Raw genomic sequence first — 57,671 nt, 5'->3', positions numbered from 1 at the left:
TTTATATGATTGCACAATTAGTTGGGGCTGGTGCACTTATTAAATTATTATTAGGGATCGAATATACGACATCCGTTTTAATCGTTGGTACATTAATGACAGTGTACGTTATTTTTGGCGGAATGACTGCGACGAGCTGGGTACAAATTGTTAAGGCTGTATTACTTATGGCTGGTACATTTATTATTTCTGTTATCGTTTTCTCAAAATTTAATTTTAGTGTGACTGAAATGTTCGCGCAAATGAAAACAGCTACGCCATTAAAAGATTCATTTTTAAATCCAGGGGTAAAGTATAAGGATGGTCTTGATACACTGTCTTTAAATTTAGGACTAGTTCTTGGTACTGCCGGATTACCACATATTCTTGTTCGCTTTTTTACAGTACGTGATGCAAAAACGGCACGGCAATCTGTTGTGTACGCTACGTGGTTAATTGGCGCATTTTATATTATGACAATCTTCTTAGGATTTGGGGCAGCAGCATTTGTAGGAAATGAGGCAATTATGAAAGCAAACCCTGCTGGTAATATGGCAGCACCTTTATTAGCTAAAGCGTTAGGTGGAGATTTCTTATTTGCTTTCGTATCAGCAATTGCCTTTGCAACTATTTTAGCTGTAGTGGCAGGCCTTGTATTAACAGCAGCATCAGCATTTGCACATGATTTTTATAATGAAATTATTCGCAAGGGGAAATCAACGGAAAAAGAGCAAGTGTCAATGGCTCGCTATGCGTCTATTGGGGTAGCGGTATTATCCATTATACTAGCGTTATTTGCTCAAACGTTGAACGTAGCATTTTTAGTTTCATTAGCATTTGCAGTTGCAGCGAGTGCAAATCTACCAGTTATATTATTCACAATATATTGGAAGCGCTTCAATACAACAGGTGCCATTTCGGGTATGGTCGTTGGTCTTGTATCAGCAATTGTTCTCGTAGCCTTAAGTCCAAATGTTTGGAACCCTGTAGCTGGAAAAGCTATATTTGTTGGGGAAGCGATATTCCCATATACGACACCTGGAATTATTTCAATTCCGCTTGGATTCCTTGCAGCATATTTAGGAACCGTGTTATCTAGTAAGAAAGAAGATGCTGCGAAATTTGATGAGATTCTTGTGAAATCTAATACAGGTCATGGTGTTAGTGATGCATCGTCACATTAAAAAGAGAAGGGCTTTTCGATATATAAGAAAAGCTCTTTTTTTCTTGTAAATATTACTGTATTGTAAGTAGGATTTTGTCTTAATTTTGTGGAATGAAAATAAGTAGGGAGAAAATTAAATCATCATGGCACCAGCACAGCTTTTGTGAAAAATAAGTTGTTATGGAAGGTGGAAGAAATGATGAAAACGAAACAGACTGATGAATTATTAGCAAAAGATGAGCAATATGTTTGGCACGGAATGCGTCCCTTTAGTCCAAATAGTACAATGGTAGGGGCAAAAGCAGAAGGGTGCTGGGTTGAAGATATAGAAGGGAAAAGATATTTAGATGGTATGAGTGGTCTTTGGTGTGTGAATAGTGGATATGGCAGAAAAGAGCTCGCAGAGGCGGCTTATAAGCAATTACAAACATTATCATACTTTCCAATGTCACAATCGCATGAACCGGCTATAAAGCTTGCAGAAAAATTAAATGAGTGGCTTGGAGGAGAGTATGTTATTTTCTTCTCTAATAGTGGCTCGGAAGCGAACGAAACAGCTTTTAAAATAGCAAGACAATACTATGCTCAAAAAGGTGAACCGCATCGTTATAAATTTATGTCACGTTACCGCGGGTATCATGGAAATACAATGGCAACGATGGCAGCGACTGGACAAGCACAGCGTAGATATCAATATGAGCCATTTGCTTCAGGATTTTTACATGTAACGCCGCCAGATTGTTATCGTATGCCTGGAATAGAAAGAGAGAATATTTATGATGTAGAATGTGTAAAAGAAGTAGATCGCGTTATGACATGGGAATTAAGTGAAACGATTGCAGCTTTTATTATGGAACCAATTATTACGGGCGGAGGCATTTTAATGCCGCCACAAGACTATATGAAAGCTGTTCATGAAACGTGTCAAAAACACGGTGCCTTGCTCATTAGTGATGAAGTGATTTGCGGTTTCGGACGTACAGGAAAAGCATTTGGATTTATGAATTATGACGTTCAGCCAGATATTATTACGATGGCAAAAGGGATTACGAGCGCATATTTACCGTTATCAGCGACAGCTGTGAAAAAAGAAATATATGAAGCATTTAAAGGGAAGGGAGAATATGAATTCTTCCGTCATATTAATACATTTGGTGGAAATCCTGCAGCTTGTGCATTAGCGCTTAAAAACTTAGAGATTATGGAAAATGAAAATTTAATTGAGCGATCTGCACAAATGGGCTCGCTTTTATTAGAGCAATTAAAAGAAGAAATTGGAGAGCATCCACTTGTTGGGAATATTAGAGGGAAAGGTCTACTAGTTGGAATCGAACTAGTAAATGATAAAGAGACGAAAGAACCAATTGATAACGACAAAATTGCAAGTGTTGTAAATGCTTGTAAAGAAAAAGGTTTAATTATTGGACGAAACGGCATGACAACAGCAGGATATAATAACGTCTTAACATTAGCACCACCACTTGTTATTTCAAGTGAAGAAATTGCCTTTGTTGTTGGAACGTTGAAGACGGCGATGGAACGTATTTAATGAATCGAGCGAGCTGTAATATACAGCTCGCTTTTGTTTATTATGTGAAATATGATAAATTTTCAAAGGGAGGGAACTTTTATGAAGAAATATGACCCTAGTCAACATTATCACATCGGGTATTATGAAGATGGATACGATTTAGAAGTGACGGCGTACAAAAGAATAAATGAACCAGTTTGGGACGCTTATATTCCGCACTATGAGGTAGACAATTTTTATAAGAAAGTGGAGAAAATGAAGCTAGGTGAATATATAGATGATTATGGCATTATGGTGTATTCATTTAGTAATGATATGGACGATGAAGAAGCACGAATTATTTTTGAAAAATGGTTAAAAACGAATAAAATTGTTTAAAGATAAAACGAAAAAGGAGATTGCTATCTTATAAGATAGCAATCTCCTTTTTTATTAAACTTATTTACTTGCTTTCATTGCTTTATCTTTTGCACCAAAAGTGTATTTTAACATTGGTGGTGTAATCATTGTAGTTAAAATAACGACAATAACGATAGCTGTAAAGTAATCTTGTGCTAGTAGACCTGAAGAAAGTCCTGTTCCTGCGATGATAAGTGCAACTTCACCACGAGAAACCATTCCAGCACCGATAATTGCAGAAGACTTAGCGTCAAATCCAGTCATTCGTGCACCAAATCCACAACCAATTAGTTTCGTTAATACAGCGATTACTGTTAATGCTAGGATGAACCAAATTTGATTGCCAATACCGTCAAATGTAATATTCATACCGATACTAACGAAGAATACTGGAACGAACATAGCGTAAGCGATTGGTTCTACTTTCTTTTCTACTTCATGTTTGTAGTTCGTTTGAGAAATAGCGATACCAGCGGCGAAAGCACCGATAATACCAGCAATTCCTAATAGTTCGCCGAAATATGCGAATGAGAAACAGATGATAAGAGCCGCGCTCACGATAGACTCAGATACGCGTAGTGGTGATAACCAGCGCATAATCGCAGGAACACCTTTCCATCCGATTAAAATAATAGAAGCGAAGAATACAACTTTCTTCAAGATAACCATTGTTAAGTTAACATCGTCTGTACCTAAGAAGCTCATTGCAAATGCTAATAAAATAACAACAAGAATGTCATCAAATACAGCCGCGCCAAGCATAGTTGTACTTTCACGTGTTTTCATCTTTCCTAAATCACGAAGTGTTTGTACGGAAATACTAACACTTGTCGCACATAGAAGTAATCCTAAAAATACAGCATTTCCTTGTTCCATTCCCATAACAAGACCAGAAACGTAACCACCTACGAATGGTAGAATGATACCTCCAAGTGCAACAGCTAAAGAAGAATTACGATTTGCATTTAATTCCTCTAAGTCTGTTTCAAGTCCTGCCATAAACATTAAAAGAATAACACCGACATTACTTAATTGTGTTAGAAGCTCTGAATTTTCAATCCAACCTAATATAGCTGGACCGATAACGATACCGACAATTAATTTACCGAGTACAGAAGGTTGACCTAGTCTAACACTAAGGTCACCAGCAAGCTTTGTACTTAATAAAATAAGTGCAATTTGAAAGAAAAATTCGAAATCCATCGGATCCTCTCCTCATCATTTTTATTTTTATCATACGATTTCTCGGAATTTGCCTAATGAAAATATGTAAAACCCATCAAACAAAGGGTCTGATTACAAGTTCTTTTGAACTCGTAATTTGAACCTGTAATTAATATATAATAAAATGTATGAAAAATCAATGAAAAAATAGCAGATTTTCATGATAGGATTCGATTTAGGTATGGAGGGAATCACTATATAATAAGAAGAAATAAGGCTACATTTTTTATGAATTGGAGAAGGGTATATGTTATTAAATAAACGCTTTACAATTGGAGAAATGGCAAAAATGCATAATATAGCGGAATCAACTTTACGCTATTATGATGAGAAGGGAATTTTTCATCCGTCCATTGTGGACCCACAAACAAATTATCGCTATTACACAATCGACCAATTTTCACTATTAGATACGATTAAGTTTTTACGCCAATTAAATATTCCATTAAAGGAAATTAAGAAATACATTGATGAAAGAAATCCAGTATATGCACTCAATTTACTGGAAAAACAACAAGAAATGATGTTGAAAAAACAAAGAGAAATTGAGTATGCTTTGGCGAAAATGGAACATAGAATTCATTTAATTAAGGAAGCGACAAAAGCAAAAGCTGAACAAATGGTAATTAAAGAGATTCCGCAGAGGAAAATTACAGCCATTGCGGTTGCCCCGAATACGACGGATGATATGTTTGAGTACTATATTCATTCGTTGCAAAAAAATATGAAGCAAATGGATGATAGCTTATTTTCTGGAGATATCGGTGTAACGGTGGCAAAAAAAGGATTAATGCAAAATGAGTTTCAAGCGTATAGCAGTGTTTTTATTTTGTTGGATTACATGCCTTTTCAAATACATAGTTCAGAGGAAATTAAAGAAGGCATGTTTGCCTGTGTATACCATCATGGACCATATGAAGAAACGGATGAAACATATAAGAAGGTAATGAAATATATTGATCAAGAAGGATACGAAGTAAGTGGAGATGCGATTGAGATTGCATTAATTGATTGGTCTGTAACAGACAATCCAGAGGAACAAGTAACAGAAATTCAAATTCCTATAATGAAAAAACAAAGCAAAAAGCTGTAGGGCTTGCACCATTACAAATTGACATGAAACATGATAATTAAGTAACCTATTTTTCAAATTCTCTATTGACCTTCAAGTTACTTTAAGGTTTAAACTGTGAACAGAGCATTGAAAAAAGGAGCATTTATATGATGGAAACAACAGAAAAGTTAAGAGAAAAACCGATAAAAAGTTTATTTATATCTTATTTAATACCAGCCGTTCTTGGAATGGTATTAATGTCAGTTAATATTGTAATTGATGCGGTAATGATTAGTCGGGGAGTTGGAGCAAACGGATTAGCAGGAGTAAACGTGGCTATTCCAGCCTTTTCAATTTTCTTCTCTATTTCATTATGGATTGGAATGGGCGGGGCAACGTTATATTCCATTGCATTAGGTGAAAATAAAATAGAAAGAGCAAGGTCTATTTTTACGCAATCCATGACGGTAGCAGTAATGATCGTAGGTGTGTTAGCAGCGATCTGCTTATGGAGAATAGAAGATTTAGCATACTTATTCGGTGCAAATGAAGTGATTTTACCGTATGCGTTAGACTATTTACACGTGTTATTAACATTTGGAATGATATACGTGTTAGAAAATATTTTAAGTACATTTATACGAAATGATGGAAATCCTAATTTAGCAATGGCAGGTCTAGTTGTAACGGCTGTATTAAATATAGTGTTTGACTATATCTTTATTTTCATCTTTGGATGGGGCGTAACAGGTGCTGCTTCAGCGACTATTCTTTCGGCAGCGATTGGTTTCCTTGTATTATTAACGCACTTCTTTAGAAAAAGTAGTATTTTAAAGTGGACGAAATTTCACTTTGAATGGGATACAGTTAAACAAATTATGATAATCGGTTTCCCGAGCTTTACAGCAGAAAGTACCGTAGCCATTGTAACGATTGGTTTTAATATCGCATTCGTTCAATATGCAGGAGAAGTTGGAGTCGCTTCCTATGCGATGGTGAATAGTATTCATGCGATGACATTACTACTATTCTTCGGTGTTGGAGCAGCATTACAACCGATTGCTAGTTTCCATTACGGCGCAAATTTATCAGAGAGATTGCGTGAAGGATTAAAGTTCGCTGTTAAAATTGCGGTAGTGCTCGGTGGTATTGCAATAATTGTCGGATTATTCTTCGGGAAATATATTATTGGTCTATTTGATGTCCAATCTCCAGAGCTACTGGAGTTAACATTAACGGGTATTAGCTTGTTCTTTATCCAATATGTATTTTTAGGCTATAACATTGTGTATGGAGAGTACTTCCAATCAGTGCGACAAACGACAAAATCAGTGCTGATTATAATGAGCCGAGGGTTACTATTTATTATTCCATTATTATGGATTATGCCAAAAATATTTGGAATAAATGGAATTTGGCTTGTTATGCCAGTAGCTGAAGTATTGACAGCAATTATCGTATTTACGATGAATCGTATGAAACATCCTGTTCCATTAAATATGGCGGGAGAGAAAGAAGCGATATAATGAAGAAAATCCCCTTAAGAAATTAAGGGGATTTTCTATTCTTTTAAACTAATCGCAAAAGATCCATCTGTTTCTTGAACAGACGCAAAAGCAACGCTTTTAATATTAGTGATGCCCTTTTCTTTTAATTCTTTATATAACCATTTTTCGTCTTTATGAATTAACTTTAAGTTATCGTATTGAATTTGCGAATCAACGATAAGGGCAATTGGTAATCCGGCATACGTAACATCTATGTTCAAATCTTTTGGAGTTAATGGTACAAGCTCACGCTTTGGTAAAATACTAATGGCTCCGTTTGCTTCTAAAATAGCGTATTCAATTTCGTGAACACTTGGATATCCTGCGACGCGAAGGTTAGAAAGTAGTTCAGCAATTGGATATCTACTTTTTTGTAAGTTCTCAAAAATAATGTCACCATGTTTAATTAAAATGATAGGATGTCCGAGAATGAAACGATTTAATTTGTTTAGTAAGCTTAATTTTGTAAGAAGCAAATGCAAACATGTAATAACGACCATACCGAGAAAGGCTTGCAAAGCACCAGAGACTGGTATGGCCTGAAAAGCTAAATAAGATAAAAAGATAATAGCACCAAAATCATGAGGAGTTAGTTGTGCTAAAGCAGATTTACCGAGCATCTTAAGTGATAGTAAAAATAAGATAAAAAAGAACGATACGTTACATAAAAAGAGAAGCAATAGAGACACTCCTTCGTGCAAAGTTGTACTTACTGTTCCCGAAAGAAATATAAATATTACTTTTCAGAGGATAAATTAGGGTGAATTGGAATTTGTCTGTATACAAACAAATAAATGGATATTATCATGAAAGAAGCAAAGAACATAGGAGTATATGGATATGAGAAAGAAGAAAATAATTAAGTATATGATAGGAATTATAATGGTTTGTGCCGTTTATGCGGGATTTTTACAATATAACATTTATAAGCATGGGCAAATGAATGCTACCTACGATGCGGATTATATAATTGTATTAGGCTCGAAAGTAAACGGAACGAAACCATCGTACTCATTGCAATATCGTATTGATAAAGCAGCTGAGTATTTACAATCACATGAGAAAGCAATTGCTATTGTGTCTGGAGGGAAAGGAAAAGGAGAAGATATTTCAGAAGCATTAGCAATGAAAAATGGATTAATGAAACTAAAAATTGCAGAAGACCGCATTATTATGGAAGATAAATCAACAAGTACAGATGAGAATATTAAATTCTCAAAACCGTTAATTCCAGACAATATGAAAAAAGGAATGATCGTAACAAACGATTTCCATATGTTTAGAGCGAAAAAAATAGCAGCCAAGCAAGGTTTACAATTAGAAGGTCTTCCGGCTGAAACACCGAAGCGAATTGTCATTCCATCGAATATACGAGAGTATTTAGCCATTACGCAATATTGGTTTATGAATCGAATATAGAGAAAAGTAATCCCGTCTGGAAGTCCAGTCGGGATTATTTTTGATGAAAATCTTACAAATATGTCATGTTCATGAAAGGTAAAGCGATAGTTTCTAGAATCGATTCCTGACATAATGAAGATAACAAAAACTATTTAGAGGTGAATCGGATGAAAGGAAATAATATATTATCTTCACTATGTTACTTTAGTATCTTTTTTGCACCATTTTTACTGCCCATTATCGTCTACTTCGTTGCGGAGGATGAAGTGAAATACCACGCGAAAAAAGCATTTTGGTCACATATTTTCCCGTATGCGGTTTTATTTGGTGGATTAGCAGTATCCGGCATATATGGTTTAAGCTTCAATCAATCTGATGGTGCTGGAATTGGAATGATGATCACATATGCAGTATTCATTCTTGTAGGGATTTATTACTTCATTTGGAATATCGTAAAAGGTATTAAAGTTTTGAAAACAACGTAATAAGACAAGAAATAATTTGATGTAAACCTGTCGGTATTTGTTGATAAGTCGATATATTTGAAAAATCGTTGATATAATGCAAGGAATCGTCGATATAATTTCATTTACCGTACTAATAGACGTTTTAAAAAAGAGCAATTCAAAAAGAATTGCTCTTTTTGTGCTTATAAGTTGTGAATATTAAAAAAGATATGTTAATTTTTCATTATGAAGAGAAAAAAGGAGTGTTTTTCATGAATGAGATCATACATAAAATGGAGCAACACGTTTCAGTTCGTAAATATAAAGAAGAATCAATTCCGAAAGATGTAGTAGAAAGAATGGTGCAAGCTGCGCAGCATGCTGCTTCCTCGCATTTTGTACAGGCGTATTCTGTTATATATGTAACAGATCAAGACCTAAAGGTTAAACTAGCAGAGCTATCCGGAAATCGTCACGTGAAAGACTGCGTAGCATTCTTTGTTTGTTGTGCAGATTTAAAACGACTTGAAATGGCGTGTGAACAGCATGGTACAGAGATTAAGCATGAAGGAGTAGAAGACTTTATCGTTGCGACGGTAGATGCTTCACTGTTCGCGCAAAACTTAGCGTTAGCAGCAGAATCGTTAGGATACGGTATTTGTTATATTGGTGGTATTCGTAATAACCCGAGAGAAGTAAGTGAATTGCTTCATTTACCAGATAAAGTATATCCTATATTCGGAATGACAGTTGGTGTACCAGATGAAAATCATGGAGTGAAACCGCGTTTACCAGTAGCAGCAATTCTTCATGAAAATGGGTATGATGAAAAGAAATATGATGAATTATTAAACGAATACGATGAAACGATGAGCTCGTATTACAAAGAAAGATCAGCAAACAAGAAAAACGTGACATGGACGGAATCAATGAGTTCGTTTATGGCTAAAGAAAAAAGAATGCATATGAAAGAGTTTTTAAGTGAAAAAGGATTTAATAAGAAATGAGAAAAAAGGCAGACCTGCATGCAGGTCTGCCTTTTTTGGAGGAGAAATATGATTGTCTCCGAATAAGTATAGGAGGGAGGAGATAATATGAAAAAAGCTTTAATCTTTTTATTCGATGGATTTGCAAAATTTGAAGTGAATATAGCGAGTTTATTTTTAATAAGTAAGGAATTCGAAATAATAACAGCATCGGTAGACGGAAAAACAGTTACAGGAGAAGGTGGTTTTTTATGTCAACCACATGTCTCTATCAAACATGTTGAAGTAGCAGATTATGAAGTGTTTATTGTACCAGGAGGACATATTTTTGATCATTTAGAAAATGAACAATTGTTATCGATCGTGAATGAATTACATAAGCAGAATAAATGGATAGCGGGTATTTGTGCAGGAACAGCTTTACTACATGCAGCAGGCGTGCTTAATAAGAAGAAATTCTCAACATCATTAACACCAGATGAAAAACAATTAGCGCATTTACATGAATGGGAATATAAACAAAATAAAGATGTAACCGTTGATGGGAAAATCATAACCGCGGTAGGATCTGCGTACGTGGAATTTGCTGCTGAAATAATGAAGCAGCTCAATTTATTTAACGAAGCTGAAGTGAAGGAGAACTTGCAATACTTTAAAAATGTAACAGAGCTTTGTGATGAAACGTTAGTTTAAGTGAAGATAACAAGCGGCATAATAGCCGCTTGTTATCGTTTAAATCTATGAGTTTTTGTACAATTTCAAGCATCTATTGTCTTGAAAAGTTTACTTATAATAAATGCAAACTTTGAATAAGAAGATACATACCTGTACAACTCAAAAGGATGTACGTAAATATTTTAAAAATCCGTTGATTAAGCCATTTGAAAATAATTTGACCTATATACAAACCTAAAAAAACAATTGGGATTGCATAAAAACTTGATTGCCAAATTGTTTTGTTTGTGCCAGTAAAGAGTATTTGAGTTAGTAGACTAATGAAATATATAAATAGATAAAAAGCTAAAGTAGTTGCTCTCAACTTTTCTTTTTTCGTATCAGTTCCTGTAAAGTACAGTAACAGGGGAGGTCCGGGCATACCTATACTTGTCGTTAAAAGACCGGATAATCCACCGACTAAGAAATCTCTAGATTTTGTTGATTTAATTTTAAAGTTGCATATTAGCATCAACGTTAATAGTAAGAGAAGGATGCTAATTGCTAATTTAAATGTGTTGATGTTAATGGAAGTGAAAATGATAATACCAAAAGGAACACCAATTATACTTCCGAAAATTAATCTTTTCAGTAGAATAAAATCAATGTCCATTCTTATTTTCCAGATGAGTGATATAGAAATAATTAATGATAAAATGATATTTATTTGTATAGCTTCTTGTGGTAGAAATAGCATGAGTAAGAAAGGTGTTGCCATAATAGAAAAGCCAAAACCTGTACTTGTTTGTAAAATAGAAGCTACTAATATAATACATATGAAAGTGAATATAATCTCCAAAATAGTCCTCCTACATAATTAGGTCCAATACATATTTTAACATAAAGTGAAACTTTAATCAGTGGGGCTTACTGTCCTTTAAAACGGGAAAAAAGCGGCTAAATAGCCGCTTTTTTCTCGCATTTAATATTCCAATGATGACCCTGTAGCCTTAAAATATTTTTCTCGTGAAGGCGTCATTACCCGGATTGCTAATAAACAGGAAAGGAAAAGAATGAGTAATGAGCTGCTTATTACAGTGATTTGAACGGAAAGAAATTGTGCGGATGCCCCAATTGCTAAAATGAAAAAGATTTGGATGAAATTTTTTATGGAATCAAATACGCTATCAATACGTCCCATCATATGTACAGGGATGTTATTTTGATAAAATGTTATAAAGCCAGTACCAGCAAATGATGAAGAAATGCCAAGTAAAATGAAACCACTCGCTGCAACTATAAATGAATTTGAAAAGGCGAAAATTACATAGCCTATTGCTGTGAAAATCATACCTAATCCGATACAATGTTGAATTGGTAATCGTTTAGCAAAGAGAGAAACAAGAAATGAACCGAAAACGTAAGCAGCACCAGTTATACTAACAAGCATGCTATATTCTATATTGGATAAAAACAGTACTTGTTTTGTGAAAACAACTTCTTGTGAATCGAGTGCCATAGAGACAAGCATAGTAGCTTGAAATAAAACGAATATGAGAATAATGTAACTTTCAGTTCGAGCGAATGAAAAAACTTGTTTCCAATCATTTCGTAATGTTTGTACGAAAGTATTTGCAACTTCTTCGTTTTGCTTTGTTTGTAGTGTAATGTTTGGCAAGAAGTAAATGAGAATGGTAGAAAGTAGAAAGGAAAGTGAGTTGCAGTAAATTACAAAGGATGCTGAGTGCGTGGTGAGAAGTATTCCGGCAAGAGCTGGACCGATAATGAAAGCTCCGTTTGTAAATAAGCTATTCCAAGCGTTAAATTGAGCGCGTTCTTCAGCTCGTATGAGCATCGTTTTATAAGTGAATGAAGCTGGATCGAAAAATGATGTAGCGATGCGAGTTAAAAAGATAAAAATATAAATGGCCCAAATAGAATCAAATAGTGGAATACAGCCAATAAGAGCTGCCCGAATTATATCTGTGATGAGCATAATGGACCGTTTGTTTAATCGATCTACTATACTACCAGACCATATTTTTGTAACAACGGTGGCAATTGGACCTACAATCCATAATCCTGCTACAGCAGCAGGGGAGTTTGTGCTATTTAACACCATTAAGTTTAGGGCGATGAGATACATAAAATCACCTAAACGAGAAATTCCTGTTCCCGACAATAATAATAATTTATTTTTCATAAGCAGTTGGACCTTTCTTTCATTGTTTTTTAATCCTGCAGGAAATAGCGTATTCCTCTTCGGAGTTTGATTGACGAGCGGTTTTGTTTTCCCAGCGTAATAAAACTTGTGTAACTTCCCAAGTAAGCTGTTGTAATTCCTCTGGAGTTAAAAATAAATGAGATACAATATGACTGCCTGTATTCGTTCCTTCTGTGCCGCTTTCTTCAATATAGAAATGAGCAGATTTTGCCTTGTAATATTTTTCAATAATTCCTCGTTTTTCTTTCGTGTCTACTAATTCAAGTAACCCTCCATCATATAAAATTTGAACGTGATAATGAACGCTACCAGCAGATTTATTTAGTTTAGTAGCTACTTGTTTTGCAGTGAGTGCCTCGTCTTTTAAAAGGTGAAGAATTTGAATGCGAGTTGCATTAGAAATGAGCTTCTGCTGCTCAGCTGAAATAGTAAGTCTATCGTCAAACATTATGATATCTCCTTTCTTATGATCTAAATTTATTGTACATTCTAAAAAATTAGAACGTAAGGAAAATAAATCGCCTTTTTCCTTTATATTTCGACATAAAGAAAAATAGCATGTATATAAACATGCTATTAAGTGTTAGTAGATTCTTCACTCAGTTTCCCGTGATAAAACAGGTAAAGCCATATAAAACTAACAAAAATACAGCATAGAGCTAATAGGCTACCAATAATTTGCGGAGAAAGAATTTCTAAAAGCGCTCCTGTAAAAAACATGGATAACTGAATAAGAGATCCGTAAATGGAATAATGGAATGAAAAAACTTTACCCATCATATTTTCCTTCGTATAAGTTTGAAGTAATGTCGTATCAAGTGGAACGATAATTCCTCCTGCTATACGCATACAGAGCAATGTAATGATACCGATAATAAGTTGATCGGACAAAATGAATCCGAGAAAGAAAATTCCTTGTAGGAAATAGGCCCAACCGAATACTTTTTTCATTTTTTCTTCATTTTTAGATATATAAAGGTTAACGAGGAGGCTTCCAATCATAAGCCCAGCCCCTTGAATCGTATATAAAATTCCAATGTTGGTGTGGAAAATCTTTTCGGCATAGATCGTTAGAAGTAGCTGATAAGCGCCTCCGATAATACCCCATGAAATGCCGACAAGAATTAACATTAAAATGATTTTTGTTTGTAATATGTATGTGTACCCATCTTTTATATCAGTAAAAAATGCTTTTTTCTTGTTACAAGTATCATGAGAAGGGATATTCATATTATAAATAAAATAGGCTGAAATAAAGTATGACAGGCTATTTACTAAAAAAGCGAACTCAATATGTAAAGATTGTGCAATTATCCCGCCTAGAGAAGCCCCCATAATAGACATAAAACCATTAATTGTACTAGGAAGAGAGTTAGCAGTTACGAAATGATTTTGGTGTACGATAATTTTTAAGGTTGCTTGTTTAGCTGGTTCAAATAAACAAGAAAGTACGGATAAACATATGTTAGAAATGAAAATAATCTCAATTTTATATAATGCAAATAAGTAAGTGAGGACGATCATGCCTCGTAAAAAATCGGTAAAAATCAGAATCTTCTTTTTAGAAAAACGATCTACAACTCCGCCTATAAAGGGGCTAAGAAGTAGCTGTGGTAAACCTTTACTTATAAAAGTGAGTGCAAGCATAAACGAAGATTCCGTTATGCTATAGACGAATGTTACTAAAGCTACAGTATGAAACCAATCTCCAAGTACACTTAATGTTTGACCGTAAAATAGTTTTTTGAAGTTACTATTTGTTTTTAGAAGTGTGAAATAAGAAACTGACATAAAATTTAATCTTTATGTAATGATGATGCTTGAACTTGTTTTTTCCACTCGCTTAAATACACTTTCTCCGCTGTAGGAAGTCCAACAGGTAATTGTGCGATCAATTCTAAACTATTTCCGTCAGGATCGTTAAAGTATACGGCGGCATGTGCTAATTCTGGAAAAACAATCGGTTCAATTGGTTCCATTCCAAAATCTTTTCTTGCTGAAATTCCTTTTTGATTTAGCCAATGAATCGCATTTTCTAAATCATGTAAGCTTACTTGAAAGGCGATGTGTCGTAAAGAGGGATGATAATTAACTTTGTATTCTGTGCCTTCCCAAAGACCGAGCCAACTTTCGTTTTCTTTAATCCAAAAGAAAGCAATATCATCTCCTCTTTTATATAATTTCAGTCCAAGTGATTCATAAAAAGATATTGATATCTCTAAGTTACTGACAGGTAAGTGTGCTTCGTAAAGACCTTTAATCATTGTAATCCTCCTTAGTAAAACATTTCTTATTTCATAGTAAACGTTTTTTTATTAGTTGAAATCACAAAAAAGAGGGATATCACTTCATACGAAAGTATGAAAAAACAGCTCGAATATGAGCTGTTTTCGTATAGTTTTTCGTTCATTTGTTAAGGATAGGATATATTAATATCCGTATCCGCCGCCACCCCAGCAGCTACATCCGATGATGATTAGAAGGATGAATAGTACGATAAGCAAAGCAAATCCACCGCCGAAACCAGAGCAACTTCCACCATAGCTCATATGTTTTCCTCCTTTTGAGTAAGTTAATCTATATAATTCATGGACTACTATATACAGTATGTTTTTTGTATGGAAAAGGAGCCAGTCTCTTTTGTAATTAGACAAACGCCTGTATGGTTATTTTGATTGTATATTGTGCTAGGGGTATGTGAAGAAATCATTATATATTTTGCAATTTGTTCATAAAAAAACATAAAAATTGTAAAAAAAACCATTTTTATATTTTTTTATGAGAGGATTTGTACTATAATTTTACAAGTAATATTATGGGAAAAGGGAGTTTTAGTAAAGAGATGGAGATGGGAAAATTACACAATAAAATAGAAAACAAAAAGAAAGAGCTAATCCAACTTGTTGCTAGACACGGATTGGATCATGATAAAGTTTTGTTATTTAGCCGAGATTTAGATATACTTATTAATAAGTTTATGAATGTAAAAGATAAAGTACACAAATAAATAATTTGTAGTTTTTTATATTAAGATATTTTGTAAAAAAGGAGAGAAAAGTATTTGGAACATTTACAAGAAGAGTTATATAAACAAATAAAAGAAGAAAAAGGTATTGTTACAATTTTTTTAAAGAGTGGCGTTAGAATAGTAGGAGAAGTTGTTGCGATAGACAAATTTACCGTTTTAATGTTAGTTGATGGAAAACAACAGCTTATATACAAGCAGGCTATATCAACGATAATAAAATAAGACACTCATATTGAGTGTCTTTTCATTATCGTTTGCAAGCTTCCACATCAATGCCAGCAGCTAGTAATTTCTTTTCGCCATCTTGTTCAATCATTTTTTGTAATTTAGATAGGAAAGAATCAAAGTTTGTATGCTTTGCTACTTGGAATGTCATTTTATGCTCAATTGGTAGCCACGTATCAATATCAGCTTCGTTATGCTGAATTTTCACCTCAAGCTTATCAAGTGCGTTAGCTACTTTTGCCTCGTACGTTTCTTTCGCTTCAAACTCCATCCATAAATCATATAATTCCTCACCGAGAGAACCTTTTAATGTTCGTTTAATATTTAAAATGGCTTCTTGCTCATTTATTTGTTTTTGTAATTGTAATTCATGACTATTCATTGTATCAAAAGCAGGAATATCACCAGCTTCAGCTTCGACTAGGTCGTGAATAATAACCATTTTAAGTAATTTTTCAATATTTACTTTTTGATCTAAATAAGGCTCAACTAAAATGGCCATTAGAGACATGCGCCACGTATGTTCAGCAACACTTTCTTGACGTCCGTTAGAAAGCCAGCTATGTCGCATTTCATATTTTAATTTTTCTGCTAGTGCAATGACTTGTAAAATGTTATGTTCCATCGTGATCCTCCTCATATTTCCATACTATAATTGTAATATGGAAATGAAATGTGTCAGTTTTATGAGTATATTGCGATAAACAGATGATAAGCGTATAATACTTATTATATGTGAAAACGCATTATTAAAATAAAAAAATGTTTTATAAAAATGAAAAGGAAAGGGCAGGAATATGGGAGAAGAAAATCAAGGATTTGCTAGACCACAAAGAAGAAAAAGGAAGTTTGACATTTCTAGCCCAGTCGGCATTATAGTAGGTTTTGCTATAGTGATAGCGGCAATTATGATTGGCGGCGGCGGAATAAAAGCTTTTAAAAACTTTTTAGATATTTCATCTATTTTAATTGTCATAGGGGGAACTACAGCGACAATTGTTGTGGCATATCGATTTGGAGAAATAAAAAAATATACGAAAAGCATTTTTACTGTTTTACATAGAAAAGAAGAAAATTTAGAACAGTTAACGGATTTATTTGTTGATTTTTCGAAAAAGTCTAAAAAACACGGCCTACTTTCTTTAGAAGTTGATGGAGAGCAAGTAGACAATCCTTTTATTCAAAAAGGAATTCGATTAATGTTAAGTGGTTACGATGAAGATGAATTAAAAGAAGTGTTAATGAAAGATGTTGAAACGGAAGTGTATGAGTTAAGAAAAGGGGCAGCATTATTAGATAAAATTGGCGATTTCGCTCCAGCTTGGGGCATGATAGGGACTTTAATCGGTCTTATCATTATGCTTCAAAACTTGCAAGACACATCGCAAATTGGTACAGGGATGGCAGTTGCGATGTTAACGACATTGTATGGGTCAGTACTTGCAAATATGATTGCAATCCCTCTTGCTGAAAAGGTGTATCGTGGTATTGAAGATTTATATACAGAGAAGAAGTTTGTTATTGAAGCGATTTCAGAATTATATCGCGGTCAAATTCCTTCTAAATTAAAGTTGAAACTCGATACATATGTATACGAAACAAAGATAAAAAAAGTAAAACGAGCAGCCTAATATTTCAAGGAGTGGTATGGTTATGATGAAACGACCGCAAAAGGGATCGCCTCGTTGGATGACGACTTTTACAGATTTAACAATGTTATTATTAACTTTCTTTGTATTACTAGTTGCTACATCAAAGCAGGATGCAGTAAAATTGTCAAAGATGCTTGAAAAGTTTAGTGACGTGGAGCAAGTAGATGCAAAAGTAATGGGAAATACAATACCAGATATTTCACATGAAAAAAATGATGAAAAAATGGTCTCTAAAAAGAGAATGGACGAATTATATAAAAAGTTAAAAGCATATGTAGATAATAACGGTATTAGTCAAGTGAATGTATATCGAGAGGATACGGGAGTAAGCGTCGTTATAGTAGATAATTTAATATTTGATACGGGTGACGCGAACGTTAAACCGGAAGCGAAAGAGATAATAAGTCAATTAGTTGGTTTTTTCCAATCAGTACCAAATCCGATTGTTGTTGAAGGGCATACAGATAGTAGACCTATTCATAATGACAAATTCCCTTCTAACTGGGAGCTGTCTTCAGCAAGAGCAGCAAATATGATTCACCACTTAATCGAAGTGTATAATGTGGATGATAAAAGGCTAGCTGCGGTAGGATATGCAGACACAAAGCCAGTTGTACCAAATGATTCACCGCAAAATTGGGAGAAAAACCGTCGCGTTGTCATTTACATAAAAGAATAGTATATTATCATTTTAATAATAAAATAATGAAAATACGAAAATTCTTTTAAAAAAATATTAAATTTTATCATTTTATTTTGTATAATGAGTGAGAATGATAAGGTGAAATATTAAGATATATTTATACATAGAAGGAGAGAATTAAAAAGAATGGCACATAAAATTTTAGTTGTAGACGATGCGATGTTCATGCGAACGATGATTAAAAACTTATTAAAAAGTAATTCTGAATTTGAAATTATTGGTGAAGCAGAGAATGGAGTAGAAGCAATTCAGAAGTTTAAAGAACTTCAACCGGATATTGTAACATTAGATATTACTATGCCAGAAATGGACGGACTTGAAGCGTTAAAAGAAATTATTAAAATTGATTCAAGTGCAAAAGTTGTTATTTGTTCTGCAATGGGACAACAAGGTATGGTATTAGATGCAATTAAGGGTGGAGCAAAAGACTTTATTGTAAAGCCGTTCCAAGCGGATCGAGTAATTGAAGCTTTAACAAAAGTAGCAAACAGCTAATATAGAAGGGGTGCCACAAGGAATCTAAACATTGATAGCGGATATGCGTGTGGCCCCCTTTTTTCTTGCTATAAAACACTAAATTGTTATACATAAATGAAATGTTTGTTAGACAGGTAGGGGATGAAAATGCAAACAGATCTATTAAATATATTTTTTGAGGAATCAGAAGAACATTTACAATCGCTAAATGAAAATGTGCTAACTTTAGAACAAAATCCCACTGATATGGATGTTGTGGGAGAAATATTCCGCTCAGCCCATACATTTAAAGGTATGTCAGCGAGTATGGAATTTACGGAAATGGCGGATTTAACGCATAAAATGGAAAACGTTTTAGATGAAATTCGTCATGGGAATATAGTTGTAAATGCAGAGATTATTGATGTGATTTTTGAGTGCATTGATAATTTAGAGAAGATGGTTGCAGATGTGCAACAAGGCGGAATGGGCAATATTGATGTAATTACAACTAAGCAGAAATTAGAAGCATTATTGAATGGCAATGTAGAAACTCCTGCGGAATATATTGAGCAAGAACCTATAAATAATGATGATGCAGTTTCGCATGAAGTGCATATAACTGTTGAGCAACATGCTATTTTAAAAGCAGTACGTGCAATTATGTGTATTGAAGCACTGCAAAATGTAGGTAATGTACAAAAAACAGTTCCAAGTATTGAAGAAATTGAAGCAGATGCTTTCGGGTTTGAGTTCACAGTATTTATGGATACTGATCAAAGTGAAGAAGAATTAAAACAAGTAGTGCTTCATGTTTCTGAAATTGAGAAAGTAGAAGTGAAGCAAGGACATACATTAAAAGAAGTAGTCTCGAAAGAATTGGGTACACAAGAAGCTATGCAGGAAGATTTACAAGCGGCTACTCATGTGGAATCAACTAAAGAAGTATCGAAGCAATCTGCTAATGCTACACCTGCTAAAAGCGCTGCAAAAACGAAAAATGGTAAAGTGGAAAATCGTTCCATACGTGTTCAATTAGAAAAAATTGAAAGATTAATGAACATGTTTGAAGAAAGTGTAATTGAGCGTGGTCGTATAGATGAATTGGCACAAGCAATTCAAAACAAGGAATTAATTGAGCATTTAAATCGATTAGGCGATATTTCAAAAGATATTCAAAATGTACTACTAAACATGCGTATGGTACCAATTGAAACGGTATTCAATCGTTTCCCGCGTATGGTACGTATGTTAGCGAAAGATTTAGGGAAGAAAATCGATTTACAAATTACAGGTGAAGACACCGAAGTTGATAAAATTGTTATTGATGAAATCGGTGATCCACTCGTCCATTTAATTCGTAATGCAATTGATCACGGTGTTGAAACTGTTGAACAACGTCGTGATGCAGGGAAAAATGAGACAGGTACGATTAAATTAGAATCGTTTCATAGTGGAAATCATGTCGTTATTCAAATTACGGATGATGGAAATGGAATTCATAAAGGGAAAGTATTAGAAAAAGCGATTAAAAATGGTGTTGTAACAGAATCTGAGGCAAATAAATTAACGGATCGTGAAGTATTTGATTTGATCTTCCAACCAGGATTTAGTACAGCTGAAGTTGTATCCGACCTTTCTGGGCGTGGTGTTGGATTAGATGTAGTGAAACATACGATCCATAGTTTAGGTGGACATTTAATTATTGATTCAGAAGAAGGAAAAGGTAGTACATTTAGAATTGAACTGCCATTAACGTTGTCCATTATTCAATCTATGCTTGTTCAAACGAATGATAAACGTTATGCTTTCCCTCTTGGTAATATTGTTGAAGCAATTCGGATTAAGAGAGAAGACATCCAATCCTTACAAGGAAAAGATGTGTTAAATTACCGTAATCAAATTATTGAAGTGAAGCATTTAAGTACTGTATTTGGTGAAAAAACAGTAGATGAGGCGTTTGCGTCATATGATGGTCAAATGGTTCCTGTGTTAATTGTTCGTAATACACATCGCAGCTATGGACTTATTGTAAACACAATTATCGGTCAAAGAGAAATCGTCTTAAAGTCATTAGGTGACTTCTTTGCAGAGAGTTCTAATTATTTCTCTGGTGCGACAATTCTCGGTGATGGACGAGTGGTCCTCATTTTAAACCCAGAAGGTTTATAATAGGAATGAAGGAAAGCTCCCCACTTGTATACAATTGGGGAGCTTTTTGGTTAATCGTTACTAATCTAAAAATGGGAATAAATACATATTAACGTTTTATATAATAAGTTTGTTAAAATAAAATGAGAGTTTATATCATTTGATAGAAAAACAGAAATGAGGAGGCAGAGAAAATGCCTGAGCAACACACAAAAGGGGATACGAGCACAATTGTGCTAGAAAAAGAAAATGAGCATTTAACGCCTCAAGAATGCGATATTCTTGGCGAAATTGCAAATATATCATTTGGTTCAGCTTCGACTGTATTATCAACAATCTTAAATAGGCAAGTAAGTATTACTGCTCCTCGCATAGAATTGGTAGATTTATATGATTCAAGCGACGTCGAAGTTCCACACGTTGTATTAAACATTCATTTTACAAAAGGATTAGATATGGAAAACCTTCTTGTCCTTAAGCAAGATGTTGCATTATCCATTGCTGATTTAATGATGATGGGAACAGGTGAAGTGGAAGACGGAAAAGAACTTGGTGAATTAGAGCTAAGTGCTGTACAAGAAGCGATGAATCAAATGATGGGGTTCGCAGCTACATCTATGTCAGAATTCTTTCAAGATACAGTAGATATGTCTCCGCCGACAATTAAAGTTGTAAAGTTATCAGAAGAAATGGAGAAAATTTCTGAGATTGATGGGAATCAAACGATTGTTAAAGTATCGTTTGATTTAAAGATAGATAATCTTGTAAACTCTAAACTTGTGCAAATTGTTTCAGTTGAACATGCGAAACGAATGGTAAATAAATTAATGCAATTATCTGGTGGAGTAGAAGAAAAAGATGAGCCAGCAGAAGTAGTGGAAACTGAGATTGTAGAAGAACAAGTTGAAAAAGAGCATTTAACACAAGAAGAGAAAGATGTCCTTGGTGAAATTGCAAATATTTCAATTGGTTCAGCTTCAACAGTATTGTCAACACTATTAAATCAGCCAGTTACAATTAGTACGCCCAATGTAGAATCAATCAATGTTCGTCATTATGACGGAGTACCAGTCCCGTTTGTTATTTTAAATGTTGATTTTGTTGAAGGGCTAAAGAATGAGAATGTATTCGTATTTACGAAAGATGTCGCTTTAACAATGGTAGATTTAATGATGATGGGAACAGGGGAAGTTGATCCAGAGAAGGAGCTTAGTGAATTAGAACTGAGTGGTATTAAAGAAATCATGAACCAAATGATGGGGCATGCTGCGACGGCGATGTCAGAAATGTTTCAAGAAAAAATGGACATGACACCACCAAATGTTAAGTTCGTAACGTTAAAAGAAGAAATGGAATATTTGGGAGAGTCAATGAAAGTGGACGAACTCGTCCAAATTACGTTCAACCTTGAAATTGGCGACCTGCTTCAGTCGAAAATGTATCAAATTTTACCGATTTCAGAAGCGAAAGAAATGGTAAGAAGACTTCTATATCCAATGGTGGAAGAGGAAGAAGAGATTGTTACGGAAGAAATTGAAGAAGAAAAAATTGTAGAACCTGTTGTGCAAACTATTGAATTTAAAGAAGTAAAACAAATGGAACCAGTATACATGGACACATCCATCTTACAAAATGTAGAAATGAATGTGAAATTTGTATTTGGAAGCACAGTGAAAACAATTCAAGATATTTTAAGTTTACAAGAGAATGAAGCGGTTGTACTAGATGAGGATATTGACGAGCCAATTCGTATTTATGTAAATGATGTATTGGTGGCGTATGGTGAACTTGTAAATGTAGATGGATTTTTCGGAGTAAAAGTGACGAAATCGCTATAAGTCGTTGAAATAGGAGTTTGAGCTAGTAGATGAAAAACGTAAAGTTTTTTCTAATGAGCTGGTTATTCATAAATGTGTGTCTGTTCTTCCCTCTGCAAAGTCAGGCGGAAGAACAAATTGAGCCAGATCAAAAACTAAATGAAATGAATGTACAAGAAGAAAACAAAGAAGTTCAAGAGCAGCCAGAGCAAGTGGAAGTGAATCAAGGTAAAGAGGAACAACAAGAAGTAGTAAATGAACAAGAGGTCGAAAAAAAGATAGAGACGGATCAAGGGGTTATTACAGTAAATAAGTCGGAATTAAAAGTTGGCGAAGAAGTGCGAGTTATTGTAGAGCCGAAAGAGCAAAATGTTCAAAGTATAAAAGGTATTTTGCGCTTGCCAAAAAACGGCGATCAGTATGAACAAGAAAGAATGCTATCGTTTAAGTATGAAGAGGAAACAAAGCGATGGATTGCTAACTACAAGGTCGAAACTTTTGATTTGCAAGGTGATTGGAATCTTCAGCTCATTCAAAGTTCTAAAGAAACTGAGAAAGAAGAGCTTATAGAAAATGAAGTGAAAGTCCCATTTATTCGTATAAATAATGACACGCCAACAATAGATAAAGAACTGCCGAAGTTGCATAAAGTTACTGTTGACGAGGCGAAAGAGAAGCTAATTGAACGGAAACAAGGCGATTCTATACGTGTGCGAGTGAAGGCGACAGACGTAGAATCAGTTGTGAAAGAGGTTCGTGTTACATTAAAAGGGAAAGAAAATAAAGAGATTACATTTTTATTAGATTACAATAAGCGCGACATGGAATGGCAAAAAGTATTTGAAATAACGGATGCGTTGTCAATGGGGACATACGAATTACTTGTAGAGGTAGTAGATGCGGCCGGTAATAAACTTGTTGAAGAAAGTGAATATATCCTTTCTGTTTTAGAGCAAAAAACAGAAGAGGATAAAAAGGTAGAAGAACGAAAGAATGAAGATAAATTAGAAGATAAGGAAGAACCTGAGAAAGAACCAGAGAAGCAGGAAGACTCAAAAATAGAGATCCCACTCCTGGAAGAAAAACCGCCAGTTGTTCAAATTCCGAAAAAAGAAGAGAAAGTAAACGATCTTATAAAAGAACCATTGAAAGAGAAAGAAAAAATTACTTATGTTATAAAAGAGCCTCTCACAGACAACAAGGAAGTAAATAAAGCGAAGGCTCAAAAAGATAAAGATAATAACAATCAAGTCATTTCGAAAAAGAAAGAGAAAAAAGAAGAGCCAGAAGATAAGAAAGAAGCAAAAAGTGAACAGGGAATACAAGCTTCTAATGTATTTGCTATCATGTCAGGTTTATTCGTATTGTTTTTAGTTTTAAAAAGTAATAAAGAATGGGGCTAATAATTTCATAGTAGTGGAGGCGCTTAGATGGAGATTAAACGTACGACAATTGAAAATAAGACGCTACAACCATTAAAACAGCCTGCAGCTATTTCGGAACATGAAATCCAGAAAGAACGAAAGCATAGTAATCTAGTGTTTACTGGACAGTCTAAGATTATTTCGAGAAATAATGAAATAGGGATTTTACTTGCGAGTTTAGGTGATGGAAAGGTTATGAAGGAAATGCTTTCTAAAGAGATGGATACAGTATTACAACTCTTTAAAAAGTTACATACGTTATCTGGTGAAGAGAAGCAAACAGAAAAAGTATTTGAACAAGTAATGAGAAGTTTACAAGGGCTTGTTAAACAGGCGCATATAAAAGAACTTCCTTTGTTAGATGGAACGTATGATTTCGCAGAAGTACAACTATCATTTGGTAGAAAGGTACATATTCCGTTATTAGATGTAAGTGCACTCATTTCTAGAGTGGAAAGTGATTCTTCAGAAGGAAATATAAATTTAATGGTAACGGTTATTACTGCTTACATAACGAAATTGTCTAACGAAACTATTTTAATTAGCGTTACAGATCGCACAGCTAAAGAGCGGGATGTAAGTGTATGGAGAGCGCTTGCAGAAATGAATATGACACAATTATCACAGGCCCTGAAACAAACGATGCAAGAACATAAATGGTCTATGACATTTCTTTTTCTCTTTGTATGGATTGTTGCTATTATTTTAATTCGAGTTATATAAAAAAGGTCGTCACTTTACATTGTGACGACCTCTTTTATATTTTTTCGTAGAAGAATGTATCAAATCTCTGAAGATTATAACGTTCAGGTGTTAAAATTTGTTCGGTACTACCAACAAATAGTACGCCGCCTTTTCGTAAAGAACGACTAAACTTTTCATAAAGTTTTACCCTTGCGTCTTCAGTAAAGTATATCATTACGTTGCGACAAATGATTAAATCGTAATTTGTATCGAACGACTGCATTAACAGGTCGTGTTGTTTGAACGTGACGTTTTGCTTAATATTTTGATGTAATGAATATATATCATTCTCTTTTGTGAAATGACGCTCTTTCAAGTCGATAGGTAATTCTTTTAAAGAACGTTCTGTATATTGACCGCGTTTTGCAGTTTCTAAAATGTGAAAATCAAGATCTGTTGCTTGTATTTCAAAACGAAATGGAGCTAGATGCTTCGATAAAATTAAAGAGAGTGTATATGGTTCTTCACCGGCAGCGCAAGCGGCACTCCATACTTTTAATTTTCCGTTATTTTGTTCGAGTAATTTTGGTAGTGCTTTCGTCTCTAACGTTTGCCAACGTTCTTTATTTCTGAAAAATTCTGAAACGTTAATTGTAATATAATCAATAAAACTTAAAAATAAATTTTGATCAGTACGTAAATTGCTTAGAAAACTAGTGTAGTTCTCAAAGCCTTTTCTCGAAATAAAAGCATCGATTCTACGACGCATTCTATCTTGTTTATATGAAGCGATATCCATATTGAATTGTTGTTTAAAACTCGCGATAAAATGATCATAATCTTGTTCAATTATCATATTTATAATAGGCACAATAACGATATTGTGCCTCCCCCTTTACATCATACGGATTTTTTGTTCAAAGTTTTTTTTCATCTGTTTTTCATGTAAACCTGGTAAATCATAAATAACAGCATCAATTCCTGCATCTTTTGCAACGTCAACGGGAATGACAGATGTGTGCTTGTCCCCATTATAAAAACAGAGAACTAAATCGGTATCTTCGATTATTTGTTTTACAAAAAACATATAATCGGATCGGTAAATGGAGTCGGAAGGATGATCAAAAGCGACGTACTCGGCTCCGTGTTTTTTTAAATAATCAACGACCTCTTGAAATTCATCTGTTAATGCTTGTAACGGCTGTAGCGTGTAAAGGCATAAATTTTGAGCGAGTCTTTCGTTTTCGATGAAAAAACGAAGAATCTCATTTTCGATAGATTTATAACATAATATGTAAATTTTATGTTTGTGAGCATAGTCAGTTAAAAATTTTTTTATTTCTTCTTGATCTAATGCTGTTAATTGATTTGAACCACAAAGAAAAATATTCATAGATTTGTGCCACCTCATGCTAAATTGTAACATATCTTTTATAAAAAATAACTGCAAAATATTAGTGTTCAGAGTATAATTATAAATAACTGGATTTTACGATTAAGTTTAGGAAGAAATAAAAAAATAAATAGGTGATATATATGCTGCGTTCGATCTCGCATAATCCAATTTTATCGCATATACCGCCTGCTACTCAAATGCCGAAAGAAGCAAATGTCAGGACAGGACTTGCATTTTCGGATAATTTGCATGCAGATCCGAAAAAGGATAAATTGCTAGAACAAATGGAAGCATTTGTCGATAACATTGGAGAAATTAAAGAGAAAATTGAAATGGAATTAACGCTTGATAATGTAATGGAATACAAAAATACAGTAAAATCATTTTTGAATTTTTACGTAGATAATGTATTGCAATATAAAGATGTCATGTCTCGTCATCCGCGTTACGGATATTCACAGAAAATGACGATTGTGAAACAGGCGGAAATGGGATTAAATGAGTTAGAAGATGTTATGAACTTAATTAATACGAAAACAGGACATTTAGAAATGTTAAATCAAATTGGAGAGATCCACGGTTTAATTGTAAATTTAGTCTTGTAAAAGGAAGGAAGCTATATGTACATACAATTATATGAAAAGCTTGTTATTATTCAAAAAGCGTATGAAAATATTCAAACGCTCGGAGAACAAATATATGAGAATTTGAAACATAAAAATGTAAATGCAGTTCAAAAATTGCAAGTAGAGCAATTGCAGTACATTGATGGTTTAAAAAAGTTATCAAGTTCATTTGAAGAAATGGTTGTTCAGTTTTGTAAAGAAAAGGGCGTGGAATCATTTCGTGTAAGTGCATTATTTTCGCATTTTTCTAACGAAGAAATTGAAAAAATGGAAGAATTACAAAAAAATGTAGCTGAATTAGAAGAGAATGTAAAAATGATTCTTTTGAAAAATCAATATTACTTAAACGTACTATTAAAAACTACAGAAAGTATTGTGGATTCCGTTTCTGAATATAATTTAGAGCGAAACAATAATTCACAAATCTTTATGAACGAACTATTGTAAAGGGGAAGTGAAACATTATGAGATTATCTGATTATAATACGCCGCTATCTGGTTTGTTAGCGGCACAAATGGGATTACAAACGACGAAACAAAATTTATCTAACATTCATACGCCTGGTTATGTGCGTCAAATGGTGAATTACGGATCGGCTGGAGCAAGTCAGGGCTATTCACCGGAACAAAAAATAGGTTACGGTGTACAAACGTTAGGCGTTGACCGTATTACAGATGAAGTGAAGACGAAACAGTTTAACGATCAATTATCTCAACTCTCTTACTATAACTACATGAATTCGACTTTATCACGTGTAGAATCTATGGTTGGAACGACAGGAAAGAATTCATTATCTAGTTTAATGGATGGCTTCTTTAATGCCTTTCGTGAAGTTGCAAAAAATCCAGAACAACCAAATTACTACGATACATTAATTTCTGAAACTGGGAAGTTTACAAGTCAAGTAAATCGTCTAGCGAAAGGCTTAGATACAGCAGAAGCACAAACGACAGAAGATATTGAAGCGCATGTCAATGAATTTAATCGTCTTGTTGGCAGTTTAGCGGAAGCGAATAAAAAAGTTGGACAAGCAGGTACACAAGTGCCAAATCAACTTTTGGATGAACGTGATCGTATCATTACAGAAATGTCTAAGTATGCAAATATAGAAGTGTCTTATGAATCTATGAATCCTAATATCGCGAGTGTTAGAATGAATGGTGTTTTAACAGTAAATGGACAAGATACATATCCACTTCAATTAAATAAAGAAAAAGAACCAATGACTGCTGAAATTTACGGTTCGGAAATTCCTTTAACTAGTGGAGCAATCCAATCAGCGATCGATACGAAAGCGAAGATTGCTAGTTATAAGAAAAACCTTGAAGAACTAATGAGTTCTGTAAAGAATGAAGTGAACACAGTAATGGGGAAAGAGTTCTTCGTTGGAGATCAAGCGAAAGATATGAAATTAAACCCTGAATTTGCAAAAGATGTTTCGAAAATGAAAATATCAGCTGAAACAGCAAATAAACTAGCAGCAATTACAGATGGAAAGTATAAAGAAGGTCTTTCTTATAAACAAGCATTAGACCAATTCGTAGTTGGTGTTGCATCTGATAAAAGTGCGGTGAATGCTTATCAAAAAATTCATGGGGATTTATTAGAGGGGATTCAGCAAGAAAAAATGGGTGTTGAAGGCGTTAATATGGAAGAGGAAATGGTTAATTTAATGGCCTTCCAAAAATATTTCGTTGCAAACTCTAAAGCTATTACTACGATGAATGAAGTGTTTGATAGTCTATTTTCGATTATTCGATAAGTGATAGTAATTGATTGGAAATATATAAGGAGGAGATAGAAATGAGAGTATCTACATTTCAAAATGCAAGCTGGGCAAAGAATCAGTTAATGGATTTGAATGTGCAACAACAATACCACCGAAATCAAGTAACTTCAGGGAAGAAAAACCTGTTTATGAGTGAAGATCCACTTGCGGCAAGTAAATCATTTGCGATTCAACATTCATTGGCGAATATTGAACAAATGCAAAAAGATTTAGCGGATTCGAAAAATGTATTAACACAAACTGAAAATACTTTACAAGGTGTTTTTAAATCTTTAACGAGAGCAGATCAATTAACAGTTCAGGCGTTAAATGGAACGAATAGTGAAAAAGAATTGAAGGCAATCGGTGCAGAGATAGATCAAATTTTAAAACAGGTCGTATATTTAGCAAATACGAAAGAGCAAGGTCGTTATATTTTCGGTGGTGATAGTGCAGAGAAGCCACCATTTACAGAAGATGGCACGTATCAAGGCGGACAAAATGATGTGAACTGGCAACTAAATGACGGTTATGAATTAAAAGCATTTCGTAACGGCGAAGCGTTATTATCCCCTGTTATAAAAACGTTAAAACAGATGAGTGAAGCGATGCAAAGCGGTGACCAAAAAGCGTTACAGCCGTTATTAGGAGAAAATAAGAAAAACTTAGATGGCATCATTAACCGTACAACTGAAGTTGGTTCGACAATGAACACAATGGAGACATTTAAAACAATTTTAAGCGAGCAAAATTTAGCACTTCAAGAAAACCGTAAAGAAATTGAGGATGTTGACTTAGCGGTAGCCATTTCTGATTTAGCTTATATAAACGCAACGTATGAAGCTACGTTAAAAGCTGTTAGTACGATGAGTAAAACGAGTATTTTAGACTACATGTAATCTATAAGGAGTGAGAAATTATGGCAGGAACAATGACAGGTATCGGTGGTAGACAACAAATATGGAACCTCGGAAATAATATGATCGATACTTCTAACTTCGTTGAATTAGAAATGAATGCGTTAGATATGAGGAAAACACCGTATACGAAAGAAAAGACTGACCTTACGAATGACAGACTGGTATATACGAGTTTGAAATCGGAATTTAGTTCTTTTACACAAACTTTTAAAAACTTAGCGGCTTTTAAAGGAAATGAGAAAAAAGTAACAACATCACAAGACGGCTACATTAACGTAAAAGCTGATGGTGGTGCAATTGCAGGCACTTTCAATATGACAATTACACAGCTTGCACAGCGTCATCAAATAGCCTCTAATAAGGTTACTGATATAAATGCGAAGCTTCCTAAAGATGAAACAATAAAATTAGGTGGTAAAGAACTAAAAGTAACAACTGATATGACATATAAGGATTTAATTAACAAAATTAATGATGGAGATTATGGTGTATCGGCTTATACACTTGGAGATAAAATTTTCATGACCTCGAAAAAAGAAGGGGCAACGAATGAAATTAAATTAGAAAAGACACCGCCTAATGTACTTACAGATTTGTTTTATTCGAAAGTGGAAGGCAAAGACCCACTTGCCACGGAAATGAAATTAAATACTATTAATGAAGCGCTAGATGCAAAATATAGCATTAATGGTGTTGAGGGAAAAAGTGATAGTAATACAATTGAAGCATTGCCAGGTGTAAAGATTGAGCTATTGAAAGTGACGGAATCAAAGGTGGAAAATAAACCAGAAGGCGGAACTGGTACAGATGCAGACCAAAAAGCAAAAGGTATAGATCTAAAATTCACAGTAAGTGACTCAAACGTAACAGACGCATCAAATATTATTAAAAAGATGGTTGCAGATTATAATAAAGCTGTTTCTACTGTGGATATTTTTGCTGGGAAAGGTGGAGTTTTCCAAGGGCAAACTATTATGCAAAGTGTGCGTCAAGCTATGAACAATGTTGTAACATTTTCACAAGATGGCAATTACTTATTCTCATTTGGTATTCAATTAAAGCAAGATGGAACGATGGAAGTTAATGACGAAGCATTAACGAAAGCGTTAAAAGAAAAACCGGATGCAGCGAAGCAATTTTTCTTTAGTTCTAACGGTTTAGGAAAAATGATGGAAGAGCCACTTGATAAGTTATTTGGTGATAAAGGTGTAGTCGGAGAGAGAGTAAAAAGCATTGACTCACGTGTAAGTGATTTAGATAAAAAGATTAAAGATATTGAAACGCAAAACTTGCAAAAACAAGATGAAATTGTGAAGAAGTATCAAAAGCTAGAGAGTACATTAGCGGCGCTTGATAGTCAATTAAAAACAATTAAAGCAATGACAAAACAAAAAAGTGATGATTAATGAAAGCTAAGGAAGTGATTGTATGCAAGCATGGCAACGTTATATGCAAAACGATATCATGACGAGTAATCCAATTAAAAATACAATTTTTATTTATGAAAGATGTATTGTAGAGTTTCGTAATTTAGAAGAACTGTTACATACTTTTAAGCTACAAGAAGGAGATGCACTTCTTGAAAAGTTAGAACGTATTTTTGAAGAATTAAAGCTTCAATTAAATCCTGAAATTACGAAAGATTTATATGATAGTTTATATGGCTTATACGATTGGATTAGCATTCAAATTCAAACAATGAAAGTAACGCGGGAAGCAAAAGACATGGATGCGATTGTGAAAGTGTTACAAGATTTAATAGATGGTTACCGCGGAGCACTTGAAAATGAACAATGATATTTATCGGACGTTTGTCGGCTGTTTTAATGAAATCGGTGAATTGCAAGTGTCAGATGGAGAGTTTGCTGAGAAGAGTGAAATGTTAAATCGCTGGATGATGACATTGGATGAGGAAACACGTGCGCAAGTTGCAGCAGAAGTAAGCCCATTCATTATTAAGGCGGCACAGCATATTCGAGATAAGCAAAAGATTTTGGAAGAAATGATTATGACAAATGATGGGCGCATGAAAGCTAATTCATTTTACGGTAAATTTTAGTGATAGAGTTTAGAAACGGATTCCCCTTTTAAGAGGGGATCCATTCCTTTGTTTAAATAAAGACTTCCGCTGATTGAGGTTTCATTTTATGACTGTAATGAAAAATAGTAGTAATCTAAATAATGTAAAAATGAACTTTAGTTTGTAGATTATATATTGAAATGTTTCATAGATTATTGCGTGTATACAGTTTTTTTGTATTCTTTTTTATATTTTTGTATTTTTCTAAAGACAACAATGGAAAAATGGAATAAAATATGTAAGGGTACATGATTGTTAATATTTTAATAAACACATATAAGAAAATAAATAATGAAGTGAAACTTCCATCAGTGGATCATGAAGTTAAAAAAGAAAGGGTGTGGAATATGCCAGATTTAGTGAGTGATGTAGGCCATTATATGAATTATTTAGTGACGAAACGAAATACTGTTTCTAGTAATATTGCAAATGCGAATACACCCGGCTATAAAGCACAAGATGTAACATTTGCTGAGCAAATGAATAAAAGTAGTGCATTATATAAAAACAATGCTGCGGACTTAAAGAGCAATCCAGATTTATATCAAACGAATGAAATGCACTTACCGACAGTGAATGCGAAAAATACATATGCAAAGATGCAAACAAAATCAATGCAAACGAATAAAGATGGAAATAGTGTGGATGTAACGACAGAAATGCTAGATTTAATGAAAGCAAATCAGTTATACGGTATTTCAATTAACGCGATTAATACACAATATGCAATTAACCAAGCGGCACGCGGACGTTAAAAGTAGAAGGAGAGACAACGATGTTTCAGGCAATTAATGCAAGTGGCTCAGGGCTAACGACAGCGAGAAAGTGGATGGAAGTTACTTCTAACAATATTGTAAATGCAAATACAACGGCTGCTCCGGGGGCGAATTTATATGAGCGTCGTAGTGTAGTGCTAGAATCAAACAATAGTTTTGCAAATATGTTAGAGGGGTCTCCTACAAATGGAGTAAAAATAAAAAGTATTGAAGCAGATAAAACTGAAAACTTAGTGTATGATCCAACACATCCGCATGCAAATGAAGAAGGATATGTACGTTATCCAAATATTGATGTGACTGCTGAAATGACGAATGTAATGGTTGCCCAAAAAATGTACGAAGCGAATACAAGTGTATTAAATGCGAATAAAAAAATGCTTGATAAAGATTTAGAAATCGGCCGAGGATAAGGGGGAATATAGTAATATGAAAATTCAACCAATGTTAAATACGCAGCCATTTGGAGCAATTCAGTCAATTGGTGCACCGAAAACGTCTCAAACATCTGTAGTTGAGGGGAAAAAGTTTATCGATTTATTGGAAGATATGAATCAAACGCAAAACAATGCGCAAACAGCAGTATACGATTTACTAACTAAAGGGGTAGGGGAAACGCATGACGTTTTGATTCAGCAGAAGAAGGCAGAGTCCCAAATGAAAACGGCTGCTCTCGTACGTGATAATCTTATTGAAAATTATAAGTCACTAATTAATATGCAAATTTAGAAAAGTGGACGGGTGTGTTTAAATGGAAAAGATAAAAAATGTTATCCAATCATTAAAAACGTGGCATAAGTTAGTACTCGGTGCTGCGCTTTTAGCGATTGTAACAGGAGCACTTTTATACTTCACCTTGCCAGATAAATATGTTGTTGTATATCAAAATTTAAATGATACAGATAAGCAAGAGATTACAGCAGAATTATCGAAGTTAGGTGTCGATTATCAATTAGCGGCCGATGGTTCGATTCGTGTGCAAAAGAATGATGCTCCATGGGTTCGAAAAGAAATGAATGGGATGGGCTTACCGTTTAATTCTAAAAGCGGTGAGGAAATTTTATTAGAAAGCTCGCTCGGTTCAAGTGAGCAAGATAAAAAAATGAAGCAAATTGTCGGTACGAAAAAGCAATTGGAGCAAGATATCGTAAGAAACTTTGCGACAGTTGAAACGGCGAATGTTCAAATTACATTACCTGAAAAAGAGACAATTTTTGATGAAGAAAAAGCAAAAGGAACAGCGGCAATTACTGTAGGTGTGAAACGTGGCCAATTATTAACTGCAGATCAGGTTGCAGGTATACAGCAAATGATTAGTGCAGCAGTTCCAGGTGTAAAAGCAGAAGAAGTAAGTGTGATTGATAGCAAAAAAGGTATTATCTCAAAAGGAGCAGATGAAGCGCATTCTACTAGTTCCTCTTCTTATGAAAAAGAAGTAGAGATGCAGCAACAAATTGAAGGTAAATTAAAGCAAGATATTGATGCAACATTAATGACGATGTTTAAACCGAATGAATATAAAGTGAATACGAAAGTGTCTGTAAACTATGATGAAGTTACACGCCAGTCAGAAAAATATGGTGATAAAGGTGTACTTCGTAGTAAACAAGAGCAAGAAGAAAGCTCTACTGCACAAGAAGGAGCAGAGACGAAACAAGGCGCGGGTATTACAGCGAACGGTGAAGTACCAAATTACGGTACGAACAATAATCAAAATGGTAAAATCGTCTATGATAATAAAAATGGTAACAAAATTGAAAACTATGAAATAGATAAAACAGTTGAAACGATTAAGAAACACCCAGAATTAACGAAAACAAATGTTGTAGTATGGGTAGACAACGATACGTTAGTAAAACGAAAAATAGATATGACTACTTTCAAAGAAGCAATCGGCACAGCTGCTGGGCTTCAAGCTGATCCAAATGGAAACTTTACAAACGGTCAAGTTAACGTTGTAACTGTTCAGTTTGATCAGCCGAAAGAAGAGAAGAAGAAAGAACCAGAAGAAAGCGGTATAAACTGGTGGTTATTCGGTGGAATTCCAGCTGGTTTATTAGCGATTGGTGGTCTAGTATGGTTCTTATTAGCAAGACGTAAGAGAAAGAAAGAAGAAGAGGAATATGAAGAATACTTAGCAGAAGAGGAAATTGCTGCAAGTAATGAAAGTATCATGGAAATTCCTGAAGAAAAAATAGTACCAGAGCCAAAACCAGAACCAGAAGAACCGAAAGAACCAACGTTAGATGAACAAGTGCATGATGCTACGAAAGAACATGTAGAAGGAACTGCAAAAGTAATTAAAAAATGGTTAAATGGACAGTAAGGGAGGAACAACGATGTTAGATGAAATCTCCTCCAAAGAAAAAGCTGCCATCCTTATTCGTACATTAGAAGAAGGGGTGGCAGCAAAAGTCATTGAATATATGACGGCTGAGGAAAAAGAAGTATTACTTCGTGAAATCGCGAAGTTTCGTGTATATAAACCGGAAACGTTAGAAAATGTACTAGGGGAGTTCTTATATGAATTAAATGTAAAAGAATTAAACCTAGTGACTCCGGATAAAGAATATATTCGTCGCATATTTAAAAATATGCCAGAAGACGAACTAGAAAAATTATTGGAAGATCTTTGGTATAACAAAGATAATCCGTTTGAATTCTTAAATTCACTTGCGGATTTAGAACCGCTTCTTACTGTACTTAATGATGAATCGCCACAAACGATTGCGATTATCGCTTCTTATATTAAACCGCAGCTTGCTTCTCAATTAATTGAGAGATTACCAGATCATAAGCGAGTAGAAACGGTAATGGGGATTGCGAAGCTAGAGCAAGTTGATGGTGAATTAATAAATCAAATTGGTGATTTATTAAAATCAAAATTAAATAATATGGCATTTAATGCAATTAATAAAACGGATGGCTTGAAAACAATAGTAAACATTTTAAATAATGTTTCACGAGGTGTTGAAAAAACAGTCTTTCAAAAGCTGGATGAAATGGATTATGAGTTATCTGAGAAAATTAAAGAAAACATGTTTGTATTTGAAGACTTACTCGGACTTGAAGATCTTGCACTTCGTCGTGTATTAGAAGAAATTACAGATAACGGTGTTATTGCGAAAGCACTTAAAATTGCAAAAGAAGAAATTAAAGAGAAATTATTTACATGTATGTCTTCAAACCGTAAAGAGATGATTCTAGAAGAATTAGATGGCTTAGGACCGCTTAAGATGACGGATGCTGAAAAGGCACAGCAAACGATTACAGGCACAGTGAAAAAGCTAGAGAAGGAAGGAAGAATTATCGTTCAAAGAGGTGAAGATGATGTCCTTATTTAAAAACAGAATTCCGAAGAATTCTGTTTCTTTTTCTGAAGAAACGTATGAATTACAATTTCCAAAGCCAGCCGCAGTTCATATAGAAGAGGAAGAATTACAAGTTGATCATGTAGAACTTCGCGCGCAACAAGAATCGTTACATATGGAAATGAATCGACTAAGGCAAGAACAACAAATGTTAGAACGAGAGCGTCAACAGCTATTGCAAGATAAAGAACAATTTCAAATGCATATTCATGAACAAATGGAACAGATGGAAGCAGCACGTATGCAGTTTCAAAAAGAACAACAAGAAACAGCATATGAATGGACAGAGTTATTATGGGATCAATCTTTTCAACTAGCAGAAAAAATTGTAAATCAAGCAGTAGATTCGCGCGTGCTTGATGTGTTACCTATTTTAACTGGCATCGTTCAAACGTTGCCTACTTCGTTTGAAAAATTAGTCATTACAGTACATCCAGAAACATTTGAACGTATTCAAGAAGAGAAGGAAAATACGAAAGAATATTGGCTACTACAATTAGTAGAATGGAAGTATGATTTCTCCTTGCAGTTCGGTGAATTTGTTCTGGAAGAAGAGAAAGAGTTCTTTGAATTTAAATTTGCACCTATATTTGCGAAACTTCGCCAGAAATGGGAAGAGGGGAAGTTATTTGAGGAGCAAAATGTATGAATCGACTAGTAATGAATGAAAACCAAAAATGGAATACATTTATTGAAACGCCGTTTTATACGAAAGTCGGTAAAGTTCATAGTGTACAAGAACAGTTTTTCGTAGCGAAAGGGCCAAAGGCGAAAATTGGAGATGTTTGTTTCGTTGGGGAACATAATGTTTTATGTGAAGTGATTGCGATTGAAAAAGAAAACAATATGCTACTTCCATTTGAGCAAACAGAAAAAGTATGTTATGGAGATTCAGTTACACTAATTGCAGAAGATGTTGTCATACCTCATGGGAATCATTTACTCGGAAAAGTGTTAAGCGCAAATGGAGAAGTGTTAAATGAAAACGCTGAAAACATTCCATTGCAAAAAATAAAGTTAGATGCTCCGCCTATTCATGCATTTGAGCGGGAAGAGATTACCGATGTATTTGAAACTGGAATTAAATCTATTGATTCTATGCTAACAATTGGCATCGGTCAAAAGATTGGTATTTTTGCTGGATCAGGTGTTGGTAAATCTACTTTACTCGGAATGATTGCAAAAAATGCAAAAGCTGATATAAACGTTATTAGTTTAGTAGGAGAGCGTGGCCGGGAAGTAAAAGACTTCATTCGAAAAGAATTAGGCGAGGAAGGTATGAAGAAAAGCGTCGTTGTCGTAGCAACGTCAGATGAAAGTCACCTAATGCAACTTCGTGCAGCGAAACTTGCAACATCTATCGCTGAATACTTCCGAGACCAAGGCAACAACGTACTTCTTATGATGGATTCTGTTACTCGTTTTGCTGACGCGCGTAGAAGTGTTGATATTGCCGTTAAAGAGTTGCCGATCGGTGGTAAAACACTCTTAATGGAAAGTTATATGAAGAAGCTGTTAGAGCGCTCTGGGAAAACACAAAAGGGATCCATAACAGGTATTTATACCGTACTCGTTGATGGAGACGATTTAAACGGCCCTGTACCAGATTTAGCGCGTGGTATTTTAGATGGGCATATTGTATTAAAGCGTGAACTTGCAACACTTAGTCATTACCCTGCTATTTCAGTGCTAGACTCAGTGAGTAGGATTATGGAAGAAATCGTTTCGCCAACTCATTGGCAACTTGCAAATGAAATGAGAAAAATCTTATCTGTTTATAAAGAAAATGAATTGTATTTTAAATTAGGGACGATTCAAGAAAATGCAGAAAATGCTTATATTTTTGAATGTAAAAATAAAGTAGAAGGTATAAATACGTTTTTAAAACAAGGTCGATCTGATAGTTTTCAATTTGATGATATTGTTGAAGCGATGCACCATACAGTATAAGACCTCTGCCCAAGAGGTCTTATTTTTTTGTTTTTTAATATTTCACAGATTTTTTTGGAAAAAAACTATATAATAGAAAAAGAGAACGTTATAATAGGAAGGGGCTATGAAAACAGGTGGATAAGCAGCAGTACGACACGATAAAATTGCAAATAAATCAAGAAAAAGAACAGATTTTGAAAGAAGTGTATGAATTAACAGGTGAAAAAAGAAAAATAGAACAAAAAAAAGAATATGATTTATATGTTGTAAAATCGCGTAGTAAAGTCGTACAAACCGGGCAGCGTATAATGGCTGGTATGCTTTCGTCACATACGTTTTCACCTGAAAGAATAGAAGAATGGAATCGGAAAATTAAAAAAACGGAAGAATTTATTCAAAAAAATGAAAGCCTTTTAGAACAGGTAAAAGAAAAAGAACGTGTCATTGATGAGATGTATCAAGAAGGTTGTAGAAAGCTTGCTAAAGTAAGAGAAAAGCAGGAAGAAAAAATGCTTCTTGATTTGAAAATGTGTATGAATGGATGAGGTGAATATAGTGATACAGTCTGTATTACCGGTGCAACAAAGTTTACCTCCGCAAAAAGAAAAAGGGCTAGAAGTACAATCAAAAAGTGAAGATTCTTCATTCGATCGTACGATGAGAATGGAAAATAAAAAGCAGCCGAAAACGGAGAAAATGAAACGAGAAGAAGCACCAAAAGAAGAAAAAAAAGAATATATTCTTTCTAAACAATCAGTAACGAAAGAAGAGCCAATTGTAAAGAAGGAAGAAAAAAAAGAGACAGAACAGTTGTTATTAGCTGTATCTGAGCAAATGGTTGCAATTGAGCAATTACGTGTGCAACCAGAATTGTTATATCAATACATACAAAAAATACAAGAGCTGTATAAAGAATATGGAAATATAAAACTTAACGAATTACCCGCAGCAGAATTACAACAATTACAAGAATTTCTTTCAAATATGAATATCAAAAATGCTATATGTTTAGAAGATACAATGCAAATGGTATTAGATAAAGTGACGATGCCAGAGCAAACGATGCAAGTATTGAAAGTTGTAGAAACAGAAACTTGTAATATCGCAAAAAAACAAGAAGATTCCAAAGACTTAGATGTAGATCTTCCAAAAGCTGAGGGCGATGATGTAAAGATAGAGTTGCCTGAAGGTGATGTGTTAAACGATTCGAGTTCAACGGGTGCGGAGTTACTAAATAAAGCAACGGGTACGGATCAAATAGGAAAATCAAATAGTGGCGCTGAGAAAGTTACGTTACCTGACTTAGGAAAGAAAATGGAAGCACAAGTAGAAGCGTTGCAAAAATTTGTAGTGAAACAAGAGCGTGTTTTATTTCAGTTAAATCCAGAAAAACTTGGTACATTAACGGTGTTTATGAAAAAACATGGAGATCAAATTGATGTTCACGTAGAAATGGAAAAACATGATGCGAAAAAACGTGTTGAAATCATTTTTGATGAATTGAGACTGAAGTTAAAAGAAAAAGAAATCAATATTCAAATTAGCTATTCAGATAAAGATGAAAATCGAAAAGAACAGCGAGAACAAGAGCAAAGACAAAAACAAAAATTAGCAAGTACGAAACATGAAAAACAACATTCAAAAGAATTTGCGGGATTATTGGAGGAATAAAGTGTGCCAACAGTTGGATTAAATACAACGAGTACAAATCATATTCCGTTACAAGCAGGAGCACAAACAAAAAACGCATCTGTTACTGGTGCACAGTCGACAGCTCAACAAGCAAACGGAGTATCAGCAAGTACTCAAAAAACACCCGGTATTATGGATAAAGATGATTTCCTGAAACTTTTCTTAGCAAGCTTTCAACATCAAGACCCGTTTAATGCGATGGATATGAACCAAATGATGAACCAAACAGCACAGCTATCGCTTATGGAGCAAGTACAGAATATGACGAAAGCAGTAGATAAACTGCAATCAACGATGTATTCGACGGCTCTTGATGGAGGGATGAAGTTTTTAGGAAAGTACGTTAGAGGTGTAAGCAATAATGGAAAGCAAGTGACTGGTCAAGTGGAAACAGTTCGACTTGCTGAAAATAACGATGTGCAACTTATTGTTGATAATCAAGTTATCTCACTTCGTTTCATAGAGAGGGTTTCTGATAAACCGATAACAGAAACTAATCCGGAAGATGAGAAGAAAGATGATATAGAAAAAAATGAAGAGGTTAAGCAAGATTAATAAAAGGAGTGTACAAAGGTTATGATTAAAGCGTTATATACAAGTATTACAGGGATGAATGCAGCACAAAATGCATTAAGTGTTACTTCAAATAATATTGCAAATGCACAAACAGTTGGATATAAAAAGCAAAAGGCTATTTTTGATGATTTGCTATATAATAATACGGTTGGTTCACGTGGTGATGGTGCTTATGCTGGTACGAATCCAAAGAGTATTGGTAACGGTGTAAAGTTCAGTGGGACATCTACAGATTTTAGTGATGGCTCTATTACTTTAACTAGTGATAAGATGGAGACAGCGATAGAAGGAAACGGTTTGTTTTTAGTTGGTGATCGTAATGCTGGAAATGTAGAGTATACGAGAAAAGGGTCTTTTGGTGTATCGAAAGATAGCTATGTTACAAATACAGGTGGACAGTATGTACTAGGTTATGGTGTAAAAACAGGAACACAAGAAGTAGATTTTTCTTCACGACCAAGCCCAATTCATATTCCAATGGGATCAGCTGTTGGTGGGATTCAAACAGATAAAGCGACAATAGGCGGAAACCTTCCGAGAAACCAAAATGCATTATCTCACGAATTTACAGTTTTTGATGCGGAAGGGAACTCGTTAACGTTACGTGTAAATATTAAGCAAAAGACAGATGGTAAAGAAGTTGAAAAGCCGTTGGCAGGTGAATATACATATTCAGTTTCTGTAAGAAATGATTCTAAAAACGACAAAGAATTTAAGCCTATTGAAGGTATGCCGGACAATAAACCTCTTATATTTGATACATTAGGGAATTTAAAGCAAACAGATGAACCTGTACAAAAAGACCCAGTAACTGGTGAAATTACTAAAGGTGGAACGATTGATATTCCTTTTGGAAAGGGATTGAAACTGGATTTAAGTGGTTTAACAAATTATCCGACAGGGAAAACTATTTCTACAACAGAAGTAACGGGGCGCCCAGCTGCAATTGCAAATGATTATTCTATTTCTGACGGTGGTTTCGTTATGATGAAATATTCAGATGGTAGTATGAAAGTTGTAGGACAACTAGCTGTAGCTACATTCCCGAATTCAGGTGGATTAATGAAAACAGGGAATGGAAATTACGTTGCGACACCATCAGCGGGTATTCCAGGAATAGGTGTTGCTGGTGAGAATGGTGCAGGTAATGTACGAGGGTCAGCAAAAGAAAGTTCAAACGTAGATTTATCTGTAGAATTTGTTGATTTAATGCTTTATCAACGCGGATTCCAAGGAAATGCGAAAGTAATTAAAGTTTCTGATGAAGTATTAAATGAAGTTGTAAACTTAATTCGATAATATATAATAAAGAAAAATTGTAATGTAGTAGAAAGGGTTTTTTATTCGTATGACGACAAGACAAGAGCGAATTTTACAATTGCCTTTTTTCGAAAATAAACGTGAACTTGCTGAGCAAGTGTTAAAAATGGAACGAGAAGAGCATATATATTTACCGGATCACTTTGAAATCAAGCAAGTACCTGCATATTCATTTGGTGAAAAGCAATCAATTATTGGCCGTATTCATGAGTTTTATTTCGTAAGTGTTGGTAGCGAAGGAGAATGGAAGTATCAACTGTTTAAGGACGAGATGAAGTGCCGTGAGTTTTTTATTACATTATCAGGGATAACGGATCAGCAGATTGCATTTTGGTTCAATAACATCGAGTTATTGAAAAGCTCTTAAAAAGCTCTTAAAAAGCTTTTAAAAGCTTTTAAAAGCCCTTTGTTAGGTTTTGAGAGAGGACCTGGCGGTATGTGTGGTAGCGGTTAGTGCTTATGTGGGTGCTTGACCGTTGTTTAAGACCAGAGATATGAAGAGTTACTAGGTTAGTTTAAAATTTAAGCGAAGTGTAGTATGAATAATACCTGTGGTCTTAGCGTGTTAGATGGACTAATAAGTTTATTTGTGACGATAGATTTCTATAAAAGGAGAGGTGAGGAGGATGGCGCAGAATAAGTATCGCGTTACATTCATTTCGCCGAGTGAGGTTGAGCAGCGGACTGTAATGGCGGCGAGTAGTTTGCCAGATTTAATTCGTAAAGTAGAGAGTATTATTGCAGATCCGAACGGTTACTTTGTAAATGATAAAAAAAATAATTGCTATTTTAAAGTGATTAAAGAAAATGTTACGTTTATTCAATATGAGTTACTATTTTCGGATAAGGAAATTCATATTGAAAAATTAAAACATATAGCACCAGCTATATTGAAACAATTATTTAAAAAAATAAATGATCCAGAATTATATGCGCTTGCGCTACTTGATGTTGATATAGCGACGAAAGAATATGTGCTAGAAGAAATGGATTCGGAGCTAAGAATACGAGTAGAAACGGAGCTTTCAAAAAAGTGGGAAGCAATGCCGACAGAAATTGTAGGAGCGCAAGAAGTGTTATTAGAGGCACTTGCTTCGTTTATACAAGATTAAGCGTCTTTTCAAATAAATCGTTCAACTATCTATATTTTTTATATAGGTAGTTGACTTTTTCGGTTTAATAAAGCTTAATAATTAGATATACGGAATTAATGGAAGGGGAGCGACACCTTTATGTCACAAGCACAAAGTATTTTATTAGAAAGCGGAACAAATGAATTAGAGATTGTTACATATACTGTTGGTGAAAACCTATTTAGTATTAATGTAATGAAAGTACGTGAAATCATTAATCCATTCCCTGTTACAACTGTGCCAGAATCTCATCATGCAGTTGAAGGTGTTGTTCAAGTACGTGGTGAAATTTTACCTGTTATTAACTTAGCAACGGCTCTTAATTTAAAATCAACAAAGCCACTTGATCAAACGAAATTTATTATCTCTGAATTAAACCAAATGAAGGTTATTTTCCGCGTTGATGAAGTGCATCGTATTCAACGTATTTCGTGGGAACAAATTGATGAACCAGCTTCATTATCTATGGGATTAGAAGAAACAACATCTGGTATTGTAAAGCTAGATGGACAAATCATTTTGCTATTAGATTATGAAAAAATTGTATGTGAAATTAGCGGTACTGGTTATGACAATAAATCACTTGCAGGGTTAGAACAAAAAACAGATCGAGCTGAAAAAGTGATTTATATTGCAGAAGATTCAGCGATGCTTCGCCAAATATTAGAAGAAACATTATCATCAGCTGGATATACGAAAATGAACTTCTTCAGCAATGGCGCAGAAGCATTAGCACAAATTGAAAAATTAGCGAAAGAGCAAGGTGAAAAAATGTTTGAACATATACACCTGCTAATTACGGATATTGAAATGCCGAAAATGGATGGACATCATTTAACGAAAGTTGTTAAGGATAGTGAAGTAATGAATCGTTTACCGGTCATTATTTTCTCTTCATTAATTACAAATGAATTATTCCATAAAGGCGAAGCTGTAGGAGCAAATGCTCAAGTAAGTAAGCCAGATATTCAAGAGTTAATTGGTTTAGTTGATAAGTTAGTACTTTAAAAGCTTCTTTTTAGCTGGAATAGAGGAGCTAGCCATGCGTGGTGGCGGTCAGTGCCTAATAGAGCCCCATGCGATGTGAGGTCAGATATATGGAGTGGTTTTAGGTCAGTAGAAGAATAGGGCCTTTGATTGAGGGTTTGAAGAACTGATATACAACTCTATTTTTTTAGTAGGGAGGAGTGAACTAGCCACGTGTAAGTAGTACTGGCTAGTTCCTTTTTTGCATTCTATACTCTGCTGTACAGGTAGAAAGATTAAACATTTCTGGAGTGTTTGTGGCTGTATGAATAGTCTCTACTTCGAGATTTTCAATTCGTTTAATGAATAAATAGCGAGCTTGTTTATTTGAAAATATAAGAGAGCGTATTTTGGGAATATGCTAGTAAGGTTGCGTAGTAACGCAAACTTTTTCGGTGAAAATATATCCGAAATACCATATAATATAATTAATATGTAATTATACATATTAATTAAAAATAATTTTTCTATTTCTATACTTTCTATACATTTTTGTATGTTTAATATTTGACAGATAATTTCGAAATGTTATAATATGGATATGAAAAAATTGCTATTTTCTAAAAAGACATGGGAGTCAGATGAGAATTGTGAAAGGATGAGGGGGAGTGGCACAGATTATGTATCACCACACAGCAATCAATGTATTAAATCTTTTACAAAACATGTCAAATAATAAAATGAACGATGTGCAACTAGAGGAGGAATTAAAAAAAATAGAGAAACAATTCCAAGTAGAGTATGAAGAATTAGTTGATTTATATAATAGAATGGTATTATTTCAAATAGATATAGAAAAAAATGGCGGGATGCGAGCGTATGAAAAATCTACAATTACATGGCTGAAGTCTGAGTTAGAGTTACTGTATGAAGTGTATCAATTTTCCCAACGTCACGGTTTAAACATTATTAATATTTCAAAATACGTTAGTAAAAAAGAACTAAATCTTTTTCCAAAAACGGCAAGCCAATTGCAAAATACGTATTACAAATTAAAAAAATGTGAAATACCGTTTGAAAATATTGAAAAACAAAAACCAGGAAGAAAGCGAAAATATACGCCTGTAAAAGAATCAATTGTTGAAATAAAAAAAGAAAACAAAAAAGAATTTAGAAATGAAGTTCCAAATACAGAGAACGAAAAAAATCTTGTAACAGTTATATCTGGCATTGTTGATAACTTTGAAACGATTAGTCAGTGTAGTGAAAGAAAAGAGCATGAACTACATCAGTTCATGGAAGGCATCTATAAACTTTCTAGCATGGCTGCAGAGCGTTCAAAAGATGAAAAGAATGCTCGTGTACTTGAAGGTGAGTTACATGTATTACGAGCTGAAAATGAAAGACTAAAGCGAGAAAAAGGAGAGCTTGTTCATGATATAAAAGAAATGACGCATCATTTAATTCATTTCATTACGAGCTCTGATATCGATCAAATTCGCACATTGCCTTTCTTCGTAAAAGAATGTAAACAAGATTTGCATAAATTAGGGTTATATAACGCACAAGACGGTAAAATGAAAATTATGGTTGATCGTAGTGGGCAGGTTATGACTGTAACGCAGTAATAAAATTTGGGTACAAAATAAAAGGGAGATACATAGTGTATATGTATTTCCCTTTTGTTTTGTATGGAATCGTTTCAAAGAAGGAAGATGATTTTTTAAGATTGTAGTAGCTTGGAAACCATTTGCGGTATTTGATTTGCTTGTGAAACCATACTAAGTGCAACTTCAGTTAACAATTTAAACTTTAAAAAATCGCTCATTTCCTGCGCCATATCCGCATCTTCAATTCGAGATGATGCATCTGTTAGGGCCATACTTTGGCTATTTAAATTTTCAATATTAAACTGTAAACGATTCATCATAGCCCCAAGATCAGCACGATGAAGTGATACATTTTGTAAAGCCTCTTCTATTTTACGAATTGCAGCTCTTGCTTCTTGTTCTGTTGAAATCTTGATGTCATGTTGTGTAGGGGAAGGGGGAGTATGTTTCGTCATATTTACTGTATGACCAATATCATCTAACGTAACAGGACGGTTTTCATCGTCGAATACGGATAAATCATTAAACTCAGTCGTCTCACCGATATAGCCAATTTGCTCTGTTAAAGATTGAAACTCTTTATTCAGTGAATCACGGTTTTTATTTGAATTTGTACCACTTGCAGAGTGAACAGCTAAATCGTGCATACGCTTTAAAATATTCGTCACAGTTTGAAGAGCAGCTTCCGCTGTCCGAAGCATCGATATCGCATCCTCATTATTACGAATCGCCACGCGCATACCGCTCGCTCTCGCATGCATACGAGTCACAATCGCAATGTTAGCTGGATTATCACAAGCATGGTTTAACTTCTTACCAGTCGCCAAATGCTCCATCGCAACATGCATACGCTTCTCATTCTCATACAACGACTGCCTAGCATTCATACTTAAAACATTCGTACCAATACGCATAATAGATACTCCTTATAAAATTGATATAGTCAGTGTTCTAAAGCTAATAAACGGATATGGAAGGATCAAAGGGTTTGTACTTACTTTATCTTTTTGTTTTCATACACAGGACTAGGCTACAATCAGCCCTTACCGCTTCTAAATATGGATAAATCTTCTCTTCCAGCTAAGGAAAGCATTTAATCTATCTATATAGAAAAAATAAACCTCTCCGCAAGCAGAGAGGTTTATTCATGCAACTAACTCAAATGGCTTATTGTAATAATTTAGAAACCATTTGTGGAGTTTGGTTTGCTTGAGAAAGCATGCTGATACCAGCTTCGTTCAAGATTTTGAACTTAGTCATTTCAGACATTTCTTTCGCCATGTCAGCGTCTTCGATTTGAGAAGCAGAAGATGCCATAGAATTTTCTTGGCTCTTAAGGTTTGTTACGTTAAAGTCAAGACGGTTTAAAGTTGCACCAAGGTCAGCGCGGCTATTAGCAATGCTTTCAAGTGCTGCATCGATTTGTTTTACAGCATCTAAAGCTGCTGGTTTACCTGTAGCTGGAGCACCTGGAGCAGCTGGAGCAGCTGCAAGTTTAGCAAATCCGTCTTTAATTGCTGTATATGCAGTATCTTTGTTAGGTTCAGTCGCATAGTTATTTAAAGCTGCTTCAAAGTCTGTAATAGTAGCAGCATCAAAATTAGCTTTATTAGTATTCCATGCAGCTTTTAAATCGTCGACAGCTGTAGTTTTATCACCATCATTTGTAGCAACTGTTGCAGCATCAAATGCAACTTTAAAATTATTAAATGCAGTATTCATTGCTGTAACATCAGCAGTTCCGCCAGTTGCAGATGCACCTTCAATTGATAATGTATCAAGTCCTAAAGCTTTAGCTGTAGAGCTACCTAATTTAATGTCAAGTTGTTTACCAGCATCATCAGAATCTAATGTTTGGATTTTAATTGTAATATTACCAACTTGTGTATCGCCTTCACCGCTTAGTAGTGCTTTATCATTAAATTGTGTATTTTTTGCAATGTAATCAATTTGATCTTTTAATGCAGAAAACTCTTTTTGTAGAGCAGATTGGTTCTTTGCCGTGTTAGTGCCAGTTGCAGATTGGTTTGCAAGGTCACGCATACGAAGTAAGATATTTGAAACAGAATTTAGAGCAGAATCAGCTGTACGGATTAAAGAGATTCCGTCTTGTGTGTTACGAGAAGCAACGTTTAAGCCACCTTCACGTGCTTTCATACGAGTTGCGATTGCAAGGCCTGCTGCATCGTCAGAAGCGTTGTTGATACGTTTACCGCTTGATAAACGGTCCATAGCGTTGCTCATTTTTGCTTGGTTTTGGCGCATGTACTCTTGCGTACGCATGCTATTAATGTTTGTATTAATTCTCATGTTAAGAACCCCCATTTTTTTATATTGACTTTTCTGCAAATTGAAAAACGGTAATATGCGAAAAAATCAATTTCGAGATTTATTGTAATCCTTGCTACAATGGGTGTCAACTAAAAATTCGAATTAATAAATATAAAAAAATAACAGTTTAACAATTTAGTCGTTTTTTTATTACAATATTATTAAAAGGATTATTGCAAACTTTTAAAAAAAACTCTAATATTAGATTATCTTTGTTTACCGAAAAGGTGATATTATGTTAGTTGGAAATATAGTAAAAGAAGTGCTTGCATATAAGAAAGGACAAATTCAGCAAAAGCTAAGTAGTCCACAAGCATTCGTTAGTAGTCGTTTTCAAGAGAAGTTGCAGAGTGAACCTGTGAAGGAGACGAAGGGTACTGCGCAGCCGGCAAGTGTAGAGAATATGAGTCAGCCGGTACAATCTACGAAAATAGAAACGGTCGTAAATAAACCGGAACAATCTATTAATAAAGTAGAGGAAGCGAGTAAGCCTGAAGAAAAAGCTGAAACGAAGAACGTAGATGAAGTGCAAGTCGCACAAAAAGAGTTTGAACGACGTTTCCCAGAAACGAAAAATGAGGCTGCTGATACGTGGGAATTAACGAAGAAGTATAATATTCAAAAAATACGTTCTTCCAATGAGGGGAAGTATGAGGATATTATTGATCGCGCTAGCCGTACATATGGAATTCCGAAAACGTTAATTCAAAAAATGATTGAAGTAGAGTCTAATTTTAATCCGAAAACGGTGTCACATGCAGGTGCGATGGGTCTTATGCAGCTTATGCCAGCGAATGTGAAAGAGATGGGTATAAAAAATCCATTTTCACCAGCTGAAAGTATTGAGGGCGGTGTGAAAGAGTTAAGCGGTTATTTAAAGAAAAATAACGGCGACTTAGTATTGGCACTTGCTTCTTATAATGCTGGCCCTGGTAATGTGAGAAAGTACGGAGGCGTACCGCCATTTAAAGAAACGCAAGGATATATTAAAAAAATATTAAATATCGACGTTTCAAAATAAGAAATTTCATATATAGAGAGAACATGAAATTTTCGTGAACATGATATGGGAGTTGGCTAGATTTGAAATTACAAGATGATATTCCGTTAACAATTTATTTTGAAATCGGAAATACGAAAAAGAAAATTGAAGATTTGCTTCATATTACGAAAGGTACATTGTATCGTCTTGAAAATTCAACGAAAAATACGGTGCGTCTTATGCTTGAGAATGAAGAGATTGGAACCGGAAAGATTTTGACGAAAAACGGGAAGATGTACGTTGAAATCGTTGAATTGAAAAGGTAGGGAAGGGGATTGTCATGAGTGGCGAAAAATTAAGCCAAGAGCAAATTGATGCCCTGCTGAAGGCGGTAAATGAAGGCGAGGAAATGCCAGCTTTCGCACAAGAAGCAGGGAAGCAAGAGAAATTTCAAGAGTATGATTTTAATAGACCGGAGAAGTTCGGTGTTGAGCATTTACGTAGCTTGCAAGCAATTGCTTCTACATTTGGTAAACAGACGTCACAGACGTTGTCAGCGCGTATGCGTATTCCGATTGAGTTAGAGCCTTCTACGGTTGAACAAGTTCCATTCACGAGTGAGTATGTGGAGAAAATGCCGAAAGATTATTATTTATATTGTGTTATTGATCTTGGCCTTCCAGAGCTTGGAGAAATTGTAATTGAGATTGATTTAGCATTTGTTATTTATATTCATGAATGTTGGCTTGGTGGAGATAGTAAGCGTAACTTTACGATGCGCAGACCACTTACTGCATTTGAGTTTTTAACACTGGATAATATTTTTATGCTCCTTTGCAAAAATTTAGAGCAATCATTTGAAAGTGTTGTGGCGATTGAACCGAAATTTGTAACGACGGAGACAGATCCGAATGCATTAAAGATTACGACAGCGAGTGATATCATTTCATTACTGAACGTAAATATGAAAACAGATTTTTGGAATACGACGGTGCGTATCGGTATTCCGTTCTTATCTGTTGAAGAAATTATGGATAAGTTAACGTCTGAAAATATTGTCGAACATTCTTCGGATAAGCGTAAAAAGTATACGTCTGAAGTGGAAGTGAAAGTAAATCAAGTGTATAAACCTGTTCACGTTGCAATTGGCGAGCAGAAGATGACAATGGGTGAGATTGAACAAATTGAAGAAGGCGATATTATTCCGCTTCATACGAAAGTTTCGGATGAATTACTTGGTTATGTAGATGGAAAGCATAAATTTAATTGTTTTATTGGGAAAGATGGAACGCGTAAGGCGCTCTTATTTAAAAGTTTTATAGAGTAGGAGGATCCATATGAAGCATGAAGTATCTCCTGTGTCATTAATGGGATTAGAAGATTTTGCAGGAAAGCGAAATGAAGCGGGTAAAGCACATATTGATACCGTTTCAGATATTTCGATTGAACTTGGTGTAAAGCTTGGAAAGTCATCTATTACGCTTGGTGATGTGAAACAGTTAAAAGTGGGCGATGTTCTGGAAGTAGAGAAAAACCTAGGACATAAAGTAGATGTGTATTTAAGTAATATGAAAGTCGGCATCGGTGAAGCGATCGTAATGGACGAGAAGTTCGGTATTATCATTTCTGAAATTGAAGCCGATAAGAAGCAAGCTGCGCTTATGAAAGCGCAAAGTCAAATGCAAGATAAAGAGTAGAGGAGGAGTCATATGTCGTATATGACGACCTTATTTCAAGTCGTTTTACTGTTTGGTGCGCTCGGCTACGGTGCATATTATATGACGAAAAAGACGCGCAAGCAGCAGTTTTTTAAACAAGGTGAAAATGGCCATATTCAAGTAAAAGACGGCGTGTATTTAAATCATCAAACGAGTGCCTTTTTATTTGAAGTGGATGGCAAGCAAGTGTTCACTGTTATTAGTAATAACGGTGTACAATCTGTGCAATTAACAGGAACAGGAAATCAGTTTCAACAAGCGCTAGAAGACGCGGTGAAGAGTGAAACGAAAAAAGTAGAGGATCCATCATGAGAATAAAGAAACAGTTATCATTATTAGCCGTTATTTTCGTATTTTCTATCGTTTTTTCAATTGTTTTTGTAAATCCAGCGTATGCGGCCCCGAACGGTTTTATTAATTTCGAAAATGGAAAAGAGTTTACGAGTAATTCAAGTGTACAGTTATTTGCGCTCGTTACCCTATTATCATTATCTTCTTCTATCGTTCTATTATTTACACATTTTACTTATTTTATGATCGTTCTTGGGATTACACGTCAAGGACTTGGGGTAATGAACTTACCACCGAACCAAGTACTCGTTGGACTTGCACTATTTTTATCCCTCTTCACGATGCAGCCTGTACTTGGGCAGCTAAAGAGCGATGTTTGGGATCCGATGACGAAAGAGAAAATAACAGTAAGTCAAGCTGCGGAGACGACAGCTCCGATTATGAAAGAGTATATGTCAAAGCATACATATAAGCATGATTTAAAAATGATGCTGAAAGTGCGCGGAGAAGAGTTGCCGAAAGATTTGAAAGATCTTTCCTTATTTACGCTCGTACCATCCTTTACGTTAACGCAAATCCAAAAAGGGTTGTTAACGGGGATGTTCATTTATTTAGCGTTTGTATTTATAGATTTGATTATTAGTACACTTTTAATGTACCTCGGGATGATGATGGTACCGCCGATGATTTTAAGTTTACCATTTAAAATACTCGTTTTCGTATATTTAGGTGGATATACAAAAATCGTCGACATTATGTTTAAAACGGTCGCCTGAAGCGTTTGATGCTATGTGATAGGAGTCATATAAATGAATACGTCACCAATTATAGATATTTTTCAAACCTTTTTTTATAAAGGGGTTATGATTTTAATGCCGGTTGCCGGTGTTAGTATGATTGTCGTTATTATTATCGCTGTCATTATGGCGATGATGCAAATTCAAGAACAAACGCTGACGTTTTTACCGAAAATGGCGAGTATTGTACTCGTTATTATCATTTTAGGTCCGTGGATGTTTCAAGAGTTAACGACGCTTATTTTAGATTTATTTGATAAAATCCCATCGCTATTGCGTTCGTACTAAGATAGGTGAACTGAAATGAATATGGAATTATGGGCGGTGACGTTTTTTGCGTTTTGCCGCATTACTTCATTTTTATATTTTTTACCGTTTTTCTCAGGTCGATCCATTCCAGCGATGGCAAAGGTTACAGTTGGACTTGCTCTTTCGATTACAGTGGCCGATCAAGTTGATGTCTCTCACGTAAAGACAACTTGGGACGTTGCAGCTTATGCAGGTACGCAAATTGTAATCGGATTATCGCTTTCAAAAATTGTAGAAATGCTGTGGAATATTCCAAAAATGGCAGGGCATATTTTAGACTTTGATATCGGTTTATCACAGGCAAGTTTGTTTGATGTAAATGCGGGTTCACAGTCTACTTTACTTTCAACCATTTTTGATATATTTTTTCTCATTATTTTTATTTCACTTGGCGGCATTAATTATTTCGTTGCCACGATTTTAAAGTCGTTTCAATATACAGAGGCGATTTCAAAATTGCTGACGACTAGTTTCCTAGATAGTCTACTCGCAACGTTATTATTTGCGATTACATCAGCGGTTGAAATTGCTCTTCCGCTTATGGGAAGTTTGTTCATCATTAACTTTGTTTTAATTTTAATCGCAAAAAACGCTCCGCAATTAAACGTTTTTATGAATGCGTACGTCATTAAAATCACATGTGGTATTTTGTTTATTGCGATGAGTGTACCGATGCTCGGTTATGTGTTTAAAAATATGACGGATGTATTGCTTGAGGAATATACGAAACTATTTAACTTTTTCTTGACGAAGTAGGGGGACGCGCATGGCAAAGGATAATAAAACAGAAAAGGCCACCCCGCAGAAGCGTAAGAAATCGCGTGAAGAAGGGAATATTGCCCGGAGTAAAGATTTAAATAATTTATTTTCCATACTAGTATTAGCAGTTGTCGTTTACTTTTTCGGAGATTGGCTCGGATATGAGATTGCGAATTCTGTAGCGGTGCTGTTTGATCAAATTGGAAAAAATACAGATTCAACTGAGTATTTTTATTTGATGGGGATTTTATTACTAAAAGTATCCGCGCCAATATTAATACTCGTATACGCTTTTCATTTATTTAATTATATGATTCAAGTCGGTTTCTTATTTTCTTCTAAAGTCATTAAGCCGAAAGCGTCACGTATTAACCCAAAAAACTATTTTACGAGATTGTTTAGTCGTAAAAGTTTAGTAGATATTTTGAAATCACTATTTTATATGGGATTAATCGGTTACGTCGCTTACATTCTGTTTAAAAAGAATTTAGAGAAGATTGTTAGTATGATTGGATTTAACTGGACTGCGTCACTTACTGAAATTATTAGGCAAATTAAATTTATCTTTTTAGCTATTTTAATTATATTAATTGTTCTTTCTATTATTGATTTTATTTATCAAAAATGGGAGTACGAACAAGATATTAAGATGAAAAAAGAAGAAGTAAAAAGGGAGCATAAAGATAATGAAGGGGACCCGCAAGTAAAGGGAAAGCGAAAAAACTTTATGCATGCCATCTTGCAAGGGACAATTGCGAAGAAGATGGATGGTGCAACATTTATTGTAAACAACCCGACTCATATTTCGGTCGTACTTCGGTACAATAAACAGGTTGATGCGGCGCCAATTGTCGTTGCAAAAGGGGAAGATGAGCTCGCATTATACATACGAACGCTTGCCCGCGAACAAGAAATACCAATGGTGGAAAACCGTCCGCTTGCTCGTTCTTTATATTATCAAGTCGAGGAAGATGAGACGATTCCAGAAGATTTATACGTAGCTGTAATTGAAGTTATGCGCTATTTAATTCAAACGAATGAACTTGAAGTATAATAGCGCGGTTGGAGGAGATCTCTTGTGTTTAAGATAGATTCTGCAAGAACCTATTTTTCTATCTTTTTAGCAGCGTCATTCGTAGTGGCGCTCTTAATTCCACTTCCACCATTTATACTTGATATCGTTATCGTTTTTTTACTAAGTATGTCAGTGCTTATTTATATGCGAGCAACAAGTATTAACGAGTGGGATGAATTAAAGTCATTTCCGACGATGCTGTTATTAATCGGGATTTTCCGCGTATCGATTAACGTATCGACGACGCGAGCGATTTTGACAGACGGAAATGCGGGGCATGTTATTGAAGAGTTCGGTCAGTTTGTTATTGGCGGGAACTTATTAATTGGTATCGTTATTTTCATAGTATTAATCATATTCCAGTTTATCGTTGCAAACGGTGCATCTCGTACAGCTGAAGTTGCAGCTCGTTTTACACTTGATTCTTTACCCGGGAAACAAATGTCGATCGATGCTGATTTAAACCAGCGTATTATTACTGAAAAAGATGCACAGGCAAAACGAAAGAAATTAAATATGGAAACAGAGTTTTACGGAGCGATGGATGGTGCCGGAAAGTTCATTAAAGGGGACGTTATTTTCGGGATTGTCATTTTATTCGTAAACATTATTTTCGGTTTAATTGTCGGGATGATGCAGCAGGGCATGAGTTTTGCTGAAGCAGCTATTCATTATACACAGCTAACTGTCGGTGACGGAATCGTAAACCAAATCGGTTCGTTAATGCTTGCGATTTCAACTGGGATTATCGTAACGCGTGTATTTGATGGTTCATCTGATACAGTAACAGAAGGTATCTTTAAAGAGTTATTAGCACATGAAGTTGTTGTATATGCGCTTGGTGGTTTATTTATTGCGATGGGTATTTTCACTCCGCTACCATTTCTACCGTTTGCTCTTGTTGGTGGAACAATTATTTTCTTAGGAATTCGTAATAAAAACCGAATAAAGAAAGAAAAAGAAGACGAGCTTCAAAAAGAATTAGAAATGATTCAAGGCGAAGATGAGCAACTGCAACAAGTGGAAGATTCATTCGGAGTATTTACAGATAAATATCCAATTATAGTAGAACTCGGTTTAGATTTAGCAGCCCTTGTAAAGCAGAAGATTAACGGGGAAACAGCTCGTGATAAAGTTGTTCTTATGAGGAAGTCGATTATTACCGACCTTGGTATTAACGTTCCTGGCATTAACTTTAAAGATAATACGAGTTTTAGACCACGCGGACGTTACATTATTCGTATTAAAGGTGCGAAGGCAGCTGAAGGTGTTTTGAAATCAGGTTATTTATTAGCACTGAAAACACCGAATGTAATGGCCGATTTAGATGCAGAACCAGCGAAAGATCCGATTTTCGGTGAAGATGGATATTGGATTTTAGAACATATGGTACAAGATGCACAAATGAAAGGCTATCAAGTATTAGAGCCGCTTAGCATATTAATTACACATTTAGATGTTATCGTTAGACGTAATCTTCATGAATTAATTCAGCGTCAACATGTAAAAGACTTAATTAACTCGCTTGAAAATGATAACGGTGTTTTATTAGAAGAGATTAAGAAGAAAGAAATCGACTTATCACTCGTTCAAAATGTTATTAAACAATTGCTAAAAGAGGGTATTTCTATTCGTGATTTACCAACTATTATCGAAGGTATTATTGACGGAAAAGAAATTTATCAAAATCATGTCGACGGTGTAACGTCATTCGTCCGTGAATGTATTTCAAAAGTGATTTGTGAAAATGCGAAAAATCCTGACAGTAAAATATATGCGGCGCTCTTCTCAGATTCAATAGAGTTAGATGCGGATGTTGTAAATAATTCATACCAAGGTTACTTATTAAACTGGGATTTAGATTTAGAAACACGTGTTGTTGAACAAGTACAGCGTGTCTTTAAACAAGCTCGTTTAATGGGAAGAGAACCAGTATTATTAACGCGTAGAAAGGATTTCAGATTTGCGATTGTAAGACTTCTTGAGCGTTATCAAGTAGAAGCGCAAGTACTTTGTATTAGCGAATTAGCACCGGAAATTGTTGTAGATCAAATTGCCTATATTGAATAGTAGGGGGTGAAGTAATGGAAAGTACAGAAAAGAAAGAAGCGTTGATGCGAATAAAAGCAGCTTCAAAAAATGAATTGTATCGAAAGTTATTTGACCAATATGGTACAGATTATTATTACGTTGTCGATGAAAGTGTAAAACGAAATATCCCGTTTTTTTGGAAAAAGAATTATGAAATGTTAGTTGCTTTTCCAGAGGATAAACAGGAAGAAGTGAATGTAGGCACAGCTCAATTTCATGAACAACTAATGGATGTTGTAAATGATTCTTCAGAACAAATTGTGAAGGCGAACGGAATTCAATCGGTACTGCACAATTTAGAAAACGTGACGACTTCTATGTCATATGCGGCGATGCAAACAGGAAATAGTGAAGAATGGACAAGAAAGAAAGAGAAACTATTAAAGCTGTTTGAAAAAGGTATCGTCGTTGTGAAACAGACGGAAGAAACGAAAGTAACGGAAAAGCAAAAAACTGTGAAAAAAGTCGTTCCCGTTAAGAAAGAAGAAGTGGTTGTAAAGAAAGAAAAGCAAGAATCTGTACCTTTTATTATTCAAAAGGTAATTCGCATGCTAGAGCAAAACGATGTAGAACAATATTTCATTCATGCATATGCTGAAAAGTTAAAAGTGAAGTTTGAGAATGCGACGATGATTACAGAAGAAGAAGTGATCGGATACATATTGGAAGATATGAGATCTCATTTCAATACGGAAAACGTTTTTGAAAAAGAAGTGCAAACAATTGCATTAATCGGTCCAACTGGAGTTGGAAAAACGACGACTCTTGCGAAAATGGCATGGCAGTTTCACGGTAAGAAAAAAACGGTCGGTTTTATTACGACAGATCATTCGCGCATTGGAACAGTACAGCAACTGCAAGATTACGTCAAGACGATTGGATTTGAAGTAATCGCTGTACGTGATGAAGCTGCAATGACAAGAGCGCTTACGTATTTTAAAGAAGAAGCGCGCGTCGATTATATTTTAATTGATACCGCCGGAAAAAATTATCGTGCGTCAGAAACAGTAGAAGAAATGATTGAAACGATGGGACAAGTAGAGCCAGATTACATTTGTTTAACGTTATCAGCTTCGATGAAAAGTAAAGATATGATTGAAATCATTACGAACTTTAAAGATATTCATATTGATGGTATCGTATTTACGAAATTTGATGAAACAGCAAGTAGTGGTGAATTATTGAAAATTCCAGCAGTATCATCGGCTCCAATTGTATTAATGACAGACGGACAAGACGTGAAGCAACATATACATATCGCTACAGCTGAACATTTAGCGAAACAAATGTTGCAAACATCATAGAAAAGAGGTGAAGGATAAGGCAACTGCCTTATTCAAACGAGTATGAACGGTCTTTATATAGGTTCTATGGGTATGATGAATTACATGCAGCGCATTAATGTTCATTCGAATAACGTTGCAAATGCTCAAACGACAGGATTTAAAGCAGAAAATATGACTTCTAAAGTATTTGATGTACAAGACACATATCGCCGCGGAGATGGGGCTGTGACAAATATCGGTTCGACTGATTACGCTGTAGTACCAGCCGCAACGCATGTGAACTTAGTACAAGGAAATATACAAATGACAAATAGTGATACAGATTTCTTTTTAGATGACGGTACGGCCGGCACAGCTTCGTTTTTCGTTACATCTAAAAATAATGAAACGTTTTTAACGAGAGACGGTAGTTTTACATTAAATAGTGATCGTTACCTGCAAACAACTTCAGGCGCTTTCGTAATGGGAGAGAATAATGAACGTATTCGTATTCCAGAAGGAGCAAAAGTAGCTGTACAAGCAGACGGTACGTTATATGATGCAGTAACACAAAATAATATTGCCCGCCTGCAAACAAAAACAGTAGGTGCAGAAGCGAATAATCGTCTCGTACAAAGAGAGAACAAAAGCTTTACACTAGCAGAAGGAAACATTGCTGATTTACCGAACGGAGTAGGGACAGTAAAAAATCATATGCTAGAAAATTCAAATGTAGATATGACGAAAGAGATGGCTGATCTTATGACGGATCAAAAAATGATTTCAGCGTCACAACGCGTTATGACTTCATTTGATAAAATTTATGAAAAAGAAGCGAACGAAATATTGAGATAGGAGACTTTCCTTAGCGGAAGTCTTTTTTTATTGCTTTTATTACAGTTACATCATAAAATGATAATGATTATCAACATCGTTATTGTGAGGATAGAATTTCATAATGATAGCAATGTTTATTTAACTAAGTGAATTAAAAAAGGGGTAACTAACTGTTACGATTTATTTAACCAATTATAACCAAAGTTAATTAAATATATCAGCAAGCCCTGCTAGTCAAGTGATTGGCTAGTAGTGAGGGTTAACTGCGGGCAATCCCTAAAGCTGATTGAACTACAACG

At 34.9% G+C, this 57,671-nt stretch carries 65 protein-coding genes (1 of these 65 running past the window's edge); 52 read left to right on the top strand and 13 right to left on the bottom strand.

The features are described 5' to 3' along the window. From JDS99_RS18720 to JDS99_RS18710, 3 genes are all read left to right on the top strand, one after another. A protein-coding gene (locus JDS99_RS18720; protein WP_001103252.1) for a solute symporter family protein crosses the window boundary here: on the top strand, nucleotides 1-1,163 show its 3' portion. The gene continues 388 nt to the left of window position 1, outside the view; the window shows 1,163 of its 1,551 coding nt (coding positions 389-1,551); its start codon lies beyond the left edge, outside the window; the stop codon is at nucleotides 1,161-1,163. A gap of 180 nt (nucleotides 1,164-1,343) precedes the next feature. Beyond that, entirely contained in the window at nucleotides 1,344-2,693 is a 1,350-nt protein-coding gene (locus JDS99_RS18715) for an aspartate aminotransferase family protein (RefSeq protein ID WP_000850952.1), read from the top strand. Nucleotides 2,694-2,774: 81 nt separating this feature from the next. Further along, entirely contained in the window at nucleotides 2,775-3,053 is a 279-nt protein-coding gene (locus JDS99_RS18710) for a DUF3986 family protein (protein WP_088608785.1), read from the top strand. A 60-nt stretch (nucleotides 3,054-3,113) separates the two neighbouring features. Here JDS99_RS18710 and JDS99_RS18705 read toward each other — a convergent pair whose 3' ends face one another. Further along, nucleotides 3,114-4,277, bottom strand: coding sequence for a cation:proton antiporter (locus tag JDS99_RS18705; protein ID WP_048543422.1), 1,164 nt, complete (start codon nucleotides 4,275-4,277; stop codon nucleotides 3,114-3,116). 268 nt (nucleotides 4,278-4,545) lie between these two features. On the opposite strand from JDS99_RS18705, the gene JDS99_RS18700 reads away from it, so the two are divergent. After that, a complete protein-coding gene (locus JDS99_RS18700; protein WP_098857543.1) occupies nucleotides 4,546-5,391 on the top strand; it encodes a MerR family transcriptional regulator in 846 nt (281 codons plus the stop codon). 131 nt (nucleotides 5,392-5,522) lie between these two features. Then, nucleotides 5,523-6,878 (top strand): MATE family efflux transporter, encoded by a 1,356-nt coding sequence (locus JDS99_RS18695; protein ID WP_098857614.1) that lies wholly within the window; start codon nucleotides 5,523-5,525, stop codon nucleotides 6,876-6,878. Nucleotides 6,879-6,913: 35 nt separating this feature from the next. On the opposite strand, the gene JDS99_RS18690 is transcribed toward JDS99_RS18695, so the two are convergent. Continuing rightward, a complete protein-coding gene (locus tag JDS99_RS18690; RefSeq protein WP_000923941.1) occupies nucleotides 6,914-7,579 on the bottom strand; it encodes a DUF421 domain-containing protein in 666 nt (221 codons plus the stop codon). A gap of 160 nt (nucleotides 7,580-7,739) precedes the next feature. On the opposite strand from JDS99_RS18690, the gene JDS99_RS18685 reads away from it, so the two are divergent. From JDS99_RS18685 to JDS99_RS18670, 4 genes are all read left to right on the top strand, one after another. Next, on the top strand, nucleotides 7,740-8,318 hold the full coding sequence (locus JDS99_RS18685) for a YdcF family protein (RefSeq protein WP_199695484.1): 579 nt from the start codon (nucleotides 7,740-7,742) through the stop codon (nucleotides 8,316-8,318). Between the two features lie 149 nt (nucleotides 8,319-8,467). Further along, nucleotides 8,468-8,785, top strand: coding sequence for a magnetosome magnetite crystal formation protein family (locus tag JDS99_RS18680; protein ID WP_087985595.1), 318 nt, complete (start codon nucleotides 8,468-8,470; stop codon nucleotides 8,783-8,785). Between the two features lie 233 nt (nucleotides 8,786-9,018). Next, the gene (gene nfsA, locus JDS99_RS18675) at nucleotides 9,019-9,753 is read left to right on the top strand and encodes an oxygen-insensitive NADPH nitroreductase (protein ID WP_098857541.1); all 735 of its coding nucleotides are present in this window, start codon (nucleotides 9,019-9,021) and stop codon (nucleotides 9,751-9,753) included. An 87-nt stretch (nucleotides 9,754-9,840) separates the two neighbouring features. Further along, nucleotides 9,841-10,425: a DJ-1/PfpI family protein gene (locus JDS99_RS18670; protein WP_199695483.1), complete on the top strand. Its 585-nt coding sequence runs from the start codon at nucleotides 9,841-9,843 to the stop codon at nucleotides 10,423-10,425. 94 nt (nucleotides 10,426-10,519) lie between these two features. On the opposite strand, the gene JDS99_RS18665 is transcribed toward JDS99_RS18670, so the two are convergent. The 6 genes from JDS99_RS18665 to JDS99_RS18640 all read right to left on the bottom strand — a co-directional run bounded on the left by JDS99_RS18665 (nucleotide 10,520) and on the right by JDS99_RS18640 (nucleotide 15,159). Beyond that, nucleotides 10,520-11,245: a sulfite exporter TauE/SafE family protein gene (locus JDS99_RS18665; RefSeq protein ID WP_199695482.1), complete on the bottom strand. Its 726-nt coding sequence runs from the start codon at nucleotides 11,243-11,245 to the stop codon at nucleotides 10,520-10,522. A 123-nt stretch (nucleotides 11,246-11,368) separates the two neighbouring features. After that, nucleotides 11,369-12,589, bottom strand: coding sequence for an MFS transporter (locus JDS99_RS18660; protein WP_199695481.1), 1,221 nt, complete (start codon nucleotides 12,587-12,589; stop codon nucleotides 11,369-11,371). Between the two features lie 19 nt (nucleotides 12,590-12,608). Beyond that, entirely contained in the window at nucleotides 12,609-13,058 is a 450-nt protein-coding gene (locus tag JDS99_RS18655) for an ArsR/SmtB family transcription factor (protein WP_000459087.1), read from the bottom strand. A 128-nt stretch (nucleotides 13,059-13,186) separates the two neighbouring features. Further along, nucleotides 13,187-14,401, bottom strand: a complete 1,215-nt coding sequence (locus JDS99_RS18650) for an MFS transporter (RefSeq protein ID WP_199695480.1) — start codon at nucleotides 14,399-14,401, stop codon at nucleotides 13,187-13,189. A 5-nt stretch (nucleotides 14,402-14,406) separates the two neighbouring features. Continuing rightward, entirely contained in the window at nucleotides 14,407-14,874 is a 468-nt protein-coding gene (locus tag JDS99_RS18645; protein ID WP_000589719.1) for a VOC family protein, read from the bottom strand. A 165-nt stretch (nucleotides 14,875-15,039) separates the two neighbouring features. Continuing rightward, nucleotides 15,040-15,159 (bottom strand): YjcZ family sporulation protein, encoded by a 120-nt coding sequence (locus JDS99_RS18640; protein WP_000120183.1) that lies wholly within the window; start codon nucleotides 15,157-15,159, stop codon nucleotides 15,040-15,042. A 239-nt stretch (nucleotides 15,160-15,398) separates the two neighbouring features. Here JDS99_RS18640 and JDS99_RS18635 point away from each other — a divergent pair, with 239 nt between their 5' ends. After that, on the top strand, nucleotides 15,399-15,617 hold the full coding sequence (locus JDS99_RS18635) for an aspartyl-phosphate phosphatase Spo0E family protein (protein WP_002096752.1): 219 nt from the start codon (nucleotides 15,399-15,401) through the stop codon (nucleotides 15,615-15,617). 54 nt (nucleotides 15,618-15,671) lie between these two features. Further along, nucleotides 15,672-15,860 carry an RNA chaperone Hfq gene (gene hfq, locus JDS99_RS18630; protein WP_087985600.1) on the top strand — a complete coding sequence of 63 codons (189 nt, stop codon included), beginning with the start codon at nucleotides 15,672-15,674 and terminating at the stop codon, nucleotides 15,858-15,860. Between the two features lie 25 nt (nucleotides 15,861-15,885). Here hfq and JDS99_RS18625 read toward each other — a convergent pair whose 3' ends face one another. Beyond that, nucleotides 15,886-16,488, bottom strand: a complete 603-nt coding sequence (locus JDS99_RS18625; protein ID WP_064476552.1) for an HD domain-containing protein — start codon at nucleotides 16,486-16,488, stop codon at nucleotides 15,886-15,888. 172 nt (nucleotides 16,489-16,660) lie between these two features. Between JDS99_RS18625 and JDS99_RS18620 the strand changes: the two genes are divergently transcribed. The 7 genes from JDS99_RS18620 to JDS99_RS18590 all read left to right on the top strand — a co-directional run bounded on the left by JDS99_RS18620 (nucleotide 16,661) and on the right by JDS99_RS18590 (nucleotide 24,789). After that, nucleotides 16,661-17,494 carry a flagellar motor protein MotP gene (locus tag JDS99_RS18620; RefSeq protein WP_088062760.1) on the top strand — a complete coding sequence of 278 codons (834 nt, stop codon included), beginning with the start codon at nucleotides 16,661-16,663 and terminating at the stop codon, nucleotides 17,492-17,494. 22 nt (nucleotides 17,495-17,516) lie between these two features. Further along, nucleotides 17,517-18,194, top strand: a complete 678-nt coding sequence (locus JDS99_RS18615) for an OmpA family protein (RefSeq protein ID WP_097889716.1) — start codon at nucleotides 17,517-17,519, stop codon at nucleotides 18,192-18,194. A gap of 150 nt (nucleotides 18,195-18,344) precedes the next feature. Continuing rightward, nucleotides 18,345-18,713 carry a response regulator gene (locus JDS99_RS18610; protein ID WP_000940570.1) on the top strand — a complete coding sequence of 123 codons (369 nt, stop codon included), beginning with the start codon at nucleotides 18,345-18,347 and terminating at the stop codon, nucleotides 18,711-18,713. A gap of 129 nt (nucleotides 18,714-18,842) precedes the next feature. Further along, a complete protein-coding gene (locus JDS99_RS18605; protein ID WP_199695479.1) occupies nucleotides 18,843-20,846 on the top strand; it encodes a chemotaxis protein CheA in 2,004 nt (667 codons plus the stop codon). 173 nt (nucleotides 20,847-21,019) lie between these two features. Continuing rightward, a complete protein-coding gene (locus tag JDS99_RS18600; RefSeq protein WP_199695478.1) occupies nucleotides 21,020-22,663 on the top strand; it encodes a flagellar motor switch protein in 1,644 nt (547 codons plus the stop codon). Between the two features lie 29 nt (nucleotides 22,664-22,692). Next, complete coding sequence (locus JDS99_RS18595; RefSeq protein ID WP_199695477.1) at nucleotides 22,693-24,045, top strand: transglycosylase; 1,353 nt, start codon at nucleotides 22,693-22,695, stop codon at nucleotides 24,043-24,045. A 27-nt stretch (nucleotides 24,046-24,072) separates the two neighbouring features. Further along, entirely contained in the window at nucleotides 24,073-24,789 is a 717-nt protein-coding gene (locus JDS99_RS18590; RefSeq protein WP_199695476.1) for a hypothetical protein, read from the top strand. Between the two features lie 34 nt (nucleotides 24,790-24,823). On the opposite strand, the gene cheR is transcribed toward JDS99_RS18590, so the two are convergent. Then, entirely contained in the window at nucleotides 24,824-25,606 is a 783-nt protein-coding gene (gene cheR, locus JDS99_RS18585; RefSeq protein WP_141555630.1) for a protein-glutamate O-methyltransferase CheR, read from the bottom strand. A gap of 39 nt (nucleotides 25,607-25,645) precedes the next feature. Next, nucleotides 25,646-26,143, bottom strand: a complete 498-nt coding sequence (locus tag JDS99_RS18580) for a hypothetical protein (RefSeq protein WP_001020093.1) — start codon at nucleotides 26,141-26,143, stop codon at nucleotides 25,646-25,648. A 143-nt stretch (nucleotides 26,144-26,286) separates the two neighbouring features. Here JDS99_RS18580 and JDS99_RS18575 point away from each other — a divergent pair, with 143 nt between their 5' ends. The 22 genes from JDS99_RS18575 (at nucleotide 26,287) to JDS99_RS18470 (ending at nucleotide 44,935) form a co-directional block, all read left to right on the top strand. Further along, on the top strand, nucleotides 26,287-26,751 hold the full coding sequence (locus JDS99_RS18575) for a YaaR family protein (protein WP_000946323.1): 465 nt from the start codon (nucleotides 26,287-26,289) through the stop codon (nucleotides 26,749-26,751). 15 nt (nucleotides 26,752-26,766) lie between these two features. Then, on the top strand, nucleotides 26,767-27,219 hold the full coding sequence (locus tag JDS99_RS18570) for a hypothetical protein (protein WP_002135377.1): 453 nt from the start codon (nucleotides 26,767-26,769) through the stop codon (nucleotides 27,217-27,219). Nucleotides 27,220-27,236: 17 nt separating this feature from the next. Continuing rightward, entirely contained in the window at nucleotides 27,237-28,535 is a 1,299-nt protein-coding gene (gene flgK, locus JDS99_RS18565) for a flagellar hook-associated protein FlgK (protein ID WP_199695475.1), read from the top strand. Nucleotides 28,536-28,576: 41 nt separating this feature from the next. Then, nucleotides 28,577-29,440, top strand: a complete 864-nt coding sequence (locus JDS99_RS18560; protein ID WP_097907267.1) for a flagellar hook-associated protein 3 — start codon at nucleotides 28,577-28,579, stop codon at nucleotides 29,438-29,440. Between the two features lie 20 nt (nucleotides 29,441-29,460). Then, nucleotides 29,461-30,867, top strand: coding sequence for a flagellar hook-associated protein 2 (locus tag JDS99_RS18555; protein WP_098857531.1), 1,407 nt, complete (start codon nucleotides 29,461-29,463; stop codon nucleotides 30,865-30,867). 22 nt (nucleotides 30,868-30,889) lie between these two features. Then, a complete protein-coding gene (locus tag JDS99_RS18550; protein ID WP_001149518.1) occupies nucleotides 30,890-31,258 on the top strand; it encodes a flagellar export chaperone FliS in 369 nt (122 codons plus the stop codon). After that, nucleotides 31,248-31,520, top strand: a complete 273-nt coding sequence (locus tag JDS99_RS18545; protein ID WP_001058080.1) for a hypothetical protein — start codon at nucleotides 31,248-31,250, stop codon at nucleotides 31,518-31,520. Before JDS99_RS18550 ends, JDS99_RS18545 begins: the two co-directional genes overlap by 11 nt. Before the next feature lie 368 nt (nucleotides 31,521-31,888). Continuing rightward, on the top strand, nucleotides 31,889-32,296 hold the full coding sequence (gene flgB, locus JDS99_RS18540) for a flagellar basal body rod protein FlgB (RefSeq protein WP_062822519.1): 408 nt from the start codon (nucleotides 31,889-31,891) through the stop codon (nucleotides 32,294-32,296). A 20-nt stretch (nucleotides 32,297-32,316) separates the two neighbouring features. Beyond that, nucleotides 32,317-32,730 (top strand): flagellar basal body rod protein FlgC, encoded by a 414-nt coding sequence (flgC, locus tag JDS99_RS18535; protein ID WP_060489730.1) that lies wholly within the window; start codon nucleotides 32,317-32,319, stop codon nucleotides 32,728-32,730. Between the two features lie 16 nt (nucleotides 32,731-32,746). Then, nucleotides 32,747-33,046, top strand: a complete 300-nt coding sequence (gene fliE, locus JDS99_RS18530; protein ID WP_000701682.1) for a flagellar hook-basal body complex protein FliE — start codon at nucleotides 32,747-32,749, stop codon at nucleotides 33,044-33,046. 22 nt (nucleotides 33,047-33,068) lie between these two features. Next, entirely contained in the window at nucleotides 33,069-34,643 is a 1,575-nt protein-coding gene (fliF, locus tag JDS99_RS18525; protein WP_199695474.1) for a flagellar basal-body MS-ring/collar protein FliF, read from the top strand. Between the two features lie 13 nt (nucleotides 34,644-34,656). After that, nucleotides 34,657-35,661, top strand: a complete 1,005-nt coding sequence (locus JDS99_RS18520) for a flagellar motor switch protein FliG (RefSeq protein WP_000883360.1) — start codon at nucleotides 34,657-34,659, stop codon at nucleotides 35,659-35,661. Beyond that, the gene (locus JDS99_RS18515; RefSeq protein WP_098857530.1) at nucleotides 35,648-36,337 is read left to right on the top strand and encodes a FliH/SctL family protein; all 690 of its coding nucleotides are present in this window, start codon (nucleotides 35,648-35,650) and stop codon (nucleotides 36,335-36,337) included. The genes JDS99_RS18520 and JDS99_RS18515 overlap by 14 nt, the downstream gene beginning before the upstream one ends. Continuing rightward, nucleotides 36,334-37,638, top strand: a complete 1,305-nt coding sequence (gene fliI / locus JDS99_RS18510) for a flagellar protein export ATPase FliI (RefSeq protein ID WP_098857529.1) — start codon at nucleotides 36,334-36,336, stop codon at nucleotides 37,636-37,638. Before JDS99_RS18515 ends, fliI begins: the two co-directional genes overlap by 4 nt. 116 nt (nucleotides 37,639-37,754) lie before the next feature. Further along, the gene (locus JDS99_RS18505; RefSeq protein WP_098857528.1) at nucleotides 37,755-38,165 is read left to right on the top strand and encodes a cytoplasmic protein; all 411 of its coding nucleotides are present in this window, start codon (nucleotides 37,755-37,757) and stop codon (nucleotides 38,163-38,165) included. A 10-nt stretch (nucleotides 38,166-38,175) separates the two neighbouring features. Next, nucleotides 38,176-39,291: a flagellar hook-length control protein FliK gene (locus tag JDS99_RS18500; protein WP_141555629.1), complete on the top strand. Its 1,116-nt coding sequence runs from the start codon at nucleotides 38,176-38,178 to the stop codon at nucleotides 39,289-39,291. A gap of 3 nt (nucleotides 39,292-39,294) precedes the next feature. Then, nucleotides 39,295-39,867, top strand: a complete 573-nt coding sequence (locus JDS99_RS18495; protein ID WP_098857526.1) for a flagellar hook assembly protein FlgD — start codon at nucleotides 39,295-39,297, stop codon at nucleotides 39,865-39,867. Nucleotides 39,868-39,888: 21 nt separating this feature from the next. Next, nucleotides 39,889-41,187, top strand: a complete 1,299-nt coding sequence (gene flgE, locus JDS99_RS18490) for a flagellar hook protein FlgE (protein ID WP_078183430.1) — start codon at nucleotides 39,889-39,891, stop codon at nucleotides 41,185-41,187. 49 nt (nucleotides 41,188-41,236) lie between these two features. Continuing rightward, nucleotides 41,237-41,575: a DUF3964 family protein gene (locus tag JDS99_RS18485; protein WP_098857525.1), complete on the top strand. Its 339-nt coding sequence runs from the start codon at nucleotides 41,237-41,239 to the stop codon at nucleotides 41,573-41,575. A gap of 259 nt (nucleotides 41,576-41,834) precedes the next feature. Then, on the top strand, nucleotides 41,835-42,320 hold the full coding sequence (locus JDS99_RS18480) for a hypothetical protein (RefSeq protein WP_000068318.1): 486 nt from the start codon (nucleotides 41,835-41,837) through the stop codon (nucleotides 42,318-42,320). 120 nt (nucleotides 42,321-42,440) lie between these two features. After that, nucleotides 42,441-43,349 (top strand): chemotaxis protein, encoded by a 909-nt coding sequence (locus JDS99_RS18475; protein ID WP_000075958.1) that lies wholly within the window; start codon nucleotides 42,441-42,443, stop codon nucleotides 43,347-43,349. Between the two features lie 638 nt (nucleotides 43,350-43,987). Then, complete coding sequence (locus JDS99_RS18470) at nucleotides 43,988-44,935, top strand: DNA-binding domain-containing protein (protein WP_199695497.1); 948 nt, start codon at nucleotides 43,988-43,990, stop codon at nucleotides 44,933-44,935. Nucleotides 44,936-45,030: 95 nt separating this feature from the next. Here the strand turns inward: JDS99_RS18470 and JDS99_RS18465 are convergent, their stop codons facing one another. Together JDS99_RS18465 and JDS99_RS18460 are read right to left on the bottom strand one after the other, a co-directional pair. Next, nucleotides 45,031-45,831, bottom strand: coding sequence for a flagellin N-terminal helical domain-containing protein (locus JDS99_RS18465; protein ID WP_199695473.1), 801 nt, complete (start codon nucleotides 45,829-45,831; stop codon nucleotides 45,031-45,033). A 253-nt stretch (nucleotides 45,832-46,084) separates the two neighbouring features. Next, entirely contained in the window at nucleotides 46,085-47,227 is a 1,143-nt protein-coding gene (locus JDS99_RS18460; protein WP_199695472.1) for a flagellin N-terminal helical domain-containing protein, read from the bottom strand. A 256-nt stretch (nucleotides 47,228-47,483) separates the two neighbouring features. On the opposite strand from JDS99_RS18460, the gene JDS99_RS18455 reads away from it, so the two are divergent. The 12 genes from JDS99_RS18455 to JDS99_RS18400 all read left to right on the top strand — a co-directional run bounded on the left by JDS99_RS18455 (nucleotide 47,484) and on the right by JDS99_RS18400 (nucleotide 57,390). Continuing rightward, nucleotides 47,484-48,269 (top strand): lytic transglycosylase domain-containing protein, encoded by a 786-nt coding sequence (locus tag JDS99_RS18455; protein WP_199695471.1) that lies wholly within the window; start codon nucleotides 47,484-47,486, stop codon nucleotides 48,267-48,269. Between the two features lie 62 nt (nucleotides 48,270-48,331). Continuing rightward, complete coding sequence (locus tag JDS99_RS18450; protein ID WP_000775712.1) at nucleotides 48,332-48,556, top strand: flagellar motor switch protein FliN; 225 nt, start codon at nucleotides 48,332-48,334, stop codon at nucleotides 48,554-48,556. A 14-nt stretch (nucleotides 48,557-48,570) separates the two neighbouring features. Then, nucleotides 48,571-49,557, top strand: coding sequence for a flagellar motor switch protein FliM (fliM, locus tag JDS99_RS18445; RefSeq protein ID WP_199695470.1), 987 nt, complete (start codon nucleotides 48,571-48,573; stop codon nucleotides 49,555-49,557). 10 nt (nucleotides 49,558-49,567) lie between these two features. Continuing rightward, nucleotides 49,568-49,927: a flagellar motor switch protein FliN gene (gene fliN, locus JDS99_RS18440; RefSeq protein ID WP_000680010.1), complete on the top strand. Its 360-nt coding sequence runs from the start codon at nucleotides 49,568-49,570 to the stop codon at nucleotides 49,925-49,927. A 12-nt stretch (nucleotides 49,928-49,939) separates the two neighbouring features. Next, nucleotides 49,940-50,260 carry a hypothetical protein gene (locus tag JDS99_RS18435; RefSeq protein ID WP_000121176.1) on the top strand — a complete coding sequence of 107 codons (321 nt, stop codon included), beginning with the start codon at nucleotides 49,940-49,942 and terminating at the stop codon, nucleotides 50,258-50,260. Further along, nucleotides 50,257-51,015, top strand: coding sequence for a flagellar type III secretion system pore protein FliP (locus JDS99_RS18430; protein WP_001220587.1), 759 nt, complete (start codon nucleotides 50,257-50,259; stop codon nucleotides 51,013-51,015). The genes JDS99_RS18435 and JDS99_RS18430 overlap by 4 nt, the downstream gene beginning before the upstream one ends. A 33-nt stretch (nucleotides 51,016-51,048) precedes the next feature. After that, nucleotides 51,049-51,324 carry a flagellar biosynthetic protein FliQ gene (locus JDS99_RS18425; protein ID WP_001098085.1) on the top strand — a complete coding sequence of 92 codons (276 nt, stop codon included), beginning with the start codon at nucleotides 51,049-51,051 and terminating at the stop codon, nucleotides 51,322-51,324. A 15-nt stretch (nucleotides 51,325-51,339) separates the two neighbouring features. After that, nucleotides 51,340-52,101 carry a flagellar biosynthetic protein FliR gene (locus JDS99_RS18420; protein WP_199695469.1) on the top strand — a complete coding sequence of 254 codons (762 nt, stop codon included), beginning with the start codon at nucleotides 51,340-51,342 and terminating at the stop codon, nucleotides 52,099-52,101. Between the two features lie 10 nt (nucleotides 52,102-52,111). After that, nucleotides 52,112-53,158, top strand: a complete 1,047-nt coding sequence (gene flhB / locus JDS99_RS18415; protein ID WP_098093107.1) for a flagellar type III secretion system protein FlhB — start codon at nucleotides 52,112-52,114, stop codon at nucleotides 53,156-53,158. A gap of 24 nt (nucleotides 53,159-53,182) precedes the next feature. Next, nucleotides 53,183-55,249: a flagellar biosynthesis protein FlhA gene (gene flhA / locus JDS99_RS18410; protein ID WP_199695468.1), complete on the top strand. Its 2,067-nt coding sequence runs from the start codon at nucleotides 53,183-53,185 to the stop codon at nucleotides 55,247-55,249. Between the two features lie 14 nt (nucleotides 55,250-55,263). Beyond that, nucleotides 55,264-56,574 (top strand): flagellar biosynthesis GTPase FlhF, encoded by a 1,311-nt coding sequence (gene flhF, locus JDS99_RS18405; RefSeq protein WP_199695467.1) that lies wholly within the window; start codon nucleotides 55,264-55,266, stop codon nucleotides 56,572-56,574. 42 nt (nucleotides 56,575-56,616) lie between these two features. Beyond that, a complete protein-coding gene (locus JDS99_RS18400) occupies nucleotides 56,617-57,390 on the top strand; it encodes a flagellar basal-body rod protein FlgG (protein WP_097891682.1) in 774 nt (257 codons plus the stop codon). The last annotated feature ends 281 nt before the right edge of the window (nucleotides 57,391-57,671 follow it).

This window comes from Bacillus cereus group sp. N6 (genome assembly GCF_016483705.1).
Taxonomy (GTDB): domain Bacteria; phylum Bacillota; class Bacilli; order Bacillales; family Bacillaceae_G; genus Bacillus_A; species Bacillus_A wiedmannii.
Note: the sequence above shows the minus strand (reverse complement) of the source record. Positions and strands in the feature narration are given on the sequence as shown.

Bases quoted from the DNA above. Each gene is read 5' to 3' on its own strand.
- JDS99_RS18400 (WP_097891682.1), top strand. From the start codon at position 56,617: ATGAACGGTCTTTATATAGGTTCTATGGGTATGATGAATTACATGCAG.
- JDS99_RS18430 (WP_001220587.1), top strand. From the start codon at position 50,257: ATGAGAATAAAGAAACAGTTATCATTATTAGCCGTTATTTTCGTATTT.
- nfsA (WP_098857541.1), top strand. From the start codon at position 9,019: ATGAATGAGATCATACATAAAATGGAGCAACACGTTTCAGTTCGTAAA.
- JDS99_RS18590 (WP_199695476.1), top strand. From the start codon at position 24,073: ATGGAGATTAAACGTACGACAATTGAAAATAAGACGCTACAACCATTA.
- JDS99_RS18460 (WP_199695472.1), bottom strand. From the start codon at position 47,227: ATGAGAATTAATACAAACATTAATAGCATGCGTACGCAAGAGTACATG.
- JDS99_RS18705 (WP_048543422.1), bottom strand. From the start codon at position 4,277: ATGGATTTCGAATTTTTCTTTCAAATTGCACTTATTTTATTAAGTACA.
- JDS99_RS18605 (WP_199695479.1), top strand. From the start codon at position 18,843: ATGCAAACAGATCTATTAAATATATTTTTTGAGGAATCAGAAGAACAT.
- JDS99_RS18680 (WP_087985595.1), top strand. From the start codon at position 8,468: ATGAAAGGAAATAATATATTATCTTCACTATGTTACTTTAGTATCTTT.
- JDS99_RS18420 (WP_199695469.1), top strand. From the start codon at position 51,340: ATGAATATGGAATTATGGGCGGTGACGTTTTTTGCGTTTTGCCGCATT.
- JDS99_RS18555 (WP_098857531.1), top strand. From the start codon at position 29,461: ATGGCAGGAACAATGACAGGTATCGGTGGTAGACAACAAATATGGAAC.
- JDS99_RS18425 (WP_001098085.1), top strand. From the start codon at position 51,049: ATGAATACGTCACCAATTATAGATATTTTTCAAACCTTTTTTTATAAA.
- JDS99_RS18545 (WP_001058080.1), top strand. From the start codon at position 31,248: ATGAACAATGATATTTATCGGACGTTTGTCGGCTGTTTTAATGAAATC.
- JDS99_RS18580 (WP_001020093.1), bottom strand. From the start codon at position 26,143: ATGAATATTTTTCTTTGTGGTTCAAATCAATTAACAGCATTAGATCAA.
- JDS99_RS18485 (WP_098857525.1), top strand. From the start codon at position 41,237: ATGACGACAAGACAAGAGCGAATTTTACAATTGCCTTTTTTCGAAAAT.
- JDS99_RS18715 (WP_000850952.1), top strand. From the start codon at position 1,344: ATGAAAACGAAACAGACTGATGAATTATTAGCAAAAGATGAGCAATAT.
- JDS99_RS18655 (WP_000459087.1), bottom strand. From the start codon at position 13,058: ATGTTTGACGATAGACTTACTATTTCAGCTGAGCAGCAGAAGCTCATT.
- flhB (WP_098093107.1), top strand. From the start codon at position 52,112: ATGGCAAAGGATAATAAAACAGAAAAGGCCACCCCGCAGAAGCGTAAG.
- JDS99_RS18435 (WP_000121176.1), top strand. From the start codon at position 49,940: ATGTCGTATATGACGACCTTATTTCAAGTCGTTTTACTGTTTGGTGCG.
- JDS99_RS18710 (WP_088608785.1), top strand. From the start codon at position 2,775: ATGAAGAAATATGACCCTAGTCAACATTATCACATCGGGTATTATGAA.
- fliN (WP_000680010.1), top strand. From the start codon at position 49,568: ATGAAGCATGAAGTATCTCCTGTGTCATTAATGGGATTAGAAGATTTT.
- JDS99_RS18595 (WP_199695477.1), top strand. From the start codon at position 22,693: ATGAAAAACGTAAAGTTTTTTCTAATGAGCTGGTTATTCATAAATGTG.
- JDS99_RS18570 (WP_002135377.1), top strand. From the start codon at position 26,767: ATGTACATACAATTATATGAAAAGCTTGTTATTATTCAAAAAGCGTAT.
- flgB (WP_062822519.1), top strand. From the start codon at position 31,889: ATGCCAGATTTAGTGAGTGATGTAGGCCATTATATGAATTATTTAGTG.
- JDS99_RS18600 (WP_199695478.1), top strand. From the start codon at position 21,020: ATGCCTGAGCAACACACAAAAGGGGATACGAGCACAATTGTGCTAGAA.
- JDS99_RS18475 (WP_000075958.1), top strand. From the start codon at position 42,441: ATGTCACAAGCACAAAGTATTTTATTAGAAAGCGGAACAAATGAATTA.
- JDS99_RS18660 (WP_199695481.1), bottom strand. From the start codon at position 12,589: ATGAAAAATAAATTATTATTATTGTCGGGAACAGGAATTTCTCGTTTA.
- JDS99_RS18645 (WP_000589719.1), bottom strand. From the start codon at position 14,874: ATGATTAAAGGTCTTTACGAAGCACACTTACCTGTCAGTAACTTAGAG.
- JDS99_RS18480 (WP_000068318.1), top strand. From the start codon at position 41,835: ATGGCGCAGAATAAGTATCGCGTTACATTCATTTCGCCGAGTGAGGTT.
- JDS99_RS18620 (WP_088062760.1), top strand. From the start codon at position 16,661: ATGGGAGAAGAAAATCAAGGATTTGCTAGACCACAAAGAAGAAAAAGG.
- JDS99_RS18470 (WP_199695497.1), top strand. From the start codon at position 43,988: ATGTATCACCACACAGCAATCAATGTATTAAATCTTTTACAAAACATG.
- JDS99_RS18615 (WP_097889716.1), top strand. From the start codon at position 17,517: ATGATGAAACGACCGCAAAAGGGATCGCCTCGTTGGATGACGACTTTT.
- JDS99_RS18625 (WP_064476552.1), bottom strand. From the start codon at position 16,488: ATGGAACATAACATTTTACAAGTCATTGCACTAGCAGAAAAATTAAAA.
- flhF (WP_199695467.1), top strand. From the start codon at position 55,264: ATGGAAAGTACAGAAAAGAAAGAAGCGTTGATGCGAATAAAAGCAGCT.
- flgC (WP_060489730.1), top strand. From the start codon at position 32,317: ATGTTTCAGGCAATTAATGCAAGTGGCTCAGGGCTAACGACAGCGAGA.
- JDS99_RS18550 (WP_001149518.1), top strand. From the start codon at position 30,890: ATGCAAGCATGGCAACGTTATATGCAAAACGATATCATGACGAGTAAT.
- JDS99_RS18610 (WP_000940570.1), top strand. From the start codon at position 18,345: ATGGCACATAAAATTTTAGTTGTAGACGATGCGATGTTCATGCGAACG.
- JDS99_RS18700 (WP_098857543.1), top strand. From the start codon at position 4,546: ATGTTATTAAATAAACGCTTTACAATTGGAGAAATGGCAAAAATGCAT.
- flgE (WP_078183430.1), top strand. From the start codon at position 39,889: ATGATTAAAGCGTTATATACAAGTATTACAGGGATGAATGCAGCACAA.
- fliI (WP_098857529.1), top strand. From the start codon at position 36,334: ATGAATCGACTAGTAATGAATGAAAACCAAAAATGGAATACATTTATT.
- JDS99_RS18650 (WP_199695480.1), bottom strand. From the start codon at position 14,401: ATGTCAGTTTCTTATTTCACACTTCTAAAAACAAATAGTAACTTCAAA.
- JDS99_RS18640 (WP_000120183.1), bottom strand. From the start codon at position 15,159: ATGAGCTATGGTGGAAGTTGCTCTGGTTTCGGCGGTGGATTTGCTTTG.
- JDS99_RS18465 (WP_199695473.1), bottom strand. From the start codon at position 45,831: ATGCGTATTGGTACGAATGTTTTAAGTATGAATGCTAGGCAGTCGTTG.
- JDS99_RS18560 (WP_097907267.1), top strand. From the start codon at position 28,577: ATGAGAGTATCTACATTTCAAAATGCAAGCTGGGCAAAGAATCAGTTA.
- JDS99_RS18575 (WP_000946323.1), top strand. From the start codon at position 26,287: ATGCTGCGTTCGATCTCGCATAATCCAATTTTATCGCATATACCGCCT.
- JDS99_RS18695 (WP_098857614.1), top strand. From the start codon at position 5,523: ATGGAAACAACAGAAAAGTTAAGAGAAAAACCGATAAAAAGTTTATTT.
- JDS99_RS18685 (WP_199695484.1), top strand. From the start codon at position 7,740: ATGAGAAAGAAGAAAATAATTAAGTATATGATAGGAATTATAATGGTT.
- JDS99_RS18455 (WP_199695471.1), top strand. From the start codon at position 47,484: ATGTTAGTTGGAAATATAGTAAAAGAAGTGCTTGCATATAAGAAAGGA.
- JDS99_RS18670 (WP_199695483.1), top strand. From the start codon at position 9,841: ATGAAAAAAGCTTTAATCTTTTTATTCGATGGATTTGCAAAATTTGAA.
- cheR (WP_141555630.1), bottom strand. From the start codon at position 25,606: ATGATAATTGAACAAGATTATGATCATTTTATCGCGAGTTTTAAACAA.
- fliM (WP_199695470.1), top strand. From the start codon at position 48,571: ATGAGTGGCGAAAAATTAAGCCAAGAGCAAATTGATGCCCTGCTGAAG.
- fliE (WP_000701682.1), top strand. From the start codon at position 32,747: ATGAAAATTCAACCAATGTTAAATACGCAGCCATTTGGAGCAATTCAG.
- JDS99_RS18515 (WP_098857530.1), top strand. From the start codon at position 35,648: ATGTCCTTATTTAAAAACAGAATTCCGAAGAATTCTGTTTCTTTTTCT.
- flgK (WP_199695475.1), top strand. From the start codon at position 27,237: ATGAGATTATCTGATTATAATACGCCGCTATCTGGTTTGTTAGCGGCA.
- JDS99_RS18520 (WP_000883360.1), top strand. From the start codon at position 34,657: ATGTTAGATGAAATCTCCTCCAAAGAAAAAGCTGCCATCCTTATTCGT.
- fliF (WP_199695474.1), top strand. From the start codon at position 33,069: ATGGAAAAGATAAAAAATGTTATCCAATCATTAAAAACGTGGCATAAG.